This is a genomic window from Pseudomonas sp. P4_C4 (genome assembly GCF_056402055.1).
This window is the reverse complement of record NZ_JBFUID010000039.1, coordinates 1-57,351: the sequence shown is the minus strand read 5'-3', so window position 1 is coordinate 57,351 and position 57,351 is coordinate 1. Positions and strand designations below refer to the sequence as shown.

Annotated in this window: 48 protein-coding genes and 3 pseudogenes (1 of these 51 only partly in view); 27 read left to right on the top strand and 24 right to left on the bottom strand. The window is 61.1% G+C overall.

All coding sequences use genetic code 11. The annotated features are described in order from the left end of the window. Nucleotides 1-930, bottom strand: partial view of a cytochrome P450 gene (locus tag AC1DXW_RS20210; RefSeq protein ID WP_477760367.1) — the 5' portion only. Its footprint begins 222 nt before the window's first position; the window shows 930 of its 1,152 coding nt (coding positions 1-930); the start codon lies at nt 928-930; the stop codon falls past the left edge of the window. Between the two features lie 79 nt (nt 931-1,009). Between AC1DXW_RS20210 and AC1DXW_RS20205 the strand changes: the two genes are divergently transcribed. After that, nucleotides 1,010-1,774 (top strand): ArsR/SmtB family transcription factor, encoded by a 765-nt coding sequence (locus tag AC1DXW_RS20205; RefSeq protein WP_477755842.1) that lies wholly within the window; start codon nt 1,010-1,012, stop codon nt 1,772-1,774. A 159-nt stretch (nt 1,775-1,933) separates the two neighbouring features. Here the strand turns inward: AC1DXW_RS20205 and AC1DXW_RS20200 are convergent, their stop codons facing one another. From AC1DXW_RS20200 to AC1DXW_RS20180, 5 genes are all read right to left on the bottom strand, one after another. Further along, nucleotides 1,934-2,953 (bottom strand): branched-chain amino acid aminotransferase, encoded by a 1,020-nt coding sequence (locus AC1DXW_RS20200; RefSeq protein ID WP_223455986.1) that lies wholly within the window; start codon nt 2,951-2,953, stop codon nt 1,934-1,936. Between the two features lie 235 nt (nt 2,954-3,188). Beyond that, nucleotides 3,189-4,571, bottom strand: coding sequence for a dihydrolipoyl dehydrogenase (lpdA, locus tag AC1DXW_RS20195; protein ID WP_477755843.1), 1,383 nt, complete (start codon nt 4,569-4,571; stop codon nt 3,189-3,191). 3 nt (nt 4,572-4,574) lie between these two features. Further along, entirely contained in the window at nt 4,575-5,849 is a 1,275-nt protein-coding gene (locus AC1DXW_RS20190; RefSeq protein WP_477755844.1) for a dihydrolipoamide acetyltransferase family protein, read from the bottom strand. Next, nucleotides 5,850-6,908: an alpha-ketoacid dehydrogenase subunit beta gene (locus AC1DXW_RS20185; RefSeq protein ID WP_477755845.1), complete on the bottom strand. Its 1,059-nt coding sequence runs from the start codon at nt 6,906-6,908 to the stop codon at nt 5,850-5,852. A gap of 1 nt (nt 6,909) precedes the next feature. Next, nucleotides 6,910-8,145 carry a thiamine pyrophosphate-dependent enzyme gene (locus AC1DXW_RS20180; RefSeq protein WP_477760366.1) on the bottom strand — a complete coding sequence of 412 codons (1,236 nt, stop codon included), beginning with the start codon at nt 8,143-8,145 and terminating at the stop codon, nt 6,910-6,912. 185 nt (nt 8,146-8,330) lie between these two features. Here AC1DXW_RS20180 and bkdR point away from each other — a divergent pair, with 185 nt between their 5' ends. Next, a complete protein-coding gene (bkdR, locus tag AC1DXW_RS20175; protein ID WP_007976593.1) occupies nt 8,331-8,819 on the top strand; it encodes a Bkd operon transcriptional regulator BkdR in 489 nt (162 codons plus the stop codon). 112 nt (nt 8,820-8,931) lie between these two features. Here the strand turns inward: bkdR and AC1DXW_RS20170 are convergent, their stop codons facing one another. After that, nucleotides 8,932-9,795 carry an MBL fold metallo-hydrolase gene (locus AC1DXW_RS20170; RefSeq protein WP_477754604.1) on the bottom strand — a complete coding sequence of 288 codons (864 nt, stop codon included), beginning with the start codon at nt 9,793-9,795 and terminating at the stop codon, nt 8,932-8,934. Between the two features lie 103 nt (nt 9,796-9,898). On the opposite strand from AC1DXW_RS20170, the gene AC1DXW_RS20165 reads away from it, so the two are divergent. The 6 genes and pseudogenes from AC1DXW_RS20165 to nahK all read left to right on the top strand — a co-directional run bounded on the left by AC1DXW_RS20165 (nt 9,899) and on the right by nahK (nt 16,677). After that, nucleotides 9,899-10,240, top strand: coding sequence for an ArsR/SmtB family transcription factor (locus AC1DXW_RS20165; protein WP_477754603.1), 342 nt, complete (start codon nt 9,899-9,901; stop codon nt 10,238-10,240). Between the two features lie 161 nt (nt 10,241-10,401). After that, nucleotides 10,402-10,545, top strand: a pseudogene (locus AC1DXW_RS20160) (FAD/NAD(P)-binding protein); the annotation flags it as partial. A 15-nt stretch (nt 10,546-10,560) separates the two neighbouring features. Continuing rightward, entirely contained in the window at nt 10,561-11,367 is an 807-nt protein-coding gene (locus AC1DXW_RS20155; protein WP_477754602.1) for a sulfite exporter TauE/SafE family protein, read from the top strand. A gap of 250 nt (nt 11,368-11,617) precedes the next feature. Further along, nucleotides 11,618-12,802: a porin gene (locus AC1DXW_RS20150; RefSeq protein ID WP_477754601.1), complete on the top strand. Its 1,185-nt coding sequence runs from the start codon at nt 11,618-11,620 to the stop codon at nt 12,800-12,802. A 154-nt stretch (nt 12,803-12,956) separates the two neighbouring features. Then, nucleotides 12,957-14,114, top strand: coding sequence for a nitric oxide-sensing protein NosP (nosP, locus tag AC1DXW_RS20145; protein WP_477754600.1), 1,158 nt, complete (start codon nt 12,957-12,959; stop codon nt 14,112-14,114). Beyond that, nucleotides 14,044-16,677: a hybrid sensor histidine kinase/response regulator NahK/ErcS' gene (gene nahK, locus AC1DXW_RS20140; RefSeq protein WP_477754599.1), complete on the top strand. Its 2,634-nt coding sequence runs from the start codon at nt 14,044-14,046 to the stop codon at nt 16,675-16,677. The genes nosP and nahK overlap by 71 nt, the downstream gene beginning before the upstream one ends. Nucleotides 16,678-16,800: 123 nt before the next feature. On the opposite strand, the gene AC1DXW_RS20135 is transcribed toward nahK, so the two are convergent. The 6 genes from AC1DXW_RS20135 to AC1DXW_RS20110 all read right to left on the bottom strand — a co-directional run bounded on the left by AC1DXW_RS20135 (nt 16,801) and on the right by AC1DXW_RS20110 (nt 21,914). Continuing rightward, complete coding sequence (locus tag AC1DXW_RS20135) at nt 16,801-17,463, bottom strand: response regulator (RefSeq protein WP_477754598.1); 663 nt, start codon at nt 17,461-17,463, stop codon at nt 16,801-16,803. 56 nt (nt 17,464-17,519) lie between these two features. Further along, complete coding sequence (locus tag AC1DXW_RS20130; RefSeq protein WP_477754597.1) at nt 17,520-18,077, bottom strand: PQQ-dependent catabolism-associated CXXCW motif protein; 558 nt, start codon at nt 18,075-18,077, stop codon at nt 17,520-17,522. A 131-nt stretch (nt 18,078-18,208) separates the two neighbouring features. Continuing rightward, complete coding sequence (locus AC1DXW_RS20125; protein ID WP_477754596.1) at nt 18,209-19,000, bottom strand: ABC transporter permease; 792 nt, start codon at nt 18,998-19,000, stop codon at nt 18,209-18,211. Then, nucleotides 18,997-19,728 carry an ABC transporter ATP-binding protein gene (locus tag AC1DXW_RS20120; protein WP_477754595.1) on the bottom strand — a complete coding sequence of 244 codons (732 nt, stop codon included), beginning with the start codon at nt 19,726-19,728 and terminating at the stop codon, nt 18,997-18,999. Before AC1DXW_RS20120 ends, AC1DXW_RS20125 begins: the two co-directional genes overlap by 4 nt. Further along, nucleotides 19,725-20,699 (bottom strand): YVTN family beta-propeller repeat protein, encoded by a 975-nt coding sequence (locus AC1DXW_RS20115; RefSeq protein ID WP_477754594.1) that lies wholly within the window; start codon nt 20,697-20,699, stop codon nt 19,725-19,727. The genes AC1DXW_RS20120 and AC1DXW_RS20115 overlap by 4 nt, the downstream gene beginning before the upstream one ends. A gap of 30 nt (nt 20,700-20,729) precedes the next feature. Beyond that, the gene (locus tag AC1DXW_RS20110) at nt 20,730-21,914 is read right to left on the bottom strand and encodes an ABC transporter substrate-binding protein (protein WP_477754593.1); all 1,185 of its coding nucleotides are present in this window, start codon (nt 21,912-21,914) and stop codon (nt 20,730-20,732) included. Between the two features lie 210 nt (nt 21,915-22,124). Here AC1DXW_RS20110 and pedF point away from each other — a divergent pair, with 210 nt between their 5' ends. The 13 genes from pedF (at nt 22,125) to AC1DXW_RS20045 (ending at nt 35,757) form a co-directional block, all read left to right on the top strand. After that, nucleotides 22,125-22,586, top strand: coding sequence for a cytochrome c-550 PedF (gene pedF, locus AC1DXW_RS20105; RefSeq protein WP_477754592.1), 462 nt, complete (start codon nt 22,125-22,127; stop codon nt 22,584-22,586). A 3-nt stretch (nt 22,587-22,589) separates the two neighbouring features. Further along, nucleotides 22,590-23,465: a substrate-binding periplasmic protein gene (locus tag AC1DXW_RS20100; RefSeq protein WP_477754591.1), complete on the top strand. Its 876-nt coding sequence runs from the start codon at nt 22,590-22,592 to the stop codon at nt 23,463-23,465. A gap of 10 nt (nt 23,466-23,475) precedes the next feature. Then, nucleotides 23,476-24,237 (top strand): quinoprotein dehydrogenase-associated SoxYZ-like carrier, encoded by a 762-nt coding sequence (locus AC1DXW_RS20095; RefSeq protein WP_477754590.1) that lies wholly within the window; start codon nt 23,476-23,478, stop codon nt 24,235-24,237. A 31-nt stretch (nt 24,238-24,268) separates the two neighbouring features. Continuing rightward, complete coding sequence (locus AC1DXW_RS20090) at nt 24,269-25,207, top strand: quinoprotein relay system zinc metallohydrolase 1 (RefSeq protein ID WP_477754605.1); 939 nt, start codon at nt 24,269-24,271, stop codon at nt 25,205-25,207. Nucleotides 25,208-25,496: 289 nt separating this feature from the next. Next, nucleotides 25,497-27,272 (top strand): PQQ-dependent methanol/ethanol family dehydrogenase, encoded by a 1,776-nt coding sequence (locus AC1DXW_RS20085; RefSeq protein ID WP_110661132.1) that lies wholly within the window; start codon nt 25,497-25,499, stop codon nt 27,270-27,272. A 235-nt stretch (nt 27,273-27,507) separates the two neighbouring features. Next, nucleotides 27,508-29,028 (top strand): acetaldehyde dehydrogenase ExaC, encoded by a 1,521-nt coding sequence (gene exaC / locus AC1DXW_RS20080; protein WP_477754752.1) that lies wholly within the window; start codon nt 27,508-27,510, stop codon nt 29,026-29,028. A gap of 257 nt (nt 29,029-29,285) precedes the next feature. Then, on the top strand, nt 29,286-29,357 hold the full coding sequence (pqqA, locus tag AC1DXW_RS20075; protein WP_003253598.1) for a pyrroloquinoline quinone precursor peptide PqqA: 72 nt from the start codon (nt 29,286-29,288) through the stop codon (nt 29,355-29,357). A 55-nt stretch (nt 29,358-29,412) separates the two neighbouring features. After that, nucleotides 29,413-30,327, top strand: a complete 915-nt coding sequence (pqqB, locus tag AC1DXW_RS20070; RefSeq protein ID WP_477754753.1) for a pyrroloquinoline quinone biosynthesis protein PqqB — start codon at nt 29,413-29,415, stop codon at nt 30,325-30,327. Nucleotides 30,328-30,485: 158 nt separating this feature from the next. Further along, nucleotides 30,486-31,238: a pyrroloquinoline-quinone synthase PqqC gene (gene pqqC / locus AC1DXW_RS20065; protein WP_477754754.1), complete on the top strand. Its 753-nt coding sequence runs from the start codon at nt 30,486-30,488 to the stop codon at nt 31,236-31,238. Beyond that, a complete protein-coding gene (gene pqqD, locus AC1DXW_RS20060) occupies nt 31,235-31,507 on the top strand; it encodes a pyrroloquinoline quinone biosynthesis peptide chaperone PqqD (RefSeq protein WP_110660742.1) in 273 nt (90 codons plus the stop codon). Before pqqC ends, pqqD begins: the two co-directional genes overlap by 4 nt. Beyond that, entirely contained in the window at nt 31,485-32,627 is a 1,143-nt protein-coding gene (gene pqqE, locus AC1DXW_RS20055; protein WP_477754755.1) for a pyrroloquinoline quinone biosynthesis protein PqqE, read from the top strand. Before pqqD ends, pqqE begins: the two co-directional genes overlap by 23 nt. A gap of 246 nt (nt 32,628-32,873) precedes the next feature. Beyond that, nucleotides 32,874-34,037 (top strand): alcohol dehydrogenase-like regulatory protein ErcA, encoded by a 1,164-nt coding sequence (gene ercA / locus AC1DXW_RS20050; RefSeq protein WP_477760365.1) that lies wholly within the window; start codon nt 32,874-32,876, stop codon nt 34,035-34,037. After that, the gene (locus AC1DXW_RS20045; RefSeq protein ID WP_477754757.1) at nt 34,021-35,757 is read left to right on the top strand and encodes a PAS domain-containing hybrid sensor histidine kinase/response regulator; all 1,737 of its coding nucleotides are present in this window, start codon (nt 34,021-34,023) and stop codon (nt 35,755-35,757) included. Before ercA ends, AC1DXW_RS20045 begins: the two co-directional genes overlap by 17 nt. On the opposite strand, the gene AC1DXW_RS20040 is transcribed toward AC1DXW_RS20045, so the two are convergent. The 6 genes from AC1DXW_RS20040 to copC all read right to left on the bottom strand — a co-directional run bounded on the left by AC1DXW_RS20040 (nt 35,733) and on the right by copC (nt 41,512). Continuing rightward, nucleotides 35,733-36,623, bottom strand: coding sequence for an aldose 1-epimerase (locus tag AC1DXW_RS20040; protein WP_477754758.1), 891 nt, complete (start codon nt 36,621-36,623; stop codon nt 35,733-35,735). The two genes, AC1DXW_RS20045 and AC1DXW_RS20040, sit on opposite strands and share 25 nt — an antisense overlap. A gap of 58 nt (nt 36,624-36,681) precedes the next feature. Continuing rightward, nucleotides 36,682-37,569, bottom strand: coding sequence for an SMP-30/gluconolactonase/LRE family protein (locus AC1DXW_RS20035; protein WP_477754759.1), 888 nt, complete (start codon nt 37,567-37,569; stop codon nt 36,682-36,684). 52 nt (nt 37,570-37,621) lie between these two features. After that, the gene (locus tag AC1DXW_RS20030) at nt 37,622-38,446 is read right to left on the bottom strand and encodes an NAD-dependent epimerase/dehydratase family protein (RefSeq protein ID WP_477754760.1); all 825 of its coding nucleotides are present in this window, start codon (nt 38,444-38,446) and stop codon (nt 37,622-37,624) included. Between the two features lie 282 nt (nt 38,447-38,728). After that, on the bottom strand, nt 38,729-40,024 hold the full coding sequence (locus AC1DXW_RS20025) for an OprD family porin (RefSeq protein WP_477754761.1): 1,296 nt from the start codon (nt 40,022-40,024) through the stop codon (nt 38,729-38,731). A 261-nt stretch (nt 40,025-40,285) separates the two neighbouring features. Next, complete coding sequence (copD, locus tag AC1DXW_RS20020; RefSeq protein WP_477754762.1) at nt 40,286-41,143, bottom strand: copper homeostasis membrane protein CopD; 858 nt, start codon at nt 41,141-41,143, stop codon at nt 40,286-40,288. 3 nt (nt 41,144-41,146) lie between these two features. After that, nucleotides 41,147-41,512 (bottom strand): copper homeostasis periplasmic binding protein CopC, encoded by a 366-nt coding sequence (gene copC / locus AC1DXW_RS20015; RefSeq protein WP_477754763.1) that lies wholly within the window; start codon nt 41,510-41,512, stop codon nt 41,147-41,149. Nucleotides 41,513-41,647: 135 nt separating this feature from the next. Here copC and AC1DXW_RS20010 point away from each other — a divergent pair, with 135 nt between their 5' ends. After that, entirely contained in the window at nt 41,648-42,268 is a 621-nt protein-coding gene (locus tag AC1DXW_RS20010) for a TetR/AcrR family transcriptional regulator (RefSeq protein WP_008017494.1), read from the top strand. Between the two features lie 142 nt (nt 42,269-42,410). On the opposite strand, the gene preA is transcribed toward AC1DXW_RS20010, so the two are convergent. From preA to hydA, 3 genes are all read right to left on the bottom strand, one after another. Continuing rightward, complete coding sequence (gene preA / locus AC1DXW_RS20005; RefSeq protein WP_477760364.1) at nt 42,411-43,685, bottom strand: NAD-dependent dihydropyrimidine dehydrogenase subunit PreA; 1,275 nt, start codon at nt 43,683-43,685, stop codon at nt 42,411-42,413. After that, a complete protein-coding gene (locus AC1DXW_RS20000) occupies nt 43,686-45,053 on the bottom strand; it encodes an NAD(P)-dependent oxidoreductase (RefSeq protein WP_477756992.1) in 1,368 nt (455 codons plus the stop codon). It abuts the gene before it with no gap. A 161-nt stretch (nt 45,054-45,214) separates the two neighbouring features. Then, entirely contained in the window at nt 45,215-46,654 is a 1,440-nt protein-coding gene (gene hydA, locus AC1DXW_RS19995) for a dihydropyrimidinase (RefSeq protein ID WP_477760363.1), read from the bottom strand. A 540-nt stretch (nt 46,655-47,194) separates the two neighbouring features. On the opposite strand from hydA, the gene AC1DXW_RS19990 reads away from it, so the two are divergent. Together AC1DXW_RS19990 and AC1DXW_RS19985 are read left to right on the top strand one after the other, a co-directional pair. Beyond that, on the top strand, nt 47,195-48,679 hold the full coding sequence (locus AC1DXW_RS19990; protein ID WP_477756402.1) for an NCS1 family nucleobase:cation symporter-1: 1,485 nt from the start codon (nt 47,195-47,197) through the stop codon (nt 48,677-48,679). Nucleotides 48,680-48,829: 150 nt separating this feature from the next. Then, nucleotides 48,830-50,110, top strand: a complete 1,281-nt coding sequence (locus tag AC1DXW_RS19985; RefSeq protein ID WP_477760362.1) for a Zn-dependent hydrolase — start codon at nt 48,830-48,832, stop codon at nt 50,108-50,110. 114 nt (nt 50,111-50,224) lie between these two features. Here the strand turns inward: AC1DXW_RS19985 and AC1DXW_RS19980 are convergent, their stop codons facing one another. Continuing rightward, nucleotides 50,225-50,683 (bottom strand): REP-associated tyrosine transposase, encoded by a 459-nt coding sequence (locus tag AC1DXW_RS19980; protein ID WP_477756532.1) that lies wholly within the window; start codon nt 50,681-50,683, stop codon nt 50,225-50,227. Nucleotides 50,684-50,963: 280 nt separating this feature from the next. Here AC1DXW_RS19980 and AC1DXW_RS19975 point away from each other — a divergent pair, with 280 nt between their 5' ends. Together AC1DXW_RS19975 and AC1DXW_RS19970 are read left to right on the top strand one after the other, a co-directional pair. Beyond that, nucleotides 50,964-52,085, top strand: coding sequence for a LuxR C-terminal-related transcriptional regulator (locus AC1DXW_RS19975; RefSeq protein WP_477756531.1), 1,122 nt, complete (start codon nt 50,964-50,966; stop codon nt 52,083-52,085). Between the two features lie 634 nt (nt 52,086-52,719). After that, on the top strand, nt 52,720-55,275 hold the full coding sequence (locus tag AC1DXW_RS19970) for a hypothetical protein (RefSeq protein WP_477760361.1): 2,556 nt from the start codon (nt 52,720-52,722) through the stop codon (nt 55,273-55,275). A gap of 172 nt (nt 55,276-55,447) precedes the next feature. Here AC1DXW_RS19970 and AC1DXW_RS19965 read toward each other — a convergent pair. Next, nucleotides 55,448-55,834, bottom strand: a pseudogene (locus AC1DXW_RS19965) (SDR family oxidoreductase); the annotation flags it as partial. A gap of 173 nt (nt 55,835-56,007) precedes the next feature. Here AC1DXW_RS19965 and AC1DXW_RS19960 point away from each other — a divergent pair. After that, nucleotides 56,008-57,351: pseudogene (locus AC1DXW_RS19960) on the top strand (hypothetical protein); the annotation flags it as partial.

Genomic DNA, 57,351 nt, shown 5'->3' with positions numbered 1-57,351 from the left:
GTGGTCGAGCAGGAAGGTGTCGGGGTTGTCGTTGAGCTGCGGGTCGCGATTGGCCGAGGCCAGCAGCACCAGGATCACGTCTGCGGCTTTCAGCTGCACCCCGTCAATCTCGCAGGGGGCGGCGACGAAGCGGCGGGTGTTCTGTACCGGCGGGTCGAAACGCTGCACTTCGGCCAGCAGGTCTTCGACAGGGGTTGATTCGCTGCGCAACGACGGGTGTTGAATCAATGCCAGCACGGTGTTGCCGATCAGTCCGGCAGTGGCCTCGAAGGTCTGGGAGAACAGGCCGATCAGGTTGGCGATCAGCGTTTGCGGTGCGCCGGACGCGAAGCGCTGGCGGATGCCTGCAAGCAGAAGGCTGTGGTTGTCCGGGTCGGCCAGAAGCTCGACACAGTAACTGCTCATTTGTTCGGCGGCAGCGTGGGCGGCGGTCAATTGCGCCGCGTCACTCAGGGGCGACAGGCAGGCGACGAAATCCGCCGTCAACTCGCTGATGGCGCGGCCCTGAGCCGGGGTGAATCCCAACAACGCCGCCACCACGCACACCGGTCCGCGAAACATGGCGTTGTACAGGCCAGCGGCATCCGCGGTCATCAATCGGGCGCTGACCAGGGCCTCGACTTCCCGCGCATCGATCAACTTCAGCCCCTGCTCAATCGCCGACCGTGGGCAACGCTGGCGTTCACCCTCATTCATGCGCATCAATTGGCCGAACACCTGGCCGGCCATGCCGTCGGCGATCGCCTTGGGGACTGGCTCCTGCGCCGGTCGAACATGGCAATCGGGATGCGCCAGGACGGCGGCCACCACCCGGGCGCTGCTGGCCACCCACAGGTTCAGCCCTGGATGAAAAGCCAGCCCACCTTCGGCACGCAGTCGTGCGTAGTAGGGATAGGGATCGGTATGGGTCGCAGCGATGATCGGGTCCATGGGGCGCAGCCTTTTGTTGTTGGAAAGTGTTGCTACTATCTCCAGTCCGAAAGGGCGTTGATTCGTCCGGGAGCGAAATATGAGCGCAGAACAACACGACATCGGTGTCTCGCAGGTAGCGGCAGCCATCGCCGAGCCTGCACGGACGAAAATCCTCTGTTCGCTGATGGACGGCCACGCCCGCACCAGCACCGAACTGGCGACGGTGGCCGAAGTCAGTGCGTCGACCGCCAGTGCCCACCTGGCCAAACTCAAGGAGCTGGCGCTGGTGCGGCTGCACGTTCAGGGACGTCACCGCTATTACAGCCTGGCGGACAAACGCGTGGCCCAGGCCTTGGAGGCGCTGATGGTGATCGGCCAGAACACTGCGCCGGAATTCAACTCGCGGACCCCGGATCGCCTGCAGTTTGCCCGCACCTGCTACGACCACATGGCGGGCACCCTGGCCGTGCTGATGCATGACCGGATGCTCGAAGCGGGCTGGCTCGAGGAAACCGACGAACAGGCCTATCGCTTGAGTGACAGTGGTTCGGCAATGTTTCAGGGGCTTGGGATCGAGGTACAGGACTTGAGCACCTTGCGCCGCCGCTTCGCCTGCCCGTGCCTGGACTGGAGCATGCGTCGGCCGCATCTGGGCGGATCGCTGGGTGCGGCGTTGCTGCAAACGGCGCTCAAGCGCAAGTGGGTGACCCAGGATCTGGACAGTCGCGCGTTAGCGTTGACGGCGTTGGGGCGCAGGGAGATAGCGGGGCGGTTTGGGCTTGAGTTGCCGTTGGCGGTTGAGGGCAATGTTAAAACTTCGCAAATCGCGGCAGGTTCGGTGGAGTTTGTGAACATTCGCTGACTGTCGATACGGGTATTCCGGTTGTTTCTGTGTTGAATGCAATGCCGTCATCGCGAGCAAGCTCGCTCCCACAGGGGGCGGTGGATTCGTCTGTGCAATGCAAACAAAAAGCCCCCCATCGGTCACCCGATGGGGGGCTTTTGTGCGTCTGGCGTCAGATCAAACCTTGACGATCCAGCCCGCTGGCGCTTCGATGTCGCCGGTTTGCACGCCGGTCAGCTCTTTGTAGAGCTTCTGGGTGATCGGGCCGACTTCGGTTTCGCTGTGGAACACGTGCAGGTGGTCGTTGTAGTTGATGCCGCCAATTGGCGTGATCACTGCAGCGGTGCCGCAAGCGCCGGCTTCCTTGAAGTCCGACAGTTTGTCGATGAACACGTCGCCTTCGACCACATCCAGACCCAGGCGGGACCGGGCCAGTTCGATCAGCGACAGACGGGTGATGCCCGGCAGTACCGATGGCGAGTTCGGGGTCACGAACTTGTTGTCGTGGGTGATCCCGAAGAAGTTGGCCGAACCGACTTCCTCGATCTTGGTATGGGTCAGCGGATCCAGGTAGATGCAGTCGGCGAAATGCGCTTTCTTGGCCTGGGAACCCGGCATCAGGCTGGCGGCGTAGTTGCCACCGACCTTGGCGGCACCGGTGCCTTGTGGCGCGGCACGGTCGTAGCTGGAGATCAGGAAGTTGTGCGGGGTCAGGCCGCCCTTGAAGTAGGCGCCGACCGGGATGCAGAAGATCGAGAAGATGAACTCGGGGGCGGTACGCACGCCGATGTTGTCACCCACACCGATCACGAACGGGCGCAGGTACAGCGCGCCGCCGGTGCCGTACGGCGGAATGAAACGCTCGTTGGCGCGGACCACTGCTTTACAGGCTTCGATGAATTGCTCGGTGTCCACCTGCGGCATCAGCAGGCGGGCGCAGCTGCGCTGCATGCGCAGGGCGTTCTGGTCCGGGCGGAACAGGTTGATCGAACCATCCTTGCAACGGTAGGCCTTCATGCCTTCGAAGCATTGCTGGCCATAGTGAAGGGCAGTGGAGCCTTCGCTGATGTGCAGCACGTTATCTTCGGTCAGGGTGCCCTTGTCCCACTCGCCATTGCGAAAGTACGACAGATAGCGCTTGTCGGTCTTGATGTAGTCAAAACCCAGCTTGTCCCAATTAATGCTTTCGTTACCCATGACACCCTCTATCTCTTAACAACCGCCGAAACGGTTCAAGGCTTCTGACGTTTTTTGGATGGGGACAACAATACTTCATTCCGGGCCCATTTCGCAGCCCGGATTGCATTCCTTGTAGGAGCGAGCTTGCTCGCGATGGACGTCAACGATAACGCGCCTCGTCTGAGTGACCGCGTTGTCCTGAGTTTTTCGCGAGCGAGTCGAATCGTCGCACCGTCGCTCCTACAGGTTCGGGCTAGAGGTGCAATGCGTGCCCAAGGGCCCGTAACGCCGCTTCCTGCACCGCCTCACCCAGCGTCGGATGGGCATGGATGGTGCCGCCGATGTCTTCCAGCCGCGCGCCCATCTCCAGGCTTTGCGCAAACGCCGTGGACAATTCGGACACGCCGACGCCCACCGCCTGCCAGCCGACAATCACATGATTGTCGCGACGGGCGACCACGCGCACGAAGCCGCTTTTCGACTCCAGCGTCATGGCCCGGCCATTGGCGGCGAACGGGAAGTTCGACACGATGCAGTCCAGGCCTGCGGCCTTGGCTTCGTCCGGGGTCTTGCCGACTACCACCAGTTCCGGGTCGGTGAAGCACACGGCGGCGATGGCGGTCGGGTTGAACTCGCGGGTCTTGCCGCTGATCAGCTCGGCGACCATCTCGCCCTGGGCCATGGCCCGGTGCGCGAGCATCGGTTCGCCGCTCAGGTCACCGATGGCATACACGTTGCGCATGCTGGTCTGGCAGCGGTGGTCGATCTTGATCGACGAACCGTTCATGTCCAGGTTCAGCGCTTCGAGGTTCCAGCCCTGGGTGTTCGGCTTGCGACCGACGGCCACCAGCACCTGATCGGTTTCCAGGTTCAGGGTCTCGCCGCCTGGTTCCAGTACTTGCAAGGTATTGTTAGAAGAATCAAAACCTTGAACGCTATGTTTCAAGTAAAGCTTTACGCCGAGTTTTTTCAGTTCGTCGTGCACCGGTTGAGTCAGTTCGGCGTCGTAGGCCGGCAGGATGCGCTCCTGCGCTTCCACCACGCTGACTTCGGCGCCGAGCTTGCGATAGGCAATGCCCAGCTCCAGACCGATGTAACCGCCGCCGACCACGATCAAGCGCTTGGGCACGGAGGTCGGCGCCAGGGCTTCGGTGGACGAGATGATCGGCCCGCCAATCGGCAGCATCGGCAGGTTCACGCTTTTTGAACCGGTGGCCAGCACCAGGTGCTCGCACTGGATACGCGTGTCGCCGACTTCAACGGTCTTGCCGTCGATGACCTTGGCCCAGCCTTGAACAACCTGGACCTTGTTCTTTTTCAGCAGCGCCGCAACGCCAGTGGTCAGGCGATCGACGATGCCGTCCTTCCACTCGACGCTCTTGGTGATGTCCAGGGTCGGCGCCGAGACGCTGATGCCCAGCGCCGAGTGCTGGTTGTGGTGCCGGGTCTGGTGGAACTGCTCGGCGACATGAATCAGTGCCTTGGACGGAATGCAGCCGATGTTCAGGCAGGTGCCGCCCAGGGATTGGCCTTCCACCAGAATGGTCGGAATGCCCAGCTGGCCGGCACGGATCGCTGTTACGTAACCGCCGGGGCCGCCGCCGATGATCAGCAGCGTGGTGTTCAAAGTCTGCATTCGTTACTCCACAAACAGAGTGGCGGGTTGTTCGAGCAAGCCGCGAATGGCCTGGATGAAGAGCGCCGCGTCCATGCCGTCGACCACGCGGTGATCGAAGGAGCTGGAGAGGTTCATCATCTTGCGGATCACGATCTGGCCTTTGATCACCATTGGCCGTTCGACGATCTTGTTCACGCCGACAATCGCCACTTCCGGCAGGTTCAGCACCGGCGTGCTGACGATGCCGCCCAAGGCGCCAAGGCTGGTCAGGGTGATGGTCGAACCGGACAACTCGTCGCGGCTGGCCTTGCCGTTGCGTGCGGCGTTGGCCAGGCGAGCGATTTCCGCTGCGCTGTCCCACAGGCTGCGGGCTTCGGCGTGACGCACCACCGGCACCATCAGGCCGACATCGCTCTGGGTCGCGACGCCGACATGTACCGCGCCGAGGCGGGTAATGACCTGGGCTTCGTCGTCGTAACGGGCGTTCATCTGCGGGAAGTCGCGCAGGGCGACGACCATGGCGCGGACCAGGAATGGCAGCAAGGTCAGCTTGCCGCGGGTGGCGCCGTGTTTTTCGTTGAGGTGCGCGCGCAACTCTTCCACAGCCGTGACGTCGATTTCTTCGACATAACTGAAGTGGGCGGCACGCTGGGTGGCGTCCTGCATGCGCTGGGCGATCTTGCGGCGCATGCCGATCACCGGGATCTGCTGTTCATCGGTACGTTGGGCGTAAGCAGCCGCCACCGGTGCCGAGGCGGTCGACTGACCCTGAGCCAGGTAGGCGTCGAGATCTTCGTGCAGTACACGGCCGGCAGGGCCGGTGCCTCGGACCAGACGCAGCTGAATACCGAGGTCCAGCGCATGCTTGCGCACGGCCGGGGAGGCCAGCGGACGCTCATCGGCCTCGCGAGCAACCATCGGGCCCTGGCAAACGGCAGCTTTCGGCGCTGGGGCAGCGGCCGGTTTGCTTTCAACCACGGTTTCTACTTTGGCTGCGGCCACAGGCGCTTCTTTAACAGGTGCCGGTTGCGCCGACTCCTTAACGTTGCCCGCGCCTTCGACTTCAATGCTGATCAGCACGCTGCCGACCGCCATGACTTCACCCGGCTGGCCACCGAGGGCAATGACCTTGCCATGCACCGGCGACGGGATATCGACCATCGCCTTATCGGTCATGACATCGGCCAGTACCTGATCTTCGACGACCATGTCGCCGACCTTGACGTGCCATACCGACAATTCAACTTCTGCAATGCCTTCACCAATGTCCGGCATTTTAATAACGTGCGTGCCCATTCAGACCTCCATGACCCGTTTCAACGCCGCGCCCACTCGGGACGGGCCTGGGAAATACGCCCACTCTTGCGCGTGCGGGTAGGGAGTGTCCCAACCGGTGACGCGTTCGATCGGCGCTTCCAGGTGGTGGAAGCAGTGCTCTTGCACCAGCGCCGTCAGTTCGGCGCCGAAGCCGCAAGTGCGGGTGGCTTCGTGAACGATCACGCAGCGCCCGGTTTTCTTCACCGATTTGGTGATGGTTTCGAGGTCCAGCGGCCACAGGCTGCGCAAGTCGATGACTTCGGCATCCACGCCGCTTTCTTCAGCGGCCACTTGCGACACGTAGACGGTGGTGCCGTAGGTCAGTACGGTGACGTCCTTGCCCGGACGGGCGATAGCGGCAACGTCCAGCGGTACGGTGTAGTAACCGTCCGGAACCTGTGCGGCGGGGTGTTTCGACCACGGGGTTACCGGGCGTTCGTGGTGGCCGTCGAAAGGACCGTTGTACAGTCGTTTCGGCTCCAGGAAGATCACCGGGTCATCGTTTTCGATGGAGGCAATCAGCAGGCCTTTGGCGTCGTAGGGGTTGGACGGCATGACGGTGCGCAGACCGCATACCTGAGTGAAGAGTGCCTCGATGCTCTGGCTATGGGTCTGGCCGCCGTAGATGCCGCCGCCACAGGGCATGCGCAGGGTCATCGGCGCGGTGAATTCGCCAGCCGAGCGATAACGCAGGCGCGCGGCTTCGGAAATGATCTGATCGTAGGCCGGGTACACGTAGTCGGCGAACTGGATCTCCACCACCGGGCGCAGGCCGTAGGCGCCCATGCCCACGGCGGTGCCGACGATACCGCTTTCAGAGATCGGCGCGTCGAACACCCGGGAGGTGCCGTACTTGGCTTGCAGGCCTTCGGTGCAGCGGAACACGCCGCCGAAGTAGCCCACGTCCTGGCCGAAGACCACGACGTTGTCGTCACGTTCAAGCATCACATCCATGGCCGAGCGCAGGGCCTGGATCATGGTCATGGTGGTCGTGGTCATGGCGGTTTCCAGCTCGATATTGTTGTTGTGATCGTTCATGTCAGATCCCCAACTCTTGACGCTGGCGCTTCAAGTGCTCCGGCATCTCTTTGTAGACGTCTTCGAACATGGTCGCGGCGCTCGGAATCTGGCCGCCGGCGAGGGTGCCGTACTGCTCGGCTTCTTTCTGCGCAGCGATCACTTGGGCCTCCAGTTCGGCGCTGACCGCGGCGTGTTCCTCTTCGGACCAGTGACCGGTCTTGATCAGGTGCTGCTTGAGGCGCGCGATCGGATCACCCAACGGGAAGTGGCTCCAGTCATCGGCGGGACGGTATTTGGACGGATCATCGGAGGTCGAGTGCGGGCCGGCGCGGTAGGTGACCCATTCGATCATGGTAGGGCCGAGGCCGCGGCGCGCACGTTCGGCGGCCCAGGCAGAGGCGGCGTAGACCGCGTAGAAATCGTTGCCATCGACCCGCAGGGAGGCGATGCCGCAACCGACGCCACGACCGGCGAAGGTGGTCGCTTCACCACCGGCAATCGCCTGGAAGGTGGAGATCGCCCACTGGTTGTTGACCACGTTGAGGATCACCGGTGCGCGGTACACGTGGGCGAACGTCAGGGCGGTGTGGAAGTCCGACTCGGCGGTGGCGCCGTCGCCGATCCACGCCGAAGCGATTTTGGTGTCGCCCTTGATCGCCGAGGCCATGCCCCAGCCCACGGCTTGCACGAACTGGGTGGCGAGGTTGCCGGAGATGGTGAAGAAACCGGACTCCTTGACCGAGTACATGATTGGCAACTGACGTCCCTTGAGCGGATCGCGCTCGTTGGAAAGCAGTTGGCAGATCAGGTCGACCAACGGTACGTCGCGGGCCATCAGGATGCTTTGCTGGCGGTAGGTCGGGAAGCACATGTCGTCGATGTTCAGGGCCAGGGCCTGGGCGCTGCCGATGGCTTCTTCGCCAAGGCTCTGCATGTAGAACGACATCTTTTTCTGACGCTGGGCGACCACCATGCGGTTGTCGTAGATGCGGGTCTTGAGCATGGCACGCATGCCCTTGCGCAGGATCTCCACCGGCACGTTTTCGGCCCACGGCCCAAGGGCATTGCCCTGGTCGTCGAGCACGCGAATCAGGCCACGGGCCAGATCAGCCGTGTCAGCCGGTTCAACGTCGATAGGGGGTTTGCGCACCGTGCCGGCATCGGTCAGATGCAGGTAGGAAAAGTCGGTTTTACAGCCGGGACGGCCCGAGGGTTCGGGGACGTGCAGGCGCAGCGGTTCATACGCTTGGGTCATGGCTTCTACGCTCGATCTTGTGAATTTCTTGTAGTGAGCTGACAGATTTCGTTCGGTAGAAGAAATCTTGTCCTACAACAATCATAGGCCCGGCCAAGAAGAATATTTCTCTCTGTTTCGTTGCGTTAAAGATCATTTGCAGATAAAAAACCTGCATAAACATAAAAAACAGGTGGTTTTATCTCATGCGCAAACTGGACCGTACCGATATCGGCATTCTCAACAGCCTTCAGGAGAACGCACGCATCACCAACGCCGACCTGGCGCGTTCGGTGAACCTGTCGCCGACGCCATGTTTCAACCGGGTCAAGGCCATGGAAGAACTGGGGGTGATTCGCGAGCAAGTGACGCTGCTGGATGCCGACTTGCTGGGGCTGCATGTGAACGTGTTCATTCACGTCAGCCTGGAGAAGCAGGTGGAGGAGGCGCTGCAGCATTTCGAAGAGGCGATTTCCGACCGCCCCGAGGTGATGGAGTGCTACCTGATGGCCGGCGACCCGGACTATCTGATCCGGGTGCTGGTGCCGACCATCCAGTCGCTGGAGCGCTTCATGATGGACTTTCTGACCAAGGTGCCGGGGGTGGCGAACATCCGCTCGAGCTTTGCGCTCAAGCAGGTGCGCTATAAGACCGCGCTGCCGTTGCCGGCGAATGGGCTGACGTTGGGTAACTGAAAATCAAGGATCGCGCTTTGTAGGAGCTGCCGAAGGCTGCGATCTTTTGATTCTGGCGACAGATGGATCGCTGAAGATCAAAAGATCGCAGCCTTCGGCAGCTCCTACAGGGTTAGAGTTTGTTCAGGGGGATTTTCAGGTAGGTCACGCCGTTGTCTTCGGCCGGCGGCAAATTCCCCGCCCGCACATTCACCTGGATCGCCGGCAGCAACAGTGTCGGCATCCCCAATCCCGCATCGCGCCGGGTGCGCATTTCCACGAAGGTGTTCTCATCGATGCCGTCGCGCACGTGGATGTTGCTTTTGCGCTGTTCACCGACGGTGGTCATGCATTCGGGGGCGCGTCCCTCGGGCGGATAATCGTGGCAGATGTACAGGCGCACGCTGGCGGGGAAGGCCAGCAGCTTGTGGATCGAGGCGTACATCTGGTTGGCATTGCCGCCGGGAAAGTCGCAGCGGGCGGTGCCCACGTCCGGCATGAACAGCGTGTCGCCGACCAGGATCACATCGTTGCCGATCAGGTAGGCCATGTCCGCCGGGGTATGACCGGGCACGTGCAGGGCAGTCGCCTTGAGATTGCCGATCATGAACGATTCGTCGGGGGCGAACAGGTGATCGAACTGCGATCCGTCGACGCAAAAGGCAGGCTCCAGATTGAACAGCGCCTTGAACACGTCCTGCACCTTGCTGATCGACTCGCCAATGGCGATCTTGCCGCCCAGCTGCCCGCGCAGGTATGGAGCGGCGGACAGGTGATCGGCGTGGGCGTGGGTTTCCAGTAGCCATTGCACCTGCAAGTGACGGGCGTGGACGAAGGCGATGATTTTGTCGGCCTGGGTGGTCGCGGTACGCCCGGAGGCTGCGTCGTAATCGAGCACGGGGTCGACAATCGCACACTGGCCTCCATCCGCCTCGTAGACCACGTAGCTGTAGGTCGAGGAGGCAGGGTCGAGGAAAGCTTCAATCAGCGCGGGCATGGACACGAACCTGTGCAGGGGTAGAAAAGTCAGTCATGGGTTGCAACACTTTATATAAAAACATAATGTTCACAGCTTAAGTGACGTTGAAGGCATCCTGCAAATGCAATCCAGTCTGACCGAATGTGAAGTCGCCCAACTGCGCGCCTCGGCCTCCAGGGCGTGTGCGCTGCTCAAGGCCCTGGCCAATGAGGATCGCCTGTTGATCCTGTGCCAGCTGACCCAGGGTGAGCGCAACGTAGGCGAGCTGGAAAAAATGACCGGTGTGCGCCAACCGACCCTGTCCCAGCAATTGGGCATCCTGCGCGATGAAGGACTGGTCGCTACCCGTCGTGAAGGCAAGTACATTTTTTATGGTCTCGCCAGTCACGAAGTGATTCAGGTGATGAAAACCCTCTCCGGGCTGTATTGCGGGGCCGTGCTTAAAAGCTGGGTTCAACCCTGAACCTATTCAACACACCGAACCTGTGGGAGCGAGCTTGCTCGCGATGGCGTCGGCACATTCAACATAAATGTTGGCAGACCAACCGTCATCGCGAGCAAGCTCGCTCCCACAAGTTTTTGGTTTGACTCGTAAATCCTTGCGTGCAGCAAAAGGAACAAGCAATGAACGATCAACACTGGGGCCCATCCATCAGTGCAGATATCGTGGTCATCGGCGGCGGCACAGCGGGTATCGGCCTTGTCGCCAGCCTGCTCAAGCGTAGCCCGCATCTGAACATCACCGTGATCGAACCCGACTCCCGGCACAACTGAGAACTCCCTATGTTGCTGGCAAGTCTGTTTGGCGTAGTGATGGGGTTGGTGCTCGGCTTGACTGGCGCCGGTGGCGGTATCCTTGCGGTCCCGGCCCTGGTGTTGGGGTTGGGCTGGAGCATGACCCAGGCCGCTCCGGTGGCGTTGTTCGCGGTGGGCAGTGCGGCAGCGGTCGGCGCCATCGACGGTTTGCGCCATGGCCTGGTGCGGTATCGCGCGGCGCTGCTGATCGCGGCGTTGGGCGCGGTGTTTTCGCCGCTGGGCATCTACTTCGCCCATCAGTTGCCGGAAAAGATCCTGATGATCCTGTTCAGCCTGCTGATGGTCGTGGTAGCCGGGCGGATGTTGCGCCGCGAGCGCAAGGACGAGGGCCCCAGCGATCACGGTCACGCCAACTGGGGCCAGAAGAACTGCATGCTCGATCAACAGACCGGGCGCTTTTCCTGGACCGCCAAATGCACCGCGACCCTCGCCGCACTGGGTGCGGTGACGGGGGTGGTGTCGGGGTTGCTGGGGGTGGGTGGCGGCTTTCTGATCGTCCCGGCCTTCAAGCAACTGACCGATGTGCAGATGCGCGGGATCATCGCCACGTCGCTGATGGTGATCAGCCTGATTTCGGCCATCGGCGTGATCGGCGCGTTCCAGGCCGGCGTGCGCATCGACAGCGTCGGCGCCATCTTCATCGGCGCCAGCATTGCCGGCATGATCGTTGGCCGCAAGCTCTGCGCCCAGGTACCGGCGCGGGCGTTGCAGGTCGGGTTCGCCAGCATCTGTTTCGGGGTCGCCGTGTACATGCTGATAAAAGCGAGCGCTTGACTTGCAGGAGCCCGGCTTGCCGGCGAAGGGGGCTTCAAGTGCGTCTTCGCCGGCAAGCCGGCTCCTACGGAAAGCGGTTCTTTACAACTTTAGTGGCTTGCCCTGCCGACAAGCGGTCGTACGTCTTAGTTGTCGCGCACAGCCGCCCATTCCAAAGCACTTCAAAACCAGCCCCAAGGCAGCGTATGGCGCCGCCGGTCAGGTTTCGATAATCGCCTCCGACATTTAGTCCCCCGTTTCGGAGCGCGCCATGCACAACAATAAGAACGTCACGCATCGTTTTCTGCCTGCCTTCATCGCCAGCCTGTCTGCCCTTGGCCTGAGCCCGCTGGCCGAGGCGGATATCATGCTGTACGACAAGGACCAGACCACGTTCTCCACCGACGGCTACATCAACGCCTTCTACGTGAACAGCGATGTCGACCGCGCCGGCGAGCAGTTCGACCGTCGGCAGTCGCGGGTCAAGATGGGCTTTTTGCCCAACTACCTGGGGTTCAACATGGGCAAGCAGGTAGACGATCTCAAGCTCGGTGCCCGCGCCTCGTTCTGGGTCACCATCAACGACAGCCAAACCAACGGCACCGACACCGCCATCGATGTGCGGCAGTTCTTCGGCACCGTGGCCAACCCGCAATGGGGCGAAGTGCTGATCGGCAAAGACTTCGGGCTGTTCGCCCGTTCCAACATCCTGCTCGACGAAATGCTCGCCGGTTACGGCCAGGTCAGCGATACGTTGGGGCTGGTGGATGGCGGCGGGGTGTCGTTCGGCAACATTGGCACCGGTTACCCGTATCCGTTCCCGACCTCGCAGATCACCTATCGCACCCCGGTGATGGACGGTCTGCGTGTGGCGGTCGGCATCATGGACCCGGTGGACACCAACGACAGCAGCCCGACGGGCAAGGCCTATCAGGAAAACCCGCGTACCGAGAGCGAAGTCACCTATCAGTTCGACCTGGCCGGGGCAAAGATCTACAGCTGGGTCAACGGCAGCTACCAGACCTCGGACAACACCGATTCCACGGTCGAGACCGTCACCTCCAAGGGTGTCGGTTATGGCGTGCAGGCGAAGATGGGCGGCTTGTCCCTCACCGGGTCCGGTTTCCAGGCCAAGGGCATCAACCCGTTTTTCACCAACAATGCCGGCGAGCCGACCCTGCGCAACGTCGACAGCGACGGCTACCTGTTGCAGGGCTCCTACAAACTGGGCAAGAACCGCTTGGCCTTGTCCTACGGCAAGACCAATGACGATGGCAATGGCGTGGTCGGCAGCGGCGCAGACTACGAGACCCGCGGCATCGCGTTGTTCCATGACGTGAACGACAACCTCAAGCTGGTGGCCGAGTACAACCAGTTCGAAATCAACGGCCACGACACCAGCGAGCAGAACGAAGACACCGACACCTTTGCCGTGGGTGCGGTGCTGACCTGGTAACCCCGGGAGGTGGCCCTGGCCGTGCGCATCGCGGCGAGGGTCGCCAACCGTCTCATCCCATCGAAGCGGCTACCCGCTACCCAAGTAGCATTCGTCGCACCCCACAGACTTCGTACACTCGTGCCTCATACACACGCACCTGCGGGAGGTAAGGATGCAGCAGAGCGAAGGCGTCGTCAGTGCAATGTCCCAGGCCACCGATGCCCGGCAGGTCGCGCAGGAACTGGCCAGACAGTTGTTGCATCCGCACCTGGGGTTCGTGCTGTTCTTCTGTTCCGCCGAGTACGACTTGCAGGCGCTGGGCCAGGCCCTGCAGCAAAGCTTCGGCGGCATTCGCCTGGCGGGCTGCACCAGCGCCGGGGAAATCACCCCGCTGGGCTACGGGCGCAATTGCGTGACGGCGGTGGGTTTCGATCATCGGCACTTTTCCATCGCGATCGAGCTGATCGACCAGATGGAGCACTTCAGCCTGATCGACGCCCAGCAAATGGTCGAGCGCCTGGTCAGTGGCTGTCGCAGCAACACCCTGGCTCCGATCAAGGGCAACAGCTTTGCCCTGACCCTGCTCGATGGCCTGTCCAGCCGCGAAGAAATGGTCCTGGCGGCCTTGAGCGCGGCATTGGGCGACATTCCGCATTTCGGCGGCTCGGCCGGCGACGATAACTACCTGACCCATACCCATGTGTACTTCGATGGCGAGTTCCACAGCGGTGCGGCCGTGGTGGTGCTGGTCAATACCTGGCTGGATTTCGAAGTGTTCACCACCCACCACGTGCTGCCCCGCGCCGAGAAGCTGGTGGTCACCGGAGCCGACAGCGCCTCACGGCGGGTCTTCGAACTCAATGCCGAGCCGGCTGCCGCCGAGTACGCCCGGCACATCGGCGTGCCGGTGGCGCAGCTCGATCACCGGGTCTTCGCCGCGCACCCGTTGGCAGTGCGGATCAACCAGCAGTACTACGTGCGGGCCATCCAGCAGGTGCATCCGGACCTGAGCCTGAGTTTCTACTGCGCCGTGGAAAACGGCATCGTCCTCACCGCCATGACCCCGGGGCCGATGCTGCCGAACCTGCAGAGCCTGTTCGAAGGGTTGCAGGAGCGCCTGGGCGATTTGCTGCTGACCATCGGTTGCGACTGTTTCCTGCGGCGTCTGGAACTCGAAGACGACGGCAGCCTCGATCAGATCGGCTCGTTTTTGCGTGAGCAACGGGTGATGGGTTTCAACACCTATGGAGAACAGTTCAATGGCATGCACATCAACCAGACCTTCACCGGCGTTGCCATTGCCCGTGGCCGTGCCCCCGGACATCGCTGAGCTGCAGGCCGAACTGGCCAGGCTGCGCCTGGAAAACCATAAACTGCAGCGCATCAATGGCGCACTGATCGAACGGGTCGAGTCCGGGGTGACCCGCGGCAACGATCCGTACGCGGCATTCCAGCATTCGGTGGTGCTGGCCGAGCAAGTGCGCGAACGCACCGATGCCCTGAACCAGGCCATGGCCGAACTCAAGGCCGGTAATCATTTGCTCAGCGAAGCCCGCTTGCGCGCGGAAACGGCGCATCAACACCTGATCGACGCCATCGAAAGTATTTCAGACGCCTTCGTGCTGTTCGACGCCGAGCAGCGCATCGTGCTGTTCAACAGTCGCTTCAAGGCGTTCTGGAGCAACAGCCGGGTGCGGATCAACGCCGGCATGCGCCTGACCGAGGTCAAGCGGTTGATGATGAACAACGGCCTGTTCACCGAAGAGCCGCGCGGGCATGCCGACGAAAACCTGCTTTACCGCCTGCAGAACGGGCGCTGGCTGCAAGTCAGCGAGCGGCCGACCCAGGAAGGTGGGCGGGTGATTCTGTTCACCGACATTACCGACGTCAAGCTCAGCGAAACCGTACGCCGTGAGCAGGCGGTGGCGCAGAAGTCGCATCTGTTGCAACGGGCGGTCGACAACCTGTCCCAAGGGGTGGCGATGGTCAGCGCCGAGGGCATCCTGGAATTGTGGAACCGGCGTTTCCTGGAATTGAGCGGCCTGGCGCCGGTGGCTGCCCATCGCCCGTTTGCCGAAGTGATCGCCGACAGCGAGTTGAACCTTTTGACCCCGGCCAGTCGCGATGGCAACGGGCGACCGGTGCGCGAATGCGAGCAGCGTCTGTACGATGGCCGGGTCCTGGAAATCCGCACCCATCCGTTGCCCACCGGCGGTTTCGTCAACACCTTCACCGACATTACCGAGCGCTACCAGCACGCCGAAGCGCTGAGTGAAAGCGAACACTGGATTCGCCTGATCACCGATCACGTACCGGCATTGATTGCCTACCTCAATGCCGACCTGGTCTACGAGTTCACCAACAAGGTCTATGAAGAATGGTACTGCTGGCCCCGCGGCGTGATGCTCGGCCAGAGCCTGCGCGAAGTGCACAGCGAACAGCATTACCAGCGGCTGGAGTCCTACGTGGCCAGGGCACTGGCGGGCGAGAGCGTGACCTTCGAGTTCGCCGAAACCAACGTCAACAACCAGGAGCGCTACATGCTGCGCTCCTATGTGCCCAACCGTCTGGCCAGTGGCGAGGTGGTGGGGATTTTCGTGCTGATCCGCGACATCACCGAACGCCGCCGCACCGCCGAGGCGCTGCACCAGGCTTATCAGAACCTGGAGCTGCGGGTACGCGAGCGCACAGCGGAATTGACTACCCTCAACGACCAGCTGCTGCGCGAGATCGATGAGCGGCGCCTGGTCGAGTCACGCTTGCGCGAGGCCAAGCAGGAAGCCGAGCAGGCCAATCTGTCGAAAACCAAGTTCCTCGCCGCCGTCAGCCACGACCTGCTGCAACCGTTGAATGCCGCGCGCCTGTTTACCAGTGCCTTGCTGGAACGGCGCGAGCCGATGTCCAGCGAGACTCTGGTGCGCAACGTGAGCAATTCCCTGGAAGACGTGGAGAACCTGCTCGGCACCCTGGTGGATATTTCCAAGCTCGATGCGGGGGTGATCAAGGCCGACATTGCACCGTTCGCCCTCAGTGAACTGCTGGACAACCTGGCCGCCGAATACACCCAGGTGGCGCGCAGTGAAGGCCTGCAACTGCACTTCATCGGCTGTTCGGCGCTGGTGCGCAGCGACATCCAGTTGCTCGCGCGGATTCTGCGCAACCTGCTGAGCAATGCGATTCGCTATACCTACAGTGGCCGCGTGGTGCTCGGTTGCCGGCGGCATCACCAGTGCCTGACGATCGAAGTCTGGGACAGCGGCATGGGCATTGCCGAGCATCGCCTGGAGGAGATTTTCCAGGAGTTCAAGCGCGGTGATGTACAGCGACCCGATCAGGATCGCGGCCTGGGCCTGGGCCTGGCGATCGTCGAGAAGATTGCCGGCATCCTCGGGCATCGCATTCATGTGCGTTCGTGGCCGGGCCGGGGCTCGATGTTCTCGGTCGAAGTACCGTTGAGCGCCACCGCGCCCAAGCCGCAGCCGGCGTTGCAGATGAGCGAGCCGATGCTGGAGCGCCTGCGTGGAGCGCGGATTTGGGTGCTGGACAATGACGCGACCATCTGTGCCGGCATGCGCACCTTGCTGGAGGGGTGGGGGTGTCGGGTGGTGACGGCGCTGTCGGAGGAGGACCTGGCGCGGCAAGTGGACAACGACCACGCCAAGGCCGACCTGCTGATCGCCGACTACCACCTGGACAACGATCGCAACGGTGTCGACGCCGTGGCCCGGATCAATGCCCGGCGCGCGTCACCGATTCCGGCGATGATGATCACGGCCAACTACAGCAACGAACTCAAACAGCAGATCCGCGAACTGGGGCACACCCTGATGCACAAACCGGTGCGGCCGATGAAGCTCAAGACCGCGATGAGTCATTTGCTTGGCCGGCCTTGAGGTGGGTGGCGCTTGAACTGACGTCATCGCGAGCAAGCTCGCTCCCACAGGGACTGCATCGTACCTGTGGGAGCGAGCTTGCTCCGGGCGGCGATCCGACGATGGCAGCGCTGCGGTCTTGAATCAACGCCGCAGATAAGACCCGAAATCAATATCCCCGGCACTCAGGATCGCCTGCACCCGGTTGTGCACGTTGAGCTTGCGCAGGATCGCCGAGACGTGGGCCTTGACCGTGGTCTCGGCGATTTCCAGGGTGTAGGCGATCTGCTTGTTCGATTCGCCCTTGGTCATGCGTTCCAGTACCTGCAGTTGCTTGCGGGTCAGGGCCTGGAGCAGTTCGGGCGGGAAGCTCGGGGTGTCGTTCCGCCGGTGGGTGCTGCTTTTGGCGGTGCGGATGATGTCCGGGGGCAGGTAGACATTGCCGTTGAGAATCTGCTGGATGGCATCGGTCATCTGGGTGCGGGGTGAAGACTTGGTGATAAAGCCCACCGCGCCGTAGGTGATGGCTTGCAGCACGATCTGTTTGTCCTGCTCGGCGGAGACAATCACCACCGGAATGGTCGGTGCCTCGTTACGCAAGTTGATCAGGCCATTGAGCCCGTGCATGCCGGGCATGTTCAGGTCGAGCAGGATCAGGTCCAGATCGTCGTGTTCCTGGGTCAGGGCCAGGGCGCTGTCCAGGTCAGCGGTTTCCATCACTTCGCTGCCGGCAAAACCGTCGCTGATGACGTTGTGGATGGCTTCGCGAAACAGCGGGTGATCGTCGGCAATCAGAATTTTGTACATGGCCTTTCACCTCATTATTTTGATTATGGTGTGGCAACAACACGCACGCGTAAAGCTCAGGGAAAGGGTTCGGGCCGGGCGGGCGAAACCGGCAGGTTGGCCGCTTGCCAGGCGTCCAGGCCATCGCGATACCAATACAGCGTCTTATAGCCCATGGTGGCTGCGCGCTTGACCGCATTCCAGCTCAACCAGCAGTCGGAGCGGCAATAGAAGACCAGCGGTTGCGTCGGGTCGCCGGCGGTCAGCTTTTTCAGGTTGGCGGCGAAATAGTCCTGCCATTGCGGCGTCAGGTCACCGTCCCCGGTATTGGCCAGCCAATGGCTGCCGGGCAGGTTTTCATGGGGCTGGTCCTCGATGAATTGCCCTTGCAGCCACTGACGGCGGTAGACGTCGATCAGCACCGGGCGTGGGGGTTGGTTGAGCAGGGTTTGCAGGGCGGGGGTGTCGATGATGGTTGCGCCTTGCAGCTGGTCGGGTGTCGGGCTGCGGTACAGGCCGATGCGATAGCCGTCGGTGGAGAACAGCGCTGTGTCGGCCTGCGCGGTACTCAGCAGCAGGCCCAGCGACAGGGCGGCGAAAGCAGGGCGCAATAGGCAACGTCGGGCACGCGGCATGGGTTCAGTCCTTATAGTTATGGACCTATTACATGCCAGTCGGGGGGCTTTGGGAATGCGACGATAGACAGGGAAACCAGTACTAAAGTAGTAATTTCACCCTGTTCAATGAAGATCCTCCTGTGGGGTAATCAGCTGGCTTTGCGCAGGGCCGCATGCTGCGGGTTGAAGGTCAGTACGGCGAGAAACGCGAACAGCAGTGTCAGCCCCGTGCACACCGCCAGCGCCAGCGGATTGAAGCGTTCATACAGGGCGAAACGCACCAGCTCCACCGCATGGGTAAAGGGATTCACCGCGCATAGCCAATACAGCCACTCGCTGGCCTCGCGCATCTTCCACAGCGGATACAGCGCGGACGACAGGAAAAACAGCGGGAAGATCACGAAATTCATCACCCCGGCAAAGTTCTCCAGCTGGCGGATCGCGTTCGACAGCAGCAGGCCCAGTGCGCTGAGCATCAACGCCACCAGCAGCAGGGCCGGCAACGCCAGCAACAGCCCCATGGCCGGTGGCCGCACGCCGTAGACCCAGGCAATCGCCAGGAACGCATACACCTGCAACAGCGAAATCAGCGACGTGGCCAACAGTTTGCTGCACAGCAGAAAGGTGCGGGGCAGGGGGCTGGTCAGCAGCACGCGCATGCTGCCCATCTCGCGGTCGTAGACCATCGACAGTGAGCCCTGCATGCCGTTGAACAGCAGGATCATGCAGGCCAGGCCGGGAATGATGTAGACCTCGTACGGTATGTAGGTGTCGTAGGGTTCGATGATTGCGATCCCCAGCGCTGCGCGAAAACCGGCGGCGAACACCAGCAGCCACAGCAGCGGCCGCACCAGGGCGCTGAGAAACCGCGTGCGTTGCAGCACAAAGCGCAGCCATTCGCGCAGCACGATACCGCTAAAGCATTGCCAGTAAGCGTTCATCGGGCAGCTCCTGATGTTGTCAGGCGGGTGAAGGCCGAACCGAGGTCACCGCCGTGTTCCAGGCTCAGGGCATCGGCCTGTCCGCTGGCCACCAGCCGGCCTTGATGCAGGATCAACAAGTCATCGCTGGGCTGCACCTCGTCGAGCAGGTGGGTGGTCCAGAGCACGCTGATGCGCTCCTCGCGACACAGGCTGCGGATGTGCTGGTTGAGCGCCAGGCGACTCGCCGGGTCGAGGCCGACACTGGCTTCATCGAGCAGCAACAGGCGCGGCTCGTGCAACAGGGCGCGGGCAATTTCCACCCGGCGGCGATGGCCGCCATTGAGTTCACGCACCCGTTCGCGACGGCGGTCGGTCAGGGCCTGGCGGTCCAGTTCGGCGTCGACCCGAAGGTCGGTCTGACGCCGGGACAGGCCATGCAATGCGGCGTGATAGCGCAGGTTCTGCTCGACGCTGAGGTCCAGGTCCAGGGTGCTTTGCTGGAACACCACGCCCAATTGCCTGAGTGCCGGGCGTGCGGCGCTGCGCAATGAATTGCCACCGACGCGGATCTCGCCGTGCTGCAGATCATAGAGCCGGGTCAGCAGGGCAATCAGGGTCGACTTGCCGGCGCCATTTGGCCCCAGCAGCGCGGCGAAACGCCCGGGTTCCAGGCTGAAACTCACCTTGCGCAATGCCTCTCGAGCACCGTAGACGAAACTCAGGTCGCTGACTTCAAGGGCGTTCATGGCGTCACCACCACGCCCCAGGGATAGCGCCCGACCTTCACCGATTTGCTGACCTTGAGGCTGTCGACATCGATCACCGAGACATCGCCGCTGACGCCGTTGGTGGCCAGCAATTGCTTCTGATCCGGGGTGAACGCCATCTGCCAGACCCGTCGACCCACCAGCAGGTAATCGAGAATCTCGAAGGTTTTGGCATCGATCACCGCCACATGATTTGCCGGGCCCAGTGCAACGAAGCCGTACTTGCCATCGGCGCTGAGCTTGATGCCGACCGGCTGGACTTTGTCCGGGTGCACGCCCTTGATCTGGAAGTTCAGGGTCTTGAGCACGGTGCGGCTGGCCACATCGAGAATGGTCACGGTGCCGCCGATTTCCGCCGAGGCCCAGAGCCGGGCGCCATCGGGGGAGAACTCGACGAAGCGCGGGCGCTGGTCCACCAGGGTGCTGTCGGCCAGGGTCTGGGTGCCGGTGTCGATCCAGTGCAGCATGTTGGTGGTCTCGCTGGTGTTGACCGCCCATTTGCCGTCGGGGCTCACCGCCATGCCTTCGGGTTCGACACCGACGTTGATCTGGCCGAGTACCTTGGAGGTCTCGGTGTCGATCACTGTGACCAGCGCATCGTCTTCGTTGGAGACGTACAACCAGCGATTGTTCGGGTGCAGGGCGAATTGCTCGGGGTCTTTGCCCGAGGGCAGTTCCTTGATGATCTTGCGCGTGGCCACGTCCATCACCTGGACCCGGTCCGAGTCACTGGCGCAGATGTACAGCAGCTTGCTGTCATGGGACAGCAGCAGGCCGCGGGGGCGCTGGCCGACGGGCAGGGTGTCGGTGACTTGCAGGGTCTGCAGGTCGATCAGGCTCAGGCTGTTGTCCTTTTCGTTGGAGACCCAGGCAGTGCTGGCAACGGCATGGCCAGCGGCGAGCAGCATGACCCAGGAAAGTAGGGAGCGGCAGAGCAGGGTGCGGCGCATGGCGGATTCCTTGTTGTTGTGATGATCGGATCAGGGAAAGCGGCAGCTGACCTCGGGCTTGTCGTAACCCAGACTGTCCATCTCGTTGAACGGGTGCAGAAAGCCATCCTGGGGTGAGGTGCTGACCAGCGCCCGGGGCTGGACAATGGGAATCGGCTGGCGCAACTGGCCGTTCCACGGCCGGTAGCTGAGCTTGCGGCCCTTGAAACCGTCGAGGGGCAACTGGTCGCTGATTTCCAGCGTACGGATCGCCATCGGCTCGGCCTGGCGCAGTTTGCTCACGGCGCTGGCGATACTGCGCACGGCCATCCAGGCGGCGAAATCGCGGTCATTCATCCAGCGCCCGGTCAGGGCTTCAAAGCGCTTTTGCAGCTGCGCGGCACCGTAGGTTTCCACGGTCTTGTGCCAGCCCACCGGGGTCAGGCCCTGGGTGCCGGCGACCGGGCGCGGGTACCAGGTCTGGTAGGGCACGTATTCACCGAAGTCGCCGCGTTCATCGGCCACCAGTACCACGTCGTACTCGGCGGTCTGGGTGAACAGCGGCATGTCGGCCTGGGCGCTGCGTCGCTGGTCGTTGTCGAAGCTCCAGGTTTTTTCCGCCACCAGTTGCAAGCCGAAGCGCTTGGCGGCGCGGCGCAGGGCGGCGGCATAGGCTTGATCGTCCGGCGTCGGGCCGACAATCAGCAGCGCTCGCTGCCATTTGCGCAGCACCAGAAACTGCGCCAGTGCATCGGCGAGCATCGCCCGGCTCGGCAAGGTGTGCAGCACGTTCGGCAGGCAATCGGAGGTGCGCAAGTTGTCGTCCGGGCTGCCGGCGTTGAACAGCAGGCTGTCGGGCAGTGCGGCACTGAGTTGGCGCAGGCTGGTGGCAGGTGCGTTCACCACGAACAGGCGCAGGCCTTGTTCATGCTGCACCTTTGCCGCTTCGAGCAAGGCCTCGGGGCTGTCGACACTGGCGCTGAACAGACTGTAGCCGTGGTTGAGAAAACGCCCGGTGCTGTTGCTGTCGGTGATCGCCAGTTCGGCACCGCGCAGCCCGGCATCGGTGGGCTCGGGGATGACGTTCGACAGCAACGGGCCTGGGTCGGGGCGATAACCCAGATAGCCGATGCGCACCTGCAAAGGTGCATCCGCCGCCTGGCTCTGGGTGGCCAGGCCGGCGGCGCAGGCAATCGCCAGCAGGTAGATCAGGGCGTAAGGGGCAAGCTGGCGCATAGGGCACTCCATTACAGGTAGCGCCAGCTTAGGTAGCCCGTGATGGTGAGGAAATATGCAGAAAGTACCGGTGGTGTCCATCCAGCGCCTTACTACCAAGGGACTAGCTGGCGACCACCAAAGCAGCATGGGGTGAGCGCGATGCCGTTTCTAAGATGGCTGCCATAGCCTCTGCCAAGAGGTTTTGCGTGCAATCCAGAGGGCATAACAATGACAACAAAACGCAACGCCTTGCTCGTGACCGGGCTATTGGCCGGTCTTATCAGCGCAGGTTCCGCCTGGGCCCACGGCAACGTGGTGCCACAGGCCGTGGCGACCCCGGGGCTGACCCCGATCAAGGACGCCGGTGTGCAACTCGATGCCGATGGCTGGGCCGCGGTGAACCCGTATCGCACCGCTGCGGAACACGACAAGGCAGTGGAAATCGGTGCCTCGGCCTACACCCAGAATTGCGCGGCCTGTCATGGCCTGGAAGCCAAGTCCGGCGGTATCGCCCCTGACTTGCGCATGCTCGATGTCGGCGAGGCGGGCGATGAATGGTTCGCCGAACGGGTGCGCCATGGCGCGGTGCGCGACGGTCGGGTGTACATGCCGAAGATGGCCGACTACCTGAGCCAGGAAGCCCTGTGGGCGGTGCGCACTTATCTGGACACTGTGCACGTCGAGGAGTGACCCATGCGCCTGCTCGCGGTGTTGATCGGCGCTCTGTGGCTGTGCTGCCAGCCGGCGCAGGCGCAGGTTCGCAACTACGACGAAATGATCGCCGCCGGGGAGCTGAAGGTGGCGGTCTACAAGGACTTCGCCCCCTACAGCTTTGAAAGCGCCGGAAAGCCCCAGGGTGTCGATGTCGAACTCGCCGAAGCCTTGGCCAAGGCGCTCGGCGTGCGCCTGACGCTGATCTGGGCGCCGGCGGGAGAAAAGCTTGATGACGACCTGCGCGATTACATCTGGCGTGCCAGTGCCTTGCACAACCAGCAACTGGCCGACCTGATGATGCGCGTGCCCTATGACCGTGACTACGCGCAGAAGCGCAACGAGTTCGGCGAACTGGAAAATGGCCACGTGGTGATGTTCGGTCCGTACCAGAACGAACAATGGCAGGTGGCCTATGACCGTCGGCGGCTGGACAAGGTCGCCAGCGTCGCGGTGTTCGAGCAACACCCGATTGGTGTCGAAGTCGACAGCATACCGTCGTTCTACCTGACCTCGGTGTTCAACGGCATGCTCGCCGGCAAGACCCATCACTATCCCGGCGTGCCCCAGGCGTTTGCCGCGATGAAGGCCGGTGAGGTCGACGCGGTGATGGCCATGCGCGGCGAGATCGACTGGCAAGTGCATGAAGCGGCCGACCCGCAAGTGGCACTGGCTGAGAACGCCTATCCGAACATGGGCAAGCAGCTCTGGGAGATCGGCATGGCGGTGCACGAAAGCAACCGTCAACTGGCCTATGCCGTGGAAGAGGCGCTCGAAGGCCTGATTCGCGAGGGCGCGGTGAAGACCATCTACGGCCATTACGGCCTGCGTTACGACGTGCCCGAGATGTATCAATAAGGAGCAGGCGATGAAATGGCGAAGGAGTTGTCTGTTGGCCTGCTGGTTAAGCCTGGCGGCACAGGCCGCCGAAATCGATCCCGGCAAAGACCCGGTGCCATCGGTGATGTGGACGTTCTATCACCAGCAGTTTCTTGGCAATGCGCCGTTCGTTTTCGATGATCGGGTCAAGTTGCTGGCGCCGCCGTTTGCCGAAGATGCCCGGCAGGTGCCGCTGGAAATCGACGCCCGGGCGTTCAACGGCGAGGTGGTGAAAATCCTCGCCTGGGCCGAGCTGAACCCTTTGCCGAAAATCGTCGACTTCCAGCCGCTGAATTCGGTTTTGCCCTGGTTGTCGTTGCGCATTCGCATCGAACAGGCCACCCCCTTGCGGGCGGCGGTGTTGACCCGTGACGGCCTGTGGCATGTCGGCTCGACCCTGATCGACGCGGCAGGTGGCGGCTGCACTGCGCCGAGCGTGGTACGCAGCCAGCCGGGCTGGGAGGAACACATCGGCGAAGTGCTCGGCGGGCGTTATCCCCGGGGCGAGTTCAGCCGTTTGCGTTTGCAGGTGGCCCATCCCATGGACAACGGCATGGTCAGTGGCATCCCGGAATTCTTCATCAACCATGCCGAGTTGCGTGACCGTAGCGAGCAAGTGCTGGCCCGGCTGGAGCTGTTTCCCGCGGTCAGTGAAAACCCCAACCTGGCCTTCGACATCGAAGGGGCAGGGCAAACGCGCCTGCTGCTACGGGACAACAGCGGCAATGAGTTCGATGCGTCGATCCTCTGACCTCAAGGAGCGTGACCCCAAGGAGCGTGGCATGCGCTGGATCCTGTTGATGGTGTTAAGCGTCAGTCTGCCGGCCCTGGCCGATCTTGAATACTCACTCAAGCCCAGGCAGATCGCCCAGGACACCTGGCTGCTGGAAGGCAGCACCGATAACTTCGCCAAGGCCAACGGCGGCAACATCGTCAACACTGCGTTCATCGTCACCGAACGCGGTGTTGTGGTGATCGACAGCGGGCCGTCCAGGCGTTACGGCGACGCGATGCGCAAGGCCATTGCCGCCACCACCGACAAGCCGGTGATCCAGGTGCTGCTGACCCACCACCACCCGGACCATGTGCTGGGCAATCAAGCCTTCAGCGACGTGCCGATCGGCGCCTTGGCCGGCACCACCGAGCTGTTGCACCGGCAAGGCGATGCCATGGCCGAAAATATGTACCGCATGGTCGGCGACTGGATGCGTGGCACCGAAGTGTTGTTGCCGACTCAGACGCTGACACCCGGCGTGAAAAGTTTTGGGAATCACGATTTGCGTCTGCTGAGCCTGGGTGGGCATACGGGCGCGGATCTGGCTATTCTCGACCAGCACACCGGCGTGCTGTTTGCCGGGGACCTGGTGTTTTATCAACGGGCGCTGACCACGCCCAACAGTCCAGGGCTGTCAGTGTGGCTGGCGGACATCGCGACCCTGCAAGGCTTGCCCTGGACGCTGATCGTGCCGGGCCATGGGCCGGTGGCCAGTGATCGGCAACCCTTCGAGCAAATGCGCGATTACCTGACCTGGCTCGATCAGCTCATGCGCGACGGCGCCGCCAATGGCAGCGACATGGCCGAGATGATCCGCAGCCCCATCCCCGAACGCTTCGCCAGCATCAATTTGAGCCGCTACGAACTGATCCGCAGCGTCAGTCACCTGTACCCACGTTACGAGCGCGAGCGGATGACGCGGGTGGATTCCAACGCGCAAAAGTGAGCAAACACAGAACCCCTGTGGGAACACCCTGTGGGAGCGAGCTTGCTCGCGATGGCGTCGTATCAGCCGACATCAATGTTGACTGTCAGGACCTCATCGCGAGCAAGCTCGCTCCCACAGGGGACCTGTGTCTGGCACAAAATCCGCTACTCATCTCCTCCCACCCTGTACCAAGGAACTAGCAATCTCCTCATTGCGGGCAATTGTTGCCAGGGCGGCGGCGCCCAAGAATCTGCACCAGACCGGGAAAATTTTCCGGACATAACAAAAATCCGCAGAGGAAGCCGTCATGACCCAACCCGCACGTCGCCAGCCCTTCGTCTTGAGCCTGCTACTCAGTGCCATGCTGTTGTCCGGCCAGGCATTGGCCGGGGTTTCCGACCAGGACATTCTCCAGGACCCGAAGAACCCGGAACAGGTCGTGACCAACGGCCTCGGCGTTCAGGGTCAGCGCTACAGCCCGCTGGATATTCTCAACGTCGACAACGTCAAGGAGCTGCGACCGGCCTGGGCGTTTTCCTTCGGCGGTGAAAAACAGCGTGGCCAGCAGGCGCAGCCGATGGTCAAGGACGGCGTGATGTACATGACCGGTTCCTACTCGCGGGTGTTCGCCGTGGATGCGCGCACCGGCAAGAAACTCTGGCAATACGACGCGCGCCTGCCGGATGACATCCGCCCCTGCTGCGACGTGATCAATCGTGGCGTCGCGCTGTATGGCGACCTGGTGATTTTCGGCACCCTTGACGCCAAGCTCGTGGCGCTGAACAAGGACACCGGCAAGGTGGTGTGGAGCAAGAAAGTCGCCGACCACAAGGAAGGCTACTCGATCAGTGCCGCGCCGCTGGTGATCAACGGCAAGCTGATTACCGGCGTGGCCGGTGGCGAGTTCGGTGTGGTGGGCAAGATCGAGGCCTACGACCCGAAAAACGGTGATCTGCTGTGGACCCGGCCGACGGTCGAAGGCCATATGGGCTACGTCTACAAGGACGGCAAAGCGGTGGAGAACGGCATCTCCGGCGGCGAGGCGGGCAAGACCTGGCCGGGCGATCTGTGGAAAACCGGCGGCGCGGCCCCTTGGCTTGGCGGCTATTACGACCCGGAAACCAACCTGCTGCTGTTCGGTACCGGCAACCCGGCGCCGTGGAACTCGCACCTGCGCCCTGGCGACAACCTCTACTCCTCATCGCGCCTGGCACTCAACCCGGACGACGGCACCATCAAGTGGCACTTCCAGAGCACGCCCCACGACGGTTGGGACTACGACGGCGTGAACGAGCTGGTGTCGTTCAACTACAGCGAAGGCGGCAAGGAAATCAAGGCGGCGGCCACTGCCGACCGCAACGGCTTCTTCTACGTGCTGGACCGCACCAACGGCAAATTCATCCGTGGCTTCCCGTTCGTGGACAAGATCACCTGGGCCACCGGCCTGGATAAGAACGGCCGGCCGATCTACAACGAAGCCAGCCGTCCCGGCGCCCCGGGCTCGGAAGTCAAGGGCAGTTCGGTCTTCGTAGCACCGGCGTTCCTCGGCGCGAAAAACTGGATGCCGATGGCTTACAACCAGGACACCGGGTTGTTCTATGTGCCGTCCAACGAATGGGGCATGGACATCTGGAACGAAGGCATCGCCTATAAGAAAGGCGCGGCGTTCCTCGGCGCCGGATTCACCATCAAGCCATTGAACGAAGACTACATCGGCGTGCTGCGGGCCATCGATCCGAAAACCGGCAAGGAAGTCTGGCGTCACAAGAACTACGCGCCGCTGTGGGGCGGGGTGCTGACCACCAAGGGCAACCTGGTGTTCACCGGCACGCCTGAAGGTTTCCTGCAGGCGTTCAACGCCAAGACCGGCGAGAAGGTCTGGGAATTCCAGACCGGCTCCGGCGTGCTCGGCTCACCCATCACCTGGGAAATGGACGGCGAACAGTACGTTTCGGTGCTCTCCGGCTGGGGCGGCGCGGTACCGCTGTGGGGCGGTGAAGTGGCCAAGCGCATCAAGGACTTCAACCAGGGCGGCATGCTCTGGACCTTCAAGCTGCCCAAGGACCTGGTAGCCAAGCACTGATTCCGAATCCACCGCATACCCCCTGTAGGAGCGAGCTTGCTCGCGATGAACCTGAGAACACCGAGGGGTGTCAGGTGCCCAGCGTCATCGTTGACGACCATCGCGAGCAAGCTCGCTCCTACTAAATAACGAGAGCCCCTCCTGCCAACGATGCATTCGTCTGGCATGCGGGGCTCTCTAGTATCGGCTCATCGCCTGTCAGCACGACAGGCATCGACCCAGACAGAGGCCTACCATGATCTACGCACAACCCGGAACCCCAGGCGCCGTCATTACCTTCAGGCCGCGCTACGGCAACTTCATCGGTGGCGAGTTTGTCGCTCCGATCAATGGCGAGTACTTCACCAACACCTCGCCGGTCAACGGTGAAGTGATCGCCGAATTCCCGCGCTCCAGCGCCGCCGACATCGACAAGGCCCTCGACGCCGCCCATGCCGCTGCCGACGCCTGGGGCAAGACCTCGGCCCAGGACCGCTCCCTGGTGCTACTGAAAATCGCCGATCGCATCGAGCAGAACCTTGAGGTCCTGGCCGTCACCGAAACCTGGGACAACGGCAAGGCCGTGCGCGAAACCCTGAACGCCGACGTGCCGCTGGCGGCCGACCACTTCCGTTACTTCGCCGGCTGCATCCGCGCCCAGGAAGGCGGCGCCGCCGAGATCAACGAGCTGACCACGGCCTATCATTTCCATGAGCCCCTGGGTGTGGTCGGGCAGATCATTCCGTGGAACTTCCCGCTGCTGATGGCCGCCTGGAAACTCGCCCCGGCCCTGGCCGCCGGCAACTGCATCGTGCTCAAGCCTGCCGAGCAAACGCCGCTGTCGATCATGATCTTCGCCGAACTCATCGCCGACTTGCTGCCAGCGGGCGTGCTGAACATCGTCCAGGGCTTCGGTCGCGAAGCCGGCGAGGCCCTGGCCACCAGCAAGCGCATCGCCAAGATCGCCTTCACCGGCTCGACCCCGGTGGGCGCGCACATCATGCATTGCGCCGCCGAGAACATCATCCCGAGCACCGTCGAGCTGGGCGGCAAGTCGCCGAATATCTTCTTCGAAGACATCATGAACGCCGAGCCCGCGTTCATCGAAAAAGCCGCCGAAGGCCTGGTGCTGGCGTTCTTCAACCAGGGTGAAGTCTGCACCTGTCCGTCCCGGGCGCTGGTGCAGGAGTCGATCTACGAGCCGTTCATGGCCGAGGTGATGAAGAAGATCGCCAGGATCAAGCGCGGTAACCCGCTGGACACTGAGACCATGGTCGGCGCCCAGGCGTCCGAGCAGCAATACGACAAGATCCTCTCGTACCTGACCATTGCCCAGGAGGAGGGCGCCGAGCTGCTCACCGGCGGCGCGGCCGAGCGTCTGGAGGGCGACCTGGCCAGCGGCTATTACATCCAGCCGACCCTGCTCAAGGGGCACAACAAGATGCGTGTGTTCCAGGAAGAAATCTTCGGCCCGGTGGTGGGTATCACCACCTTCAAGGACGAAGCCGAAGCCCTGGCCATTGCCAACGACAGCGAGTTCGGCCTCGGTGCCGGCCTGTGGACCCGCGACATCAACCGCGCCTACCGCATGGGCCGGGCGATCAAGGCCGGGCGCGTGTGGACCAACTGTTACCACCTGTACCCGGCGCACGCCGCGTTTGGTGGCTACAAGAAGTCCGGCGTCGGCCGGGAAAACCACAAGATGATGCTCGATCACTATCAGCAGACCAAAAACCTGCTGGTGAGCTACGACATCAATCCGCTGGGGTTCTTCTGATTCCTTGAACACGACGCAAAACCTGTAGGAGCGAGCCTGCTCGCGATAGCGGTCCGACAATCAACATCAATGTTGAATGTGCTGACCTCATCGCGAGCAGGCTCACTCCTACATGGGGTTTGTGTGATGCCAGTGACCGCGCAACACCCCCTACCAAATCACCCCGCCAACTCCTTCGAAAGTAGCATTCGGGCACTCGATGCCCCGTGCATTAATGGCTCTACCGGAATCACCCGGCACAAGAAGAGGAATGACCCATGTGGACTAAACCCGCGTTTACCGATCTGCGCATTGGCTTCGAAGTGACGATGTATTTCGCCAACCGTTGATTGATCACCCGGCCAGCCGCTGCGTTGGCCGGGCCTGCCTTCTGGAGCATCTGCCATGCACATCCGCGTTCTCGGTTCCGCCGCTGGCGGTGGTTTCCCGCAATGGAACTGCAACTGCCGCCAGTGCGCCGGTGTGCGCAATGGCAGCCTGCGGGCCCAGCGCCGTACGCAGTCGTCGATTGCCCTGAGCGACGACGGCGTGGAGTGGGTGCTGTGCAATGCTTCACCGGACATTCGCGCGCAACTCGAGAGTTTTGCGCCCATGCAACCGGCGCGGCGCCTGCGTGACAGCGCCATCGCCGGCATCGTGCTGCTGGACAGCCAGATCGACCATTGCACCGGTTTGCTCAGCCTGCGCGAAGGCTGTCCGCATGCGGTGTGGTGCACCGAGCGCGTGCATCAAGACCTGAGCAGTGGTTTCCCGCTGTTCAACATGCTCGGACACTGGAACGGCGGATTGCACTGGCAACCGGTCGGCCTTGAGCGTCAGTCGTTCAACATCCCGGCCTGCGAGCATTTGCAGTTTCGCGCGATTCCCCTGGTGAGCAACGCACCGCCGTATTCGCCCAATCGCGGCAACCCGCAACCGGGCGACACCATAGGCCTGTTCATCGAAGACCTGCGCAACGGCGCCTCGCTGTTCTATGCCCCGGGCCTTGGCCGAATCGACGATGAAGTGCTGGGCTGGATGCAGCGTGCCGATTGCCTGCTGCTGGACGGCACCCTGTGGCGCGACGACGAGATGCGTATCTGCGAAGTCGGCCAGAGCCTGGGCAGCGAAATGGGGCACCTCCCACAAAGCGGCCCGGGCGGCATGCTTGAAGTGCTGGAGGGTTTCAACCGCCAGCGCAAGGTGCTGATCCACATCAACAACACCAATCCGATCCTCGATGAAGACTCGGCCGAGCGGGCTTTGCTGGAGCGGCGGGGGATCGAAGTGGCTTATGACGGCATGAGTATTGAGCTGTAGCCAAAGGCCCTATCGCGAGCAAGTCGGATCGCCGCACCGTCGCTCCCACAATGGATTTCTGCTGTACATGAAATTTGTGTTCCCACCGAACACCTGTGGGAGCGAGCTTGCTCGCGATAGGGCCAGCGCGGGTACCGCAAAAATTCCCGGAGAATAAAATGACTGACACCCCCATGTCCCCCACAGAATTCGAAACCGCCCTGCGCGCAAAGGGCGCCTACTACCACATCCACCATCCCTTCCACCAAGCCATGTACGCCGGCCGCGCCAGCCGCGAGCAGATCCAGGGCTGGGTCGCCAATCGCTTCTACTATCAGGTCAATATCCCCCTGAAGGACGCCGCGATTCTCGCCAATTGCCCGGACCGCGACGTGCGCCGGGAATGGCTGCAACGGATTCTCGACCACGACGGCGTCCCCGGCAGCGAGGGCGGCATCGAAGCCTGGCTGCGCCTGGGCGAAGCGGTGGGGCTGGATCGCGAGCAGATCCTCTCCCAGGAACTGGTGCTGCCCGGGGTTCGTTTTGCCGTGGACGCCTACGTCAATTTCGCCCGTCGCGCCTGCTGGCAGGAAGCGGCCAGCAGTTCGCTGACCGAACTCTTTGCGCCGCAGATCCATCAATCGCGACTCGACGCCTGGCCGACCCATTACCCGTGGATCGACGTCGCCGGCTACGACTATTTCCGCACGCGCCTGAGCCAGGCGCGGCGCGATGTCGAGCATGGCTTGCGCATCACCCTGGGGCACTACGTGACGGCCCAGGGGCAACAACGCATGTTGGAGATCCTGCAATTCAAGCTCGACGTGCTGTGGAGCATGCTCGATGCCATGAGCATGGCCTACGAACTTGCGCGCCCGCCGTATCACACGGTCACCGGCGACAACGTCTGGCACCGGGGGATCGCCCTGTGAGCCTGATCGATCGCCAGCAGTCACCGGCCTTGCGTCGCGGTTTTCGTCTGCAATGGGAGCCCCGTCAGGACTGCCATGTGCTGCTGTACCCCGAAGGCATGATCAAGCTCAACGCAAGTGCCGGTCAGATTCTCGGCCTGGTGGATGGCCAGCGCAGCGTGGCGGCGATCATTGATCGATTGAGCGCCAGTTTCCCCGGCGTACCCGGGATCGACGAAGACGTGCTGGCGTTTCTGGAGGTGGCCCATGCGCAATTCTGGATCGAGTGAGACGCTGCCCGGGCCACCGTTGTGGCTGCTCGCCGAGCTGACCTATCGCTGCCCGCTGCAATGCCCCTATTGCTCCAATCCGTTGGATTTTGCCCACCATGGAGAGGAACTGAGCACGCAAGAATGGATTCGCGTATTCCGCGAAGCGCGGGAAATGGGCGCCGCGCAACTGGGGTTTTCCGGTGGCGAGCCATTGGTTCGCCAGGACCTCGCCGAACTGATCAAGGCCGCCCGGGACATGGGCTACTACACCAACCTGATCACCTCCGGCATCGGCCTGACCGAGCAGAAGGTGCGCGACTTCAAGGTGGCCGGGCTGGACCATATCCAGATCAGCTTCCAGGCCGCCGACGAGGAGGTGAACAACATGCTCGCCGGCTCGCGCAAGGCCTTTGCCCAGAAACTGGCCATGGCCCGTGCGGTGAAAGCCCAGGGCTATCCGATGGTGCTGAACTTCGTCACCCATCGGCACAACATCGACCGGATCGCGCAGATCATCGAGCTGTGCCTGGAGCTGGAGGCGGATTTCGTTGAATTGGCCACGTGCCAGTTCTACGGCTGGGCCGAACTGAATCGCGTCGGGCTGTTGCCTACACGCGAGCAATTGCAGCGTGCCGAACGCATTACTAATGAGTACCGTGAACGCCTTGAAGCCCAGGGCCACCCGTGCAAGCTGATCTTCGTCACCCCGGACTACTATGAGGAACGTCCCAAGACCTGCATGAACGGCTGGGCCAACCTGTTTCTCGACATCACCCCCGACGGCACGGCCTTGCCTTGCCACAGCGCCCGGCAGTTGCCGGTAGCGTTTCCCAACGTGCGCGAGCACAGCCTCTCGCACATCTGGAACGACTCGTTCGGCTTCAATCGTTTTCGCGGCGATGACTGGATGAAGGAGCCGTGTCGCTCCTGCGACGAAAAGCACAAGGACCTGGGAGGATGCCGCTGCCAGGCCTTCATGTTGACCGGCGATGCTGGCAATGCCGACCCGGTGTGCAGCAAGTCGCCCCATCACGGCGTGATCCTCAAGGCTCGCGAAGAAGCGGAGGCGCCGGGGTTGGGGATGGAGCATCTGACGCTGCGTAACGCGAAGGCTTCGCAGCTGATCTATCGCGGCTAAAGCAACCGAATGAACCCTGTGGGAGCGAGCTTGCTCGCGATGAGGGCGGCACATTCAACATTGATGTCGACTGTGATGCAGCTATCGTCGGAACGCCGCCCGGAGCAAGCTCGCTCCCACAGGGGGGCTGCGGTGAATTCGAATCCGAGTACGTCCCGGCCGTGCTACCCATTGGTCTGATTGCATTCACAGCTGGATGGTTTAGTGTGGTTTCTACCTTCCAAAACAATAAAAACAGGCTTTCCAATGAGCCAGAGTCTCAACCAGCTGCGCAAATTCGTTTCACCTGAAATCATCTTCGGTGCCGGTAGCCGGCACAGTGTCGGCAATTACGCCAAGACCTTTGGCGCGCGCAAGGTCCTGGTGGTCAGTGACCCCGGCGTGATCGCCGCCGGCTGGGTCGCCGATGTCGAAGCCAGCCTGCAGGCCCTGGGCATCGAATACTGCCTTTACAGTGATGTCTCGCCCAACCCGCGGGTCGAAGAGGTGATGTTCGGCGCCGAGATGTACCGGGAAAACCACTGCGACGTGATCGTCGCCGTCGGTGGCGGCAGCCCGATGGACTGCGGCAAAGGCATCGGCATCGTCGTCGCCCATGGCCGCAGCATTCTCGAATTCGAGGGCGTGGACACCATCCGCGTGCCCAGCCCGCCGCTGATCCTGATTCCGACCACTGCCGGCACCTCGGCCGACGTCTCGCAATTCGTGATCATTTCCAATCAGCAGGAGCGCATGAAGTTCTCCATCGTCAGCAAGGCCGTGGTGCCGGACGTTTCGCTGATCGACCCGGAAACCACCCTGAGCATGGACCCGTTCCTGTCGGCCTGTACCGGCATCGACGCCTTGGTGCATGCCATCGAAGCCTTCGTGTCCACCGGCCACGGGCCGCTGACCGATCCCCATGCGCTGGAGGCGATGCGCCTGATCAATGGCAACCTGGTGCAAATGATCGCCAACCCGACCGACATCGCCCTGCGCGAAAAAATCATGCTGGGCAGCATGCAGGCCGGGCTGGCGTTTTCCAACGCCATCCTGGGCGCGGTGCATGCCATGTCCCACAGCCTCGGCGGCTTTCTCGACCTGCCCCACGGCCTGTGCAACGCGGTGCTCGTCGAGCACGTGGTGGCCTTCAATTACAACTCGGCGCCGGAGCGCTTCAAGGTGATCGCCGAGACCTTCGGCATCGACTGCCGAGGCCTGAATCACCGGCAGATCTGTGGGCGCCTGGTCGAACACCTGATCGCCCTCAAGCACGCCATCGGCTTTCACGAAACCCTCGGTTTGCATGGCGTGCGGACCTCGGACATTCCGTTCCTGTCGCAGCATGCGATGCACGATCCATGCATCCTGACCAACCCGCGCGAATCCAGCCAGCGTGATGTCGAGGTCGTCTATGGCGAAGCCCTCTGACGAGCAACAACGAGCCCTGGCCGGGCTGCTGGGGCTGGGCAGCCATTCGGCGCGCAAGAGTCATTACCCGGAACTGGCCGCGCGCCTGGATGATCTGGAAGCCGAGCGTAACCGCTACAAGTGGCTGTTCGAAAACGCGGTGCACGGGATCTTCCAGGTCAGCCTGCACGATGGCATGCGCGCCGCCAACCCGGCGCTGGCACGCATGCTCGGCTACCAGGACCCGCAGGAGGTGCTGTTCTCCCTGACCGACCTGGCCAGCACCCTGTTTGTCGACGGCGCGCAGGAGCTGGAAAACATCGGCGAAATCCTCAGGCACCAGCGCAGCCTGCACGGCTATGAAACCCGCTTGCGGCGCAAGGACGGCAGTCATCTGGATGTATTGATGAACCTGTTGCTCAAGCCCGGCCAGGAAGGGCTGGTGGAAGGGTTCGTTTCCGATATCACCGAGCGCAAACTGGCCCAGCAACGCCTGCAGCAACTCAATGACGAACTGGAGTTGCGCGTCGTCGCGCGCACCAATGAATTGCTCGAAGCCAACCGTAACCTTCAGCAGCAGATCACCCAGCGTAAACAGATCGCCCGGGCCTTGCGCGACGCCCGCGATGCCGCCGAGGCGGCCAATCACAGCAAGGACAAATACCTCGCCGCCGCCAGCCACGACCTGCTGCAACCGCTGAATGCCGCGCGGTTGCTGATTTCGACCCTGCGCGAACGCCAATTGCCGGAAGCCGAACAACTGCTGGTGGAACGTACTCACCAGGCCCTGGAAGGGGCCGAAGACCTGCTGACGGATTTGCTCGACATTTCCCGGCTCGATCAGGCCGCGGTCAAGCCGGACATCGCCCCGTACCGCCTCGACGAACTGCTCGGGCCGCTGGTCTCGGAGTTTCAGTCCGTCGCGCAGGCGGCCGGCTTGAACCTTCGGGTGCGCATGGCCGATTACGCCATCAGCACCGACTTGCGGCTGATGACGCGGATCCTGCGCAATTTCCTCAGCAACGCCTGCCGCTACACCGACGAAGGCAGCATCCTGCTGGCGGCAAGGCGTCGCGGCGAGATGTTGCGCCTGGAGGTCTGGGACACCGGGCGTGGCATCGCCGCGGACCGGCTCGATTCGATCTTCCTCGAGTTCAACCAGCTGGACGTCGGCCGCGCCGCCGACCGCAAGGGCGTGGGCCTGGGGCTGGCGATTGTCGAGCGCATCGCCAAGATCCTTGGCTATAAGATCGGCGTGTACTCGTTGCCGGGGCGGGGTTCGATGTTCAGCATCGAGGTGCCGATATCCGACGAGGTTCCATTGCCCGTGAGCCAGGCGGTGCCACAACCGGGCACCGGCAACCCGCTGCCGGGCCGCCGTTTACTGGTGCTCGACAACGAAGTGAGCATTCTCGAAAGCATGAGCGCGTTGCTTGGGCAGTGGGGCTGCGACGTGCTGACCGCCACCGATGAAGCGGCTGCGCTGGCGGCGCTACGCGGGCAGGCGCCGGAACTGATTCTCGCGGACTATCATCTCGATCACGGGGTGGTCGGCTGTGATGTGGTGCGACATTTGCGCGAGCATTTCCACCAGGACATTCCCGCGGTGATCATTACCGCCGACCGCACCGACCATTGTCGGCGTGCGTTGCAGCGGCTCAACGCACCCTTGCTGAACAAACCGGTGAAGCCCGGCAAGTTGCGCGCGGTGTTGAGTCAACTGTTGGCGGCGCCAGCCTGAAGCGGCCGATACTGCAGGGTAAAGCACAGTTCGGTGGATTGGCCCTGTTCCAGCAAACGCAAGCCTGGCCGACCGGGCAGGTGGTGCGCGTTGACCGGGTGGCTCACCGGTTCGATACAGAAAAACCCCTGACCCACCGGGCAGTAGAGCAAATAGTAATCGCTGCCTGTGGCCTGGCAGTCGAGTTCATAGCCGAGGTCGGGTTGATGGATCAGGCAGTGGCCGTCCCATTCACAGAAACCGTTGTCCACCAGCGCTTCGGGCAATGACTTGAGTTGCTGAAAATCCCACTCGAGCGGCAATGCGCTGAGTTCTGTCGGCAGCTTTGCCCCGTCGCACAACCACACGTGCCGGGCCGGTGCCTGTAGTCGGGTGTTCGCTGTCCGCGGCAGGTACGGGTGCAGCCCCAAACCATGCCACGCCGCGTTTTCAGCCTGGTGCGTGACGTGCATTTCGATGCTCAGCTTGCCCGCGTGCAAATGGAAGCGTTGCCGGGAGCGCCAGGCGAAGGGTGTTGTGCTGTCCAGTTGCAGGATTACTTCATTTTCAGATCGGGAAATCACCTGCCACGGCTGCTGCCAGGCGCTGCCGTGAATCGGCAGGGGATCGGTGAGGCTGTTGGGCGTCAGTGCCAGCCAGCCGTCGGGGCAATCGAAACCACCTTCGGCAATGCGATTGGACCAGGGGATCAAGGGAAAGCAGCCAAGCTTGCCGGGCAGGCCGGTGTTCAGGGCATGCGCATCGGCGCGGCGCAACAAGGGTTGGCCAGAGCTGCGCGCGGTCCAGTTGACGATGCTGCCGCCGAGTTCCGGGGCGAGGGTGAGATGGGTGAATTCGTCTTCGAGTTCGATCAGTGTCAGCGACATAGTGACCTGCTACTTGATTTTTGAGGTTTATCCCTCGCCACAGAAGCTCCCTCATCATTCAATCGTTGAAAAGGGGTTCGGGTAAACCTGTTACGCCGGGGTCGAGGGCGAACACGCCACCGGCCAGTGATTGCGGGTCATGGTCGTCGCCGGGGCGGATCGAGGTCACGAACAGCGTGTCCAGTCGAGGGCCACCGAAGGCGCACATGGTGGGTTTTTTGACCGGTATGGCGAGGGAGCGGTCAAGTCGGCCGTCGGGGGTAAAACGGTGGATCAACCCGGCATCGTTGGCGCAAATCCAGTAGCAGCCATCGGCGTCGACCGCCGCGCCATCGGGACGCCCGCAGTACTGATTCATGTCGACGAACACGCGTCGATTCGAAGGCGTACCGGTGTCGATGTCGTAGTCGAAGGCCCAGATCTGCTGGACCTGGGGATGGGAATCGGACAGGTACATCGTGCGTCCGTCCGGGCTGAAGCCCAGGCCGTTGGGCACGATGAAACCGCTCAGTCGGGCGTCGAGCGGCTCGCGCTGCCCGGCGCCGTAGCGATACAACCTACCCTCGGCGGCGTTGGCGCCCATGTTCAGCACCATGCTGCCGGCCCAGAAGCGTCCCTGACGATCGCAACGGCCGTCGTTCAAACGCATGTCGGTGCGGGCATGGTCGACGCGGGCCAGCCGTTCACTGTCGAGGCTGCCGTCGTTGCGCGGATGCAGGTGGAAGAACCCGCTTTCCATGCCGGCGACCCAGCCTCCGTCACGATGACGGGCGATGCAAGCGAGCATCTCCGGGGTTTTCCAGGCATCCACCTGCCCGGTTTCGGCACTCCAGCGCTGTAAACCGCCAGCGGGAATATCGACCCAGTACAGCGCGTTTTCCTCAGGCACCCAGACCGGGCTTTCACCGACGGCGTTGCGGGCGTCGACAATCAATTCGGCTTGCATGGCAACTCATTCCCTTGGTTTTTGTCGTGGGGATCAAGTGAGCGGCGCGGGCTCAGTCGCCGAACGGACCGGCTGCGCAGAAGGCGCCACCCTGATAGAGCCGCGCCGGGTCGTCGGCGGCTGGCATTGGCTGGGCTTCGATTTTTTCGCGGAACACTTCGGAACTGTCCTGCGGGGCAAAACCCAGGGCCGTGGCATAACGGTTGTCCCACCAGATGTCCTTGTTGTCGGACATGCCGTAGACCACGGTGTGGCCGACATTCGGCGTGTACAAGGCGCGTTCGAGCAGTCGGGTCAGGTCGCCGAAGCTCAGCCAGGTGCTCATCATCCGGCGGTTATGCGGTTCCGGGAACGAGGAGCCGATGCGCACGCTGACGGTCTCGATGCCATAGCGGTCGAAGTAGAAGGTGGCCATGTCTTCGCCGTAGGACTTGGACAGGCCGTAGTAGCTGTCCGGGCGGCGAGGGGAGTGGGCGTCGATCACTTCGTCCTGCTTGTAGAAGCCGATCACATGGTTGGAGCTGGCGAAGATCACCCGCTTCACGCCGTGGCGGCGCGCCGCTTCGTAGATGTGGAACACGCCGCAGATGTTGGCGCCGAGGATCTCTTCGAACGAGCGCTCGGTCGACACGCCGCCGAAGTGCAGGATCGCGTCCACGCCTTCGACCAGTTGATGCACCGCCTGCTTGTCGGCGAGGTCACAGGGCATCACTTCTTCGCGGTCATCGATAGCCGGCGCGATATCGGCGATATCCGACAGGCGAATCACATTGGCGTAGGGGCGCAGGCTTTCGCGCAGGATTTTCCCGAGGCCACCGGCGGCGCCGGTCAGCAGCAGGCGATTGAAAGGGGGGCGGGCGGTTGCTGTGGTCGTCATGGGAATCCTGGACACGCGGTTGTTGTTATTGGTTTGTTGTAGGTTGTCGTATGACTGTGCTGGAGTATCCTTAGGGTTTCCGGCACTTGTCAACGCGACATTGTTGGAAATTGACGGAGGGTCGGTTCATACCTGCTGGCATTGATCTCCAGACTGGCGTGGAACCTGTGGGAGCGAGCTTGCTCGCGATGGCGGTATAACAGTCAATGCAGATGTTGAATGTTACGGCCTCATCGTCGGAACGCCGCCCGGAGCAAGCTCGCTCCCACAGTGGTTTTGTGTTTACAGCAGGCTGATCGGATAGCTGATGAACACCCGGTTCTCATCGAACTCGTTGGTGCTGAAGCTCTTGCGAATGCTCGCATTACGCCATTTCACGTTGAGGTTTTTCAGCGGGCCGCTCTGCACCGTGTAGGCCAGTTCGGATTCGCGGCCCCATTCCTTGCCGTCGGTGATGGCGCCGGTGTGCACATTGTCGCCACTGATGTAGCGATTCATCAGGGTCAGGCCCGGAACGCCCAGGGCGACGAAGTTGTAGTCGTGGCGCACTTGCCAGGATTTCTCCCGGGCGTTGTCGTAGCTGGAGTTGTAGCTGTCGTTGGCCAGGGTGCCGCCGCTGGTGCCGTTGACCCGCATCCAGACGTTGTCACCGGTGAGTTTTTGCAGGCCGACGTAGAAGGTATTGCCGCCATATTTGGCCGAGAGCAGGGCGAACGCAGTCTTGTTGTCGAGGTCACCGGCCTTGGCACTGCCGTCTTCCTTGCCGATGAAGTAGCCCAGGTTGGCGCCCAGGGTCCAGTCGCCAACGGGCTGGCTGTGTGTCAGGTTGAAGTATTGCTGCTGGTAAATGTCACTGAGTTCCGAGTACCAGACGCCGACCTGCGTGCGCTTTTCATTGAACGCATATTCACCGCCGCCGAAATTGAAACGGTCCGAGGTAAACGCCGCTTTGCCGTTCATGAACATGTCTTCCATGCTCGCGTCGTTACGCGGGCTGTTTTTCTGGAATTGACCGCCGTACAGCGTCAGGCCGCTTATTTCGCTGGAGGTCACCTGAGCGCCCTGGAAGGTCTGCGGCAGCGAGCGGCCATCGTCGGAGCGCAGGATCGGCAGCACTGGCATCCATTCGCCGACCTTCAATTCGGTTTTCGAGACCTTGCCTTTGAGCGCCACGCCGAGCCGGCCGAAATTGTCGGCGGGGCGGCCGTCGTCGTGGATCGGCAACAACTGTGTGCCACCGGTGCCTTTGCCGCCATCGAGCTTCTGCGAGTACAGGCCCAGTACATCGACACCGAAACCCACGGTGCCCTGGGTGAACCCGGACCGGGCGTCGAGAATGAAGTTCTGCGTCCACTCTTCCGCCTTGCCCTGGGGGTAGGCCGGGTTGGTGTAATTGCGGTTGAAGTAGGCGTTACGCAGGTTCAGCGTGGCCTTGGCGTCGTCAGTGAAACCTTCGGCCTGGCAGGTGATGGGCAGGACGAGGGCCAGGCCGCTGCAGCCGATCAGGCTCAGGGTATGACGACGGGTAAAGTCTGGACGCGAAGAACGGGCGGACGAATTACGGACGAGCTTGCTCACTGTGACGCTCCCTTGTTTCTTGTTGTTTTTATTATTGTCATACGTCGTCGTACAACATGGGGGGCGATATTTGCGGGATTTTTGTGGGTTGTCAATTGGAAGTTATACGATGACTTGGTGCGGACTTCGGGATATCCGGGAAACCTGTGGGATAAAACTGTGGGAGCGAGCTTGCTCGCGATGACGGACTGTCAGTCAACATTTCTGTTGGATGTCAGGCCGCTATCGCGAGCAAGCTCGCTCCCACAGGGGATGGATACATCAGTTAGAGATCATTGGCGGCAGGGTACCCAGAAGCGAGACCGCCGCCACTGCGCCGAGCCCCAGCATCCACTCCAGCATCACGCTGGCGCGCAGTGTTTGCAGACGCTGTTCGCAATCATTGATCCGCAAGCGATTGAACAACGCCAGGCCCAGCATCGAGGCCACCAACAATGCCTTGATCGACAGGATCAAGGCGAAACCGCTGAACAGCGGAGTCGGCCAGAATGCCCCGGTGAGTACCCGCACATTGATCAGCCCGGTGATCAGCAACCCGGCGACCAGGCCGTAACCGACGCCGCTGAAGCGCTGCAACATCACGCGGATCGAATGCCCATCGGGTTGACGCAAGATCATCACCAGCAGCATCAAGCCGCCGAGCCAGGCACCCACGCAGAACAAGTGAATGAGTTGATTGAGGATCAGCAAATGCCCGGCGGTGCCATCGAGCATGGCGCCGTGACCGACCGGGGCCAGCGTGGCCACCAGCAGACCGCTGAGGATCAGGCGCAGCGCAAGGCTGGCGCGTAGTGGGGTCAGCAGCGACGCCAGTAGCAGCAGGTTGATCAGCAAATGCCAGCGCCAGACCTGGCCGAAAAAGGTGTTGCCCAGCACCAGGCCCAGGGTCGACGGATCGAAGGCCGCGTCCCACGCCCCGGCCATGCTCGCGGTAATCAGCAGCAACCAGCAGACCCCGCTGGCCAGCGCCACCACGGCCAGCCACCGGCAGGTCCGTGCCAGTCGCTGATCCAGTGCCGTTTCGCCATTTGCAAGCAAGGGCCTGAACACCCAGCCCCCGAACAGCATCAACACCACGATGAAATGCAGGAAGCGGCACAGCACCAGCGCGCTCGCCATGAATTACTGGCCAACCTTGAAGGCGTAGGCACCTTCGCTTTTGTGGGTGTCGACCGACACTGCGTGCCATTCGACTTTGTAGGCCCCGGCGGCCAACGGCGCAGCCGGGGTGACGATCAGGGTCTTTTTATCGCTGCCTTCGGTGGTCAGCGCTTTGATCGCTACCGGTGCGCCATCTCGGGTCAGCGTGACTTTGGTGAAACTGGCCTCGATACCCTCGGAGAACTCCAGGCGCAATTGCGCTGGCGCGGCCACGGTGCTGTCGGCGGCCGGTGTCTGGCTTTTCAGGTGGGCGTGGGCAAACACCGAAGAAGCAGCGAGCAGCGAGCCGAGCAGGGCAGTGACGGTCAGGGTTTTCTTGAGCAGCATCGTGGGGACCTCAGGCAGTTTCCAAGTGCGCAGAGTTTAGCTTTACGACAGCGGTTGTACGAAGTTTCGTTTTCCCCTGTCGCCGCGGTCCAGAGCGGATGCTAGTCTTGCCCAACGTTGTTGTCGGGGATCCGCATGGGCAATCACAAGATCGAGATTCGTCGCAGTAACGTCGAAAAAATCCTGCTGGGGGCGGAAAAGGTCTTCGCTGAAAAGGGCTTCGGCAGCACCGCCATGGCCGACATCGCCGCCGAGGTGCAACTGCCGCGTTCCAACCTGCACTACTACTTCAGCACCAAGACCGAACTGTACAGCGCCGTGCTGTTCGACTTGCTGGAAGTCTGGAAGCAGGACGCGCTGTGCTTCGAGATGTTCGATGACCCACGCGTGGTACTCAGCAGCTACATCCGCGCCAAGATGAACCATTCCCGCAGCCGGCCATATGGTTCGAAAGTCTGGGCCAATGAAATCATCCACGGCGCGCCGACCCTCGGCGCAGCGCTGGATGCGAGCCTGTACGACTGGGCCAAGATGAAGGAAGCGAAAATCCGCCAGTGGGTGGACGACAAACGCATCCTGCCGGTGGAACCCTCGAGCCTGCTGTACATGATCTGGGCCTCGACCCAGCACTATGCCGACTTCGATCACCAGGTGAATATTCTCAACGATCATCAGCCGCTGTCGGACATGCAGTTCGAAAAAGCAGTGCAGACGGTGACCAGTGTGATTTTGCGGGGGATTGGGTTGGAGCCTTGAGATTTGTGGTGTAGCGGCCGGCCTCATCGCGAGCAAGCTCGCTCCCACAGGGATCATTGGTGTACTCAGGATTGACGTACGACACAAATCTACTGTGGGAGCGAGCTTGCTCGCGATGGCGTAATCTCAAACGCTGAAAACCTCAAGGGCTGACATGATACGGATTCCTCGGATCATGATTCCAGTCCAGGAACGGCTTGCCGGTCTCCACCGGCACCATCTCGATGCAGTCCTGCACCGGGCAGGTGATCTGGCACAGGTTGCAGCCCACACACTCCTCATCGATCACTTGATACTTGTGAGTGCCGTCCGCTTGCTTGAGGCTGGCCACGGCCTGGTGCGATGTGTCCTCACAAGCGATATGGCAACGACCACAGCCAATACACGCCTCCTGATCGATTTTCGCGATCACCTGATAGTTGATGTCCAGGTACTTCCAGTCCGTGGTGTTGCCCACCGCGCGGCCGGAAAATTCCGAGATGCTGGCGTAGCCCTGACTGTCCATCCAGCGCGACAATCCGTCCTTCATGTCCTCGACAATCCGGAAACCGTGCAACATCGCCGCGGTGCACACCTGCACCGAGCCGCTGCCCAGGGCGATGAATTCCGCGGCGTCGCGCCAGTTGCCGATGCCGCCGATGCCGCTGATTGGCAGGCCCTGGGTCTGCGGGTCGCGGGCGATTTCGGCGACCATGTTCAAGGCAATCGGCTTGACGGCCGAACCACAATAACCGCCATGGGTGCTTTGGCTGCCGACCATGGGGTTGGCGACCATGCGTTCGAGGTTGACGCTGGTGATCGAGTTGATGGTATTGATCAACGACACCGCATCGGCACCGCCTCGATGGGCGGCGCGGGCGGCGACGCGGATGTCGGTGATGTTCGGCGTGAGCTTGACGATCACCGGCAGCGAGCAATACGTCTTGCACCAGCGGGTGACCTGTTCCACGTATTCCGGCACCTGGCCGACTGCAGCGCCCATGCCGCGTTCCGGCATGCCGTGGGGGCAGCCGAAGTTCAGTTCGATGCCGTCGGCACCGGTGGCCTCCACCAGCGGCAGGATGTTTTTCCAGGACTCTTCGACGCAGGGCACCATCAACGACACAATCAGCGCGCGGTCCGGCCAATCCTTTTTGACCTGGGTGATTTCCCGCAGGTTGATCTCCAGAGAGCGGTCGGTGATCAGCTCGATGTTGTTAAAACCGAGTACTTCCCGGTTAGCCCCGAAGTGCGCCGAGTAGCGCGACGACACGTTCACCGCCGCCGGGTCTTCCCCCAGGGTTTTCCAGACCACGCCGCCCCAGCCGGCCTCGAAGGCGCGGACCACATTGTAGGCTTTGTCGGTGGGGGGCGCGGAGGCCAGCCAGAAGGGATTGGGTGCTTTGATGCCGGCGAAGACAATCGACAGATCGGCCATTTACGCAGCCTCCACATTGAGCATCAGTTGAGCATTGATTGCCTCGGCGGCGCGCTTGCCATGCTGCACGGCTTGCACGGTAAGGTCTTGGTCGAGGCTGGTGCAGTCGCCGCCGGCATACACGCCGGGGATGCTGGTGCGCAGGTTTTCATCGACTTCGATGCGCTCGCCCTGGCGTTTGAGCTCACGGGCCAGCGGATCGCTGAGGGCGCTGCCGTCGAAGGCCTGGCCGATGGCCTTGAAGATCGCATCGGCGGCCAGTTCGAAGGTTTCACCAGTGGTTTGCAGGCGACCTTCCACCAGATGGGTTCGGGCGAAACGCATGCCGCGCACGCGGCCCTGGTCATCGAGCAGCACTTCTTCCGGTTGAGCCCAGGTCATCAGCCGCACCTGATTGGCCTTGGCAATGTCCTGTTCGTGATGGGTGGCACCCATGTCCTCGACGCCACGGCGGTACACCAGATTCACATCGTGGGCGCCGAGGCGGGCCATTTGCACCGCCATGTCGATGGCGGTGTTGCCTGCGCCGAGGACAATGCAGTGGTCGGCCAGGGGCAGTTGGCTCAGGTCATCGGCCTGGCGCAGTTCGCGGATGTAGTCGGTGGCGGCGAGCAGGCCGGGCGCATCTTCGTGGGCCAGGCCCAGCTGTTTGCTGGCGTTGAGCCCGAGGCCGAGGAACACCGCATCGAACTGTTGGTGCAGTTCGCTGAGGGTCAGGTTCTCTCCGAGCTTGTGCCCGTGGCGGATTTCGATCCCGCCAATCTGCAACAGGAACTCAAGCTCCTTTTGTGCGTAGTCATCCACCAGCTTGTATTTGGCGATCCCGTATTCGTTGAGGCCGCCAGCTTTTTCCCGCGCCTCGAAGATCACCACGTCATGCCCGTGCATGGCACTGCGGTGGGCGCAGGACAAACCGGCCGGACCGGCACCGACCACGGCGATGCGTTTGCCGGTGGCGGCAGCGCGCTGGAAGGGGTGCGTGCTGAAGTGGGCGTTGTCCACGGCGTAGCGTTGCAACAGGCCGATCATGACCGGTGCACATTCGTGAGCGTTGTTGCGCACACAGGCTTGCTGGCAAAGAATTTCCGTTGGGCACACCCGGGCGCAACTGCCGCCGAGGATGTTGGCCGAGAGGATTTTCTGCGCGGCACCTTGCACGTTGTCCTGCGCAATGTTGCGAATGAACGAGGGAATGTCGATTTCGCTCGGGCAGGCATTCACGCAGGGCGCGTCGTAGCAATACAGGCAGCGCGAGGCTTCCAGGTGCGCCTGACGCTCGTTGAGCGGCGGCGCCAGATCGGTGAAATGGCCGGCGAGGGCGGCCGCATTCTCAACGGGATGCGGGAGGTGGTCCAGGGTCTTGATCACGGTATTGGCCTCACGGTTATTTGAGGTGCTGCCTCTGAATGGGCATTGTTTTTTTGTTGTCTGGGCTGACGTCATCGCGAGCAAGCTCGCTCCCACAGGGATCTCGGGTGTTCACAAAACCTGTGGGAGCGAGCTTGCTCGCGATAGGCCGCAGGCCGCTCTCAGCGTTTCACAGCAACCGGCTGATTCAACTCAGCCCGCTTGCTCAGCAAATCAAACACCGCCGGGTACGCCGGCCGTTCGATGTAGCGCCCGGCCCCGCGTTCGGCCCGCAGGTCGCCGTCGGCCCAGACCACGCGGCCCTGGCTGATGGTGTGGCTGGGCACGCCGCGCACGGTCTTGCCTTCGAAGATGTTGAAGTCCACCTGCTGATGGTGGGTCGTGGCGGAAATGGTCCGGGTGCCTTGCGGGTCCCACAGCACCAGGTCGGCATCGGCACCGACGCGGATCGCGCCTTTGCGTGGGTAGAGGTTGAAGATCTTCGCCGTGTTGGTGGACGTCAGCGCGACGAATTGCTGCATCGAAAAGCGTCCGCTGTTCACGCCTTCATCCCACAACACCGCCATGCGGTCTTCGATGCCGGCGGTGCCGTTGGGGATCTTGCTGAAGTCGTCGCGGCCGGCGGCTTTTTGCTCGGCGCAGAAGCAGCAGTGGTCGGTGGCGGTGGTGTGCAGGTTGCCCGATTGCAGGCCATGCCAGAGCGCCTCTTGATGGCCGCGAGGGCGGAACGGCGGGCTCATCACGTAACCGGCGGCGGTTTGCCAGTCCGGATCGCGGTAGACACTGTCGTCCAGCAGCAGGTGCCCGGCTAGTACTTCGCCGTAGACCGGTTGCCCTTTGCCCCGAGCGTAGGTGATTTCGTCCAGCGCTTCCTTGGTCGAGACGTGGACCAGGTACAGCGGCGTGCCCAGGGTTTCGGCGATGCGGATCGCCCGGCTCGCGGCTTCGCCTTCAACCTGGGAAGGGCGCGACAGGGGATGCGCTTCCGGCCCGGTGATGCCCTGGGCCATCAGTTTGCGTTGCAGGTGATACACCAGTTCACCGTTTTCCGCGTGAACGGTCGGCACCGCGCCCAGTTCCAGGCAGCGTTCGAAACTCGCCACCAGGGTGTCATCGGCGGCCATGATCGCGTTCTTGTAGGCCATGAAATGCTTGAAGCTGTTGACGCCGTGCTGGCTGACCAACTCGGCCATTTCCTCGCGGACCTGCTCGCTCCACCAGGTAATGGCGACGTGAAAGCCGTAGTCCGACGCCGACTTCTCGGCCCAGCCGCGCCACTGATGGAAGGCTTCGAGCAAGGATTGCTGCGGATTGGGAATCACGAAGTCGATGATCGATGTGGTGCCGCCAGCCAGTCCCGCCGCCGTGCCACTGTAAAAGTCCTCGCTGGCCACAGTGCCCATGAAAGGCAGTTGCATGTGGGTGTGCGGGTCGATGCCGCCGGGCATCAGGTACTGGCCGCTGCCGTCGAGCACTTCGGCGCCTGCAGGTATATCGAGATTTTCGCCGATGGCCTTGATCACGCCGTCTGCGCAATACACATCGGCGCGATAACTTTCATCATGGGTAATAAYGGTGGCGCCACGGATCAACAGAGACATTCCGAGTTCCTCGCAGGCAATGACCGACTTATGCCGGTTCTAGATGTTTTATTCAAAACAGCCCGCACAGAACTAAACCTGTCAACGCTGTCAGGATTAAACGCTAGCTGCACTTATCAGAATCGGCAAGAATATTTTTTATAAGCTTATGCTGTTATTAACTAATTGATATTTAACGATTAAATACAAGAATCACCAAAATGGTGAGACCACTCACCATTTTGACGCACTTGACAGGATCGAAAAATAGTCAAGATTTCCTATGTGAAATCAGCTGTTTGAGTATGGTCTATGGTTGATGCGCAGCCATTGAAAAAAAGATCAACGCACCAGTTTGAGTCCTGACTGTCCGGACAACTTGCCTGGCATTTGGCCTGAGTGGCCTGACAAATAGTCGAGTCAGCGAATAAAACTGATAAACATCAGTTGGTTGCAATGTGTTTATGGAACTGCCCGATGCGTAATCGGGGTACACGGCACGTTTATTGATGCCGCCAGCCCCTGATGAGCAACAATAATCAAAAGAACAGTGGAGCGGCCATGCAACAGATCAGATCGCAAGTGACCGAGCGCGACGGCTTGTTCGAGCTCGAAGCCGGCAGCGATGTCCTCGACAGTCCCCGTTACAACCACGACATTGCACCCACCAAGGTGCGCGAACGCACCTGGAACAAATGGCACATCACCGCGCTGTGGGTGGGCATGGCGATCTGCGTGCCGACCTACACCCTCGGCGGTGTGCTGACCGCGTATTTTGGCCTGACCGTCGGCGAAGCGCTGCTGGCGATTCTGTTCGCCAATATCATCGTATTGATTCCCCTGACGCTTAACGCCTTTCCCGGCACCAAGTACGGCATTCCCTTTCCGGTGTTGCTGCGCTCGTCCTTCGGCGTGCTCGGTTCCAACATTCCGTGCCTGATCCGGGCCCTGGTGGCGTGTGGCTGGTTCGGCATCCAGACCATGTTCGGCGGGCTGGCGATTCACCTGTTCCTCGGCTCGGTGTTCGAGGGCTGGAAATCCCTGGGCGGCACCGGCGAGGTCATCGGCTTCATGGTGTTCTGGGCGCTGAACCTGTGGGTGGTGATTCGCGGCGCCGAGTCGATCAAATGGCTGGAAACCCTGTCGGCGCCGCTGCTGGTGCTGGTGGGCGCAGGCCTGCTGGTCTGGGCCATGCCCAACGTGTCGATGAGCGAATTGCTGGCGATTCCGGCCAAGCGCCCCGAAGGTGCCGGCGTGGCCAGCTACTTCGCCGCCGGGCTGACGGCGATGGTCGGCTTCTGGGCCACGCTGTCACTGAACATTCCGGACTTCAGTCGCTACGCAAAAAGCCAGAAGGACCAGATCGTCGGGCAGATCATCGGTTTGCCGCTGACCATGTTCCTGTTTGCCTCCCTCGGCGTGGTGATGACCGCGGCCTCGGTGAAGCTGGTGGGGGTGACGGTGTCCGATCCGGTGACCCTGATCGGCCATATCCAGAGCCCGGTGTGGGTCGCACTGGCGATGGCGCTGATCATCATCGCCACGCTGTCGACCAATACAGCGGCCAACATCGTGTCGCCGACCAATGACTTCCAGAACATCGCGCCCAAGGCCATCAACCGCACCAAAGCGGTGTTGCTCACCGGGTTTGTCGGGTTGGCATTGATGGCCCATGAGCTGCTGAAAAAACTGGGCCTGATTGTCTCGGACGTCAGCCTCGAAACCGTCTATTCCAACTGGTTGCTTGGCTATTCCAGCCTGCTGGGGCCGATTGCCGGGATCATGGTGGTGGACTATTTCCTGATCAAGAAACAGCAACTCGACCTTGCCGGCCTGTACCGCGATGACGTGTATCCGGCGTGGAACTGGTGCGGTTTCCTGGCCTTTGGCGTGCCGGTGGTGTTGACGCTGCTGTCCCTGGGCAGCGATGCGTTCAGCTGGTTCTACAGCTATGGCTGGTTTACCGGCTCGGCGCTGGGTGGGATTATTTATTATGGGTTGAGTGTGATGCGAGTCGATCCGTCGGTAGCGAAATCTCCGGTGTGACGACTGGCCCCATCGCGAGCAAGCTCGCTCCCACAGGGGATTTGTAAACGCTGGAGATCCAATGTGGGAGCGAGCTTGCTCGCGATGAGGGCTTTGAATCCACCGACGAAACACCTGAAAAATCCATAAGAACAGCCTGAGGAGATCATCATGAACGCTGTCGTCGACGTTCTGCAGTCCAACCATCAGCACATCAACCGCGACCGCCTGTGGCAATCGCTCATGGAGCTGGCCAGGCTCGGCGCCACGGTCAAGGGCGGCGTGTGTCGCCTGGCCCTGACCGATCTCGACCGCCAGGCCCGGGACATTTTCGTCAAATGGTGTATCGATGCCGGCTGCACCGTCAGCATCGACGCCGTCGGCAACATCTTCGCTCGCCGTCCCGGGCGCAACCCCGACCTGCCGCCGGTGATGACCGGCAGCCACATCGACACCCAGCCCACCGGCGGCAAGTTCGATGGCTGCTTCGGTGTGCTGGCGGGCGTCGAAGTGCTGCGCACTCTCAATGACCTGAACATCGAAACCGAAGCGCCGCTGGAGGTGGTGGTCTGGACCAACGAAGAAGGCTCGCGCTTCGCCCCGTGCATGATGGGTTCCGGCGTGTTCGCGGAAAAATTCACCCTCGAGGAAACCCTGGCCAAGGTCGATGCCGATGGCGTGACGGTGGGCGAAGCACTGAATGCCATTGGCTACGCCGGCCCGCGCAAAGTCAGTGGCCACAAAGTCGGTGCCTACTTTGAAGCCCACATCGAGCAAGGCCCGATCCTTGAAGACGAACGCAAGACCATAGGCGTAGTCATGGGCGCCCTCGGGCAGAAATGGTTTGACCTGAAACTGCGCGGCGTCGAAGCCCATGCCGGCCCGACCCCGATGCACCTGCGCAAGGACGCCCTGGTCGGCGCCGCGGTGATCGTCGGAGCGCTCAACCGCGCCGCCCTCAGCCATCAACCCCACGCCTGCGGCACCGTCGGTTGCCTGCAGGCCTATCCCGGCTCGCGCAATGTCATCCCCGGCGAAGTGCGCATGACCCTGGACTTCCGCCATCTGGAACCGGCGCGCCTGGACTCGATGATCGCCGAAGTGCGCGAAGTCATCGAAACCACCTGCGACGAACACGGCCTGACCTTCGAACTCACGCCAACGGCCGACTTCCCGCCGCTGTACTTCGACAAAGGCTGTGTCGAAGCGGTACGCGACGCCGCCCAAAGCCTGGGCCTGTCGCACATGGACATCGTCAGCGGAGCAGGGCACGACGCGATCTTCCTCGCCGAACTCGGCCCGGCCGGAATGATCTTCGTGCCGTGCGAAGGCGGCATCAGCCACAACGAAATCGAAAACGCCGCGCCGGATGACCTGGCGGCGGGGTGTGCGGTGCTGTTGCGGGCGATGCTGGCGGCTTCGGCGACGATTGCCAGTCAATCGGCAGCCTGAAAGTCAAAAGATCGCAGGCTGCGCCAGCTCCTACATTGACCGAGTACAACCTTTGCGGATGTGCGCGTTTCCCGTAGGAGCTGGCGCAGGGTGCGATCTTTTGACCTTGACCTTTCAAATCCAAATGGCATCCCACAAGGGATAATCACCCGCCCGTTTCACCAATCCCGCCCGCAAAGGATTCATGACGATGTACCGAGCCGCATCCTTGATGTCTTCATCACGACGTAATGCCCGGTCGTAATACCCTCGCTGCCACAGACGACCTTGATCGCCGCGCATAAGATTGATCGAACGGCTGCTTCTGGATTTGATTCGGCACATCAGCTCGGCCAACGTGCCGTGCTTCAATTCCATCAACCAATGCAGATGATCCGGCATGACAACCCAGGCCATGGAGGTCACCAGCGATGCTTCATCGGCACAACGCAGTTGATCGACCAGAAGCCGTCCAATCCGCCAATTTGCGAACACAGGCTCTCGTCGATGGGCGACAGCGGTCAGCAGATAAATACGACCAGATTCCGAAAATCGAGCGTTGCGCAGGCGACATCCATTTGCAGCGACAGGCATTCCTTGCCCTCCTTGAAATGTATTGGCAAATGAACGTTAGCCGTTAGCGCGAGAGCCATGGATGAAAGCATTTTCCGAATATTTCGGGAGTACATAATTCCTGTAGGAGCTGCCGAAGGCTGCGATCTTTTGATCTTCAGCCACTCAACTGACGTCGAAAATCAAAAGATCGCAGCCTTCGGCAGCTCCTACACGTGCACATCTGCACGATAATGAACGCGCGCGGTCGTAATCTTCACAGGCCGGCGCATGACGGCGCCGCCGCACGCGGGGAGAACCCATGAGCCAGGACGTCCTGACCACTGAAACCAATCACCGCCAGTTGCAGCAAATCATCGCCGGTTTGTCCGACGGGGTGATTCTGCTGGACCCCGACCAGAGCATCCTGTGGGCTAACGAGGCGGCGCTGGCCATGCACGGTGTTTCGCAAGTCAGCGATCTGGGTGCCAATGCCGAGGCGTATGCCAAACGCTTCGCCTTGCGCCATCGCAACAATCACGTCGTGCCAGTCGACAGCTATCCGATCAACCGCGTGGCTCGCGGCGAGACGTTCAGCGATGTGCTGGTGGAGGTGACCTCGGCGGCGGACGAAGAGCGTACCTGGGTCCACCGCGCGCGCAGCCTGGTATTGACCGACAGCCATGGCGAGCCGCAATTGCTGGTGTTGATCATGGACGATCTCACCGACCGGGTCAGCGCCGAGCAACGTTTCGCCACAGCGTTTCGCCTGTCCCCGGTGCCGATTCTGCTGTGTGGCGCGGCTGATCAACGGGTGCTGGACGTCAACGAAGCGTTCCTCGATACCCTCGGTTATCCCCGTGAGGAAGTGCTTGGGATCAGCATTGCGCAGATCGATTTCATCGATGACAAAAACGCGCGCATCTGGCTGTTCGCCGCGCTGGAGAAAACCGGCAGTCTGGACCGTTTCGATGTGCGCGTGCGCAGAAAAGACGCCGGGCTGATCGATTGCACCGTGTCGGCGGACACTGTGAACATTCAAGACAACCCGTGCTATCTGCTGGTGCTGGTGGACATCACCGAGCGCAGGCGCACCGAGCTGGAACTGGTGTCGGCCATCGAGGAAACGATGAAGGACGCCTCATGGTTCAGCCGCACGCTGATCGAAAAACTGGCCAAGGTGAAGAACGTCAATTCACCGAAGTTGCCCAGCGTGTCCTTCACCGACCTGACTGCCCGTGAGCGCGAAGTGCTCGGCCTGATCTGCGAAGGCCTGGCCGACAAGGAAATCGCCGCGCGCCTGAAACTCGCGCCCAATACAGTGCGCAACCACGTGGCGGCGGTGTATTTGAAACTCAATGTGCACAGCCGCAATGAAGCGATTGTCTGGGCGCAGGAGTGGGGACTGTTCTCGAAAGAGTGGCGGCCAAAGGGGCAGCGATAAGGTGCAAATGCCATCGGCCGGGCCATAAGTGATTCGCAGATTTTTATTTTTGTGCCAGGTGTGAGGATTTTGCGCACCGGTTCTGTTGTCACAAAAATGTGTCTATCACTTATCGCGGGTCAACCGATGAAAACTCTTGGGAAACGCGTTATCTCATCTTTGTCGCTGGCATTGTGCGTAGCGATTCTCGGCGGCTGTGCCAGTCCGCCACCCCCTCCACCGGTCACTCCACCCCCTCCAGAACGCACCTGCCAGGCCATGGATAAAACCGATGTCCTGGGCGATGTACGGGCCGAAGACGGGCAAGTGACCCGAGTCACCACCACGACTCGTTGCGTGACGCAGTAAACCCCAAAGCGGCCTTCAGTCGGTCCGTGTTGAGGAAATCGAGGGTGAAAACCGCACGATTCGCGGATGCTGCCGCCGGTCGTGCGTGCCATCGGTTTGGTCATCGCGAGTGCTGTCGGTGCCGTTCGGCTGGCAGTTGCCGAAATCCATCGGTCTTTTGAAGCACTTCTTTATCGCCAATTGTTCTAGAAAAACTGTCAACTCTGACAGTTTCTTGCGTGCCAATTATTCCCGATAGTTGAATGACCATCCCTGATCATTCACTTGCCAGCATCGAGAGCACGCCATGACCATCGAATTTAAAGCCGGAGCCACAGGAATCGAGCCCGTGTACATCTGTCACGGAGCTGAACATGACYTCAAGATTGCGGCCGGGGCGGATAGCCCGTGGGTGAATCAGGGCGTGAGTTTCAATCAGGTTCCGGGGGAATCCTCTCCGATCACTATCGATCCTGAATTGGGCAAGTATCAGAAGCTTCTGGCGGCGGGCAGTGAGTGGAAGTTGAATTGCCCGGCGAATGGAACGGACATCGATTTCAATCTTCAACTGCAAAGTGAATTTACCGCCGCGCCTTGTAAAGTTGCGTTGAAATTGGGGGACTATCGGCGAGCCATTCTCAGTAAACGTGACCCGATCAGCGCTCCGGTGGTGGGGGACAAAGTGGCCGCGGAGGTTCAAATCGGTTCATTTTATACCGGCAAGGAACTGGAGGGCGTTGAGGTCGAGTGGTACTTCGGCGGGGGGATTGTGCAGAAGGTGCCGACTACCGGTCTGGGGTGGAGCAGGTTCGAACATGTCGTTACCACCGCGGGGGAGCATACGATTACTGCAAAGGTTCATAGCCCTTATGACGATAAAATGACAGAGCAGAGTTTTACGATCAATGTATATGTGGAGAGTCCTTGGGAACAAGCCAAGTTAACCGTCAACGGTAAGGAGGTGAAATGGAACGAACCCATTTTATTGCACCGTGGGCAGGCAAGCGATGTAACGGTGGAGGCTCCACCGGGAATTGCCAGGGAGCTCAACCTGGAGCTGGTAGAGAATGGCGGATTGTCCATCGTAGCATCGCCGAATTTTGGCGATTGGGCGGCTCCCGTCGATGGCAAGTTCAATTGGCAGATTACGCCGGAGGCTGGCAAGAGCGGTCGTATCACCCTGAGTTTTTATAGCCGGGAAGTGCTGGTGCCGTGGGAGCATCGAAGCCTGGTGATTTCGCACAATCTTTCGGATGAAGTGGATAAGGTCCTGGTGGGCGGTGTTCCTTCCCCTGCCGGCGGTGCTGTGTTCTTCAGGAATGAACCGCAGCCCGTCACCCTGACCTACAAGCCAGGCAGCCCCCTGCAAGACTACCCGCTGGAGCTGACAGGCACGCCGCTCACTGGCGTGCAACCTGGCAATCTGACGGTAACCGCGTCAGGCAAGAATACCTGGGCAGTCAAATCCCATACCAACAGCGGCACGTTCAAACTGGAGTTGAAAGGTGCGGACATGACCTCTGGCATTACGCTGCCCGTGTGCAAGGTAATGTCGCGGTACCTGACGGAAGAGGCGGACGTCAAGATCAATGGCGTCCTGGTTCCTCCCAGTGGCAATGTATTTTTCAGGGGACAGGCTCAGGTCGTTACGCTGACGCCTAAAGCTGGCAGTCCGATCGCCGGGCATCTGGTGAAGCTGACGTGCGAGGTCAAAAGCGGTCTTGTTGCGGCCAATGTGGTGAGTGCGCCTGCATTTGGCAGTGAGCAAACAACTCACAGCTGGCGCGTCACCGGCTCGACCAAAAGTGGGACCTTCCAGCTGAGTCTTGCGGGCAAGGACATGACCCGCCCGATCACTGTGGCGGTGAGCAAGTTGCTGTCGACCAACCTGGCTGATGAGGCGGACGTCAAGATCGATGGCGTACCGGTTCCTCCCGGTGGCAATTTATTTTTCAGGGGACAGGCTCAGGTCGTTACGCTGACGCCCAAAGCTGGCAGTCCGATCGCCGGGCATCTGGTGAAGCTGACGTGCGAGGTCAAAAGCGGTCTTGTTGCGGCCAATGTGGTGAGTGCGCCTGTATTTGGCAGTGAGCAAACAACTCATAGCTGGCGCGTCACCGGCTCGACCAAAAGCGGCACCTTCCAGCTGAGTCTCGCGGGCAAGGGCATGACCTCCCCGATCACTGTGGCGGTCAGCAAGTTGCTGTCGACCAACCTGGCTGATGAGGCAATAGTTAAAATAGACGGTGATGCGATACCGGCAAACGGGGCAGATTTACACGGGGGAAAAACTAAAAAACTCACTTTGGATTACAAAGATGCAAAGGCGTTAATTGGCGTTCCTTTGGCCCTTGACTGGATTCCTGAATCGGGCCTTGTCGAAGGTGATCTTGCTAGCCAACCGCCTCTTGGCCAACTATCCACGCAGCATGAATGGATGGTCACAGGGAAGGACAAAACAGGAACGTTCAAGCTAAAGCTATTCACTGAAGCAGAAAAGGCGACACTCCTAACGCCGACGAACCGGTTGTCGCGGAGTAATTATTTCAGATTCATCTACGCGACCGGCACCCCGATACCATTGCCTCCGATGACGGCCTATGCAGCGGTAAATGTTACTTATGCTAGTGGTGTGCATCTTATGTATGAAGATGGCTCCCCAATGGTCGGTGTGCCTGTGACTTTTTACGTACCGGAATATGAGGCGATTACTGATACAACTGGCCCTGCAGGGAAAGCATATGGGGGATACTTCAAGTACAGCACCCTTGGTATACGTGAATTCCGCGCAGTAGCGGCGCTTCCAGATGGGCCGATATCGGTAGACGCGTTGGTGAGGGTTGGTGTTTCTGAAGCTCAATAACCGGCAGACAAATGCCACTGAGTACGCCTTCTTTGCAGCTGTCGAACGAGCCGATATGTCACTTCAGCTCGCGGGTAAAGAAGGCGGTGTAGCTTTTTTTACAATGTCGTTATCCATCTTGAGCTGCCGGCTTTTCTGCTCCAACTGCCGGATGCGTTGTTGTTTAAGCGCTTCAGGACAGAAACCCCCCATCCACATTCAACGAAACCCCAGTCGTATAACTCGAAGCATCACTCGCCAGATACAACACCGCCCCGGCCATCTCACTCGGATCCGCCACGCGCTTCAGCGGAATCTGCGTCAGCGCGGTGTTCAAAATTGCCTCATTCTTCACCAGTGCCGAAGCGAATTTGGTATCCGTCAACCCCGGCAACAACGCATTGCAACGAATCCCGAACTGCACACACTCCTCGGCAAACACCTTGGTCATATTGATTACCGCTGCCTTGGTCACCGAGTAGATGCCCTGGAAGATGCCCGGCGAGACACCGTTGATGGAGGTCACGTTGATGATGCCGCCGCCGGTCCTGCGTGCCGTCGTGTTGGTCATTGCGAGTGCTGTCGGTGCAGTTCGGCTGGCCGTTGCCGAAAGCCATCGGTCTTTTGAAGCACTTCTTTATCGCCAATTGTTCTAGAAAAACTGTCAACTCTGACAGTTTCTTGCGTGCCCATTTTTCCCGATAGTTGAATGCCCCTCCCTGATCATTCACTTGCCAGCATCGAGAGCACGCCATGACCATCGAATTTAAAACCGGATCAACCGAGCCAGGTCCCGTGTACATCTGCCATGGAGCCGAAGACGACCAACGCCATTTCCTGACTATTGTGCCTAAGGAAGATAGTCCGTGGGGTAATCAAAAAGTGAGCTGCTATGACCTGGTTGGTGAGCCATCTCCCTCAGTCAGAATTGCTCCTGAGCCAGGTGTCTTTCAGACGTTTCTACTGACAACAGGTGCAAAATTGGAACTCCACTGTCCAGCGAACGGCACCGATTGCGATCTGAATTTACGGTTACGGAGCGAATTCACGGCGGAACTTTACGAAATCCCGATGCGATTGGGGCACTACCGTCGCGAGATTCTCGATAGCCGCAGCCCGATCGGTGTTCCGGTGAAGGGGGATACGGTGACGGCGCAGATCACGGTCGGTTCTTTTTACACAAAAGGTGTACTGAACGACATTACTGTCGTGTGGTCGGTGAATGGGGAGGAGGTGACCATACCCACATCGGACTCGGGCATAAGCCGGTTTGACTATCAAGTCAACATCTTGGGTGAGCAAACGATCACGGCCACAGTCCACAGCCCGTATGACGCCACGCCAGTAGAAAAGTCTTTTAAAATTAAGGTTTATGAGGACAATCCCTGGAAAGGAGCCACGTTAACCGTTAACGGTAAGGTCGTAGGATGGAACGAACCCATTTTCTTGCCCCGTGGGCAGGCAAGCGATGTAACGGTGGAAGCTCCACCCGAGATCGCAAAGCAATTCAAGCTGGAGTTGGCTGAGGGTGGAGGCTTGAATATTGATGCGTCACCGAAATTTTCAGATTGGGTGCCTGGCGTCGATGGCAAGTTCAACTGGACACTCACGCCGGCGGATGGCGAGAGAGGCCTTGTCACCCTGGTTTTTTTGAGCCTGGAAGTGTTGCTGCCTTGGGAGCATCGATGCTTGGTGATGTCAGACGATCTTTCGGATGAAGTGGATCAGGTACTGGTGGGCGGTGTTCCTTCCCCGGCCGACGGTGCCATGTTTTTCAGGAATGAGCCGCGGACCGTCACCCTGACCTACAAGCCAGACAGCCCCCTGCAAGACTACCCGCTGGCGCTGACAGGCACACCGCTCACTGGCGTGCAACCTGGCAATCTGACGGTAACCTCCTCAGGCAAGAATACCTGGGCAGTCAACTCTCATACCAACAGCGGCACGTTCAAACTGGAGTTGAAAGGTGCGGACATGTCCACTGGCATTACGCTGCCCGTGTGCAAGGTGATATCGCGCAACCTGGCTGATGAGGTGATAGTTAAATTAAACGGCGTTGCGATACCGGCAACCGGGGCAGATTTCATCGGTGGCGGG

Excerpts from the sequence above, each read along its gene's own strand:
- AC1DXW_RS20030 (WP_477754760.1), bottom strand. The coding sequence starts at position 38,446 with ATGACGACCACAGCAACCGCCCGCCCCCCTTTCAATCGCCTGCTGCTG.
- AC1DXW_RS20120 (WP_477754595.1), bottom strand. The coding sequence starts at position 19,728 with ATGAACGCCCTTGAAGTCAGCGACCTGAGTTTCGTCTACGGTGCTCGA.
- copC (WP_477754763.1), bottom strand. The coding sequence starts at position 41,512 with ATGCTGCTCAAGAAAACCCTGACCGTCACTGCCCTGCTCGGCTCGCTG.
- pqqE (WP_477754755.1), top strand. The coding sequence starts at position 31,485 with ATGCGCAATTCTGGATCGAGTGAGACGCTGCCCGGGCCACCGTTGTGG.
- AC1DXW_RS20155 (WP_477754602.1), top strand. The coding sequence starts at position 10,561 with ATGTTGCTGGCAAGTCTGTTTGGCGTAGTGATGGGGTTGGTGCTCGGC.
- bkdR (WP_007976593.1), top strand. The coding sequence starts at position 8,331 with ATGCGCAAACTGGACCGTACCGATATCGGCATTCTCAACAGCCTTCAG.
- pqqC (WP_477754754.1), top strand. The coding sequence starts at position 30,486 with ATGACTGACACCCCCATGTCCCCCACAGAATTCGAAACCGCCCTGCGC.
- AC1DXW_RS19985 (WP_477760362.1), top strand. The coding sequence starts at position 48,830 with ATGAACGCTGTCGTCGACGTTCTGCAGTCCAACCATCAGCACATCAAC.
- AC1DXW_RS20180 (WP_477760366.1), bottom strand. The coding sequence starts at position 8,145 with ATGACCCAAGCGTATGAACCGCTGCGCCTGCACGTCCCCGAACCCTCG.
- AC1DXW_RS20045 (WP_477754757.1), top strand. The coding sequence starts at position 34,021 with ATGGCGAAGCCCTCTGACGAGCAACAACGAGCCCTGGCCGGGCTGCTG.
- AC1DXW_RS19990 (WP_477756402.1), top strand. The coding sequence starts at position 47,195 with ATGCAACAGATCAGATCGCAAGTGACCGAGCGCGACGGCTTGTTCGAG.
- lpdA (WP_477755843.1), bottom strand. The coding sequence starts at position 4,571 with ATGCAGACTTTGAACACCACGCTGCTGATCATCGGCGGCGGCCCCGGC.
- AC1DXW_RS20010 (WP_008017494.1), top strand. The coding sequence starts at position 41,648 with ATGGGCAATCACAAGATCGAGATTCGTCGCAGTAACGTCGAAAAAATC.
- pedF (WP_477754592.1), top strand. The coding sequence starts at position 22,125 with ATGACAACAAAACGCAACGCCTTGCTCGTGACCGGGCTATTGGCCGGT.
- AC1DXW_RS20040 (WP_477754758.1), bottom strand. The coding sequence starts at position 36,623 with ATGTCGCTGACACTGATCGAACTCGAAGACGAATTCACCCATCTCACC.
- AC1DXW_RS20135 (WP_477754598.1), bottom strand. The coding sequence starts at position 17,463 with ATGTACAAAATTCTGATTGCCGACGATCACCCGCTGTTTCGCGAAGCC.
- AC1DXW_RS20170 (WP_477754604.1), bottom strand. The coding sequence starts at position 9,795 with ATGCCCGCGCTGATTGAAGCTTTCCTCGACCCTGCCTCCTCGACCTAC.
- AC1DXW_RS20150 (WP_477754601.1), top strand. The coding sequence starts at position 11,618 with ATGCACAACAATAAGAACGTCACGCATCGTTTTCTGCCTGCCTTCATC.
- AC1DXW_RS20185 (WP_477755845.1), bottom strand. The coding sequence starts at position 6,908 with ATGAACGATCACAACAACAATATCGAGCTGGAAACCGCCATGACCACG.
- AC1DXW_RS19980 (WP_477756532.1), bottom strand. The coding sequence starts at position 50,683 with ATGCCTGTCGCTGCAAATGGATGTCGCCTGCGCAACGCTCGATTTTCG.
- AC1DXW_RS20110 (WP_477754593.1), bottom strand. The coding sequence starts at position 21,914 with ATGCGCCAGCTTGCCCCTTACGCCCTGATCTACCTGCTGGCGATTGCC.
- AC1DXW_RS20090 (WP_477754605.1), top strand. The coding sequence starts at position 24,269 with ATGCGCTGGATCCTGTTGATGGTGTTAAGCGTCAGTCTGCCGGCCCTG.
- AC1DXW_RS19975 (WP_477756531.1), top strand. The coding sequence starts at position 50,964 with ATGAGCCAGGACGTCCTGACCACTGAAACCAATCACCGCCAGTTGCAG.
- AC1DXW_RS20190 (WP_477755844.1), bottom strand. The coding sequence starts at position 5,849 with ATGGGCACGCACGTTATTAAAATGCCGGACATTGGTGAAGGCATTGCA.
- AC1DXW_RS20125 (WP_477754596.1), bottom strand. The coding sequence starts at position 19,000 with ATGAACGCTTACTGGCAATGCTTTAGCGGTATCGTGCTGCGCGAATGG.
- AC1DXW_RS20085 (WP_110661132.1), top strand. The coding sequence starts at position 25,497 with ATGACCCAACCCGCACGTCGCCAGCCCTTCGTCTTGAGCCTGCTACTC.
- AC1DXW_RS20205 (WP_477755842.1), top strand. The coding sequence starts at position 1,010 with ATGAGCGCAGAACAACACGACATCGGTGTCTCGCAGGTAGCGGCAGCC.
- AC1DXW_RS20095 (WP_477754590.1), top strand. The coding sequence starts at position 23,476 with ATGAAATGGCGAAGGAGTTGTCTGTTGGCCTGCTGGTTAAGCCTGGCG.
- nahK (WP_477754599.1), top strand. The coding sequence starts at position 14,044 with ATGGCATGCACATCAACCAGACCTTCACCGGCGTTGCCATTGCCCGTG.
- AC1DXW_RS20035 (WP_477754759.1), bottom strand. The coding sequence starts at position 37,569 with ATGCAAGCCGAATTGATTGTCGACGCCCGCAACGCCGTCGGTGAAAGC.
- AC1DXW_RS20115 (WP_477754594.1), bottom strand. The coding sequence starts at position 20,699 with ATGCGCCGCACCCTGCTCTGCCGCTCCCTACTTTCCTGGGTCATGCTG.
- exaC (WP_477754752.1), top strand. The coding sequence starts at position 27,508 with ATGATCTACGCACAACCCGGAACCCCAGGCGCCGTCATTACCTTCAGG.
- preA (WP_477760364.1), bottom strand. The coding sequence starts at position 43,685 with ATGGCCGATCTGTCGATTGTCTTCGCCGGCATCAAAGCACCCAATCCC.
- ercA (WP_477760365.1), top strand. The coding sequence starts at position 32,874 with ATGAGCCAGAGTCTCAACCAGCTGCGCAAATTCGTTTCACCTGAAATC.
- AC1DXW_RS20130 (WP_477754597.1), bottom strand. The coding sequence starts at position 18,077 with ATGCCGCGTGCCCGACGTTGCCTATTGCGCCCTGCTTTCGCCGCCCTG.
- AC1DXW_RS20165 (WP_477754603.1), top strand. The coding sequence starts at position 9,899 with ATGCAATCCAGTCTGACCGAATGTGAAGTCGCCCAACTGCGCGCCTCG.
- AC1DXW_RS20100 (WP_477754591.1), top strand. The coding sequence starts at position 22,590 with ATGCGCCTGCTCGCGGTGTTGATCGGCGCTCTGTGGCTGTGCTGCCAG.
- AC1DXW_RS20200 (WP_223455986.1), bottom strand. The coding sequence starts at position 2,953 with ATGGGTAACGAAAGCATTAATTGGGACAAGCTGGGTTTTGACTACATC.
- copD (WP_477754762.1), bottom strand. The coding sequence starts at position 41,143 with ATGGCGAGCGCGCTGGTGCTGTGCCGCTTCCTGCATTTCATCGTGGTG.
- nosP (WP_477754600.1), top strand. The coding sequence starts at position 12,957 with ATGCAGCAGAGCGAAGGCGTCGTCAGTGCAATGTCCCAGGCCACCGAT.
- pqqB (WP_477754753.1), top strand. The coding sequence starts at position 29,413 with ATGCACATCCGCGTTCTCGGTTCCGCCGCTGGCGGTGGTTTCCCGCAA.